This window comes from Arthrobacter sp. UYEF3 (assembly GCF_040546245.1).
Lineage (GTDB): Bacteria > Actinomycetota > Actinomycetes > Actinomycetales > Micrococcaceae > Arthrobacter.
On sequence record NZ_JBEPNK010000002.1, the window covers coordinates 55,488 to 112,270 of the forward strand.

Here is a 56,783-nt window from a genome sequence, read left to right on the forward strand (position 1 = left end):
GTCCTGACCCTGATCGGGATCACGCTGCTGTCCGTGGCGCCCGCGCTGCTGCTGATGATGACGTCATTCACCAAGATCTTCGTGGTCCTCGCGATGACCCGCAACGCACTCTCGCTGCCCTCCATCCCGCCCAACCAGGTGCTGGCAGGGCTGGCCCTGTTCCTGTCGATCTTCGTCATGTGGCCGGTGATCAACGAGATGAACACCATCGGCGTGCAGCCCTACCTGAACGGCACCCTGGACTTCAACGGCGCGCTCAGCGCAGGCTCGGGGCCGCTGCAGCACTTCATGCTGGCGCACACGCGTGAGGAAGACATTGCGCTGATGACCCGCGCCGCCGGCATGGAGAACCCGGCCACCCCGGAAGCGGTGCCGCTGCAGACGCTCATCCCGGCCTTCATGATTTCCGAACTCCGGGCCGCGTTCATCATCGGCTTCGTCATCTTCATCCCGTTCCTCGTGATCGACCTCGTCGTCTCCGCGGCCCTGATGTCCATGGGCATGATGATGCTCCCGCCGGTCATGATCTCGCTGCCGTTCAAGATCCTGCTCTTCGTCCTCGTGGACGGCTGGGGCCTGATCATCACCTCGCTGATCCAGAGTTATGCGGGCACGGGATGAACGCCAACGCCGTCCTGGACATCTGCCTCCAGGCCATGATCGTTGCCGCCAAGCTCTCGGCGCCCGTGCTGGTGACGGCCCTGGTGGTGGGCCTGGCGATCTCCTTGCTGCAGTCCATCACCCAGCTCCAGGAAGCCACCCTCTCCTTCGTGCCCAAGCTAGCCGCGGTGGCGGTGGCCCTGCTGATCTGCGGCCACTGGATGATCTCGGAGATGGTCGCCTTCACCAACGACCTCTTCGCGAAGATCCCTTCCCTGCTCGGCGGCCTGTGAGGTGGGCATTCCGATCGACCAGGCTTGGCTGGAAGTGCTCCTGCTGGCCACCGTCCGAATGACGGCTTTCCTGATCGTGGCGCCGCCCTTCGCGCACCAGGCCTTTCCCGGCCGGATCAAGGCCATTCTGGGCGTGGGCCTTGGCCTGGCCGTCTCGCAACGGCTCGCCGGCGGCTACGTCGCCCGCGACACGGCGGGGTTCCTCACCGGTGTGGTCCTGGAACTGGTCACTGGCCTGGTCCTGGGCTTCCTCGTCCTGCTGGTCTTCGCGGCGGTCCAGTCCGCCGGCAGCCTGATCGATCTCTTCAGCGGTTTCCAGATGGCGCAGGCCTTCGACCCGCAGATGATGGTCAACGGCGCCCAATTCACCCGGCTGCTGCAAATGGCCGCACTCGCATTGCTGTTTGCCTCCGACGGCTACCAACTGGTCCTCGGCGGACTGACCGGAAGCTTTACCGCACTGCCCCTGGCAGGCGGCCTTGACCTCGCCCAGCCGGTCCAGGCCATGACGTCCGCCGTCACCGGCATGTTCCTCGCCGCCGTCCAGATCGCCGGCCCGCTGGTGGTGGTGCTGTTCCTCGCCGACGTCGGACTCGGCCTCCTGACCCGGGTTGCGCCGGCGTTGAACGCCTTCTCCCTGGGCTTCCCGCTCAAGATCCTGCTGACCCTCGCGCTGGCAGGATTCCTCTTCCTGGCCCTGCCCAAGATCGTCTCCACCCTCGCCGGGCAGGCCGCCAAGACCGTGCTGGGGGTGGGCTGATGTCGGATTCACAGGAAAAAACCGAGCAAGCCACCGACAAACGCATGCGGGAGGTCCGCTCCAAGGGTCAGCTCTCCCGCTCGCAGGACCTCACCGCGTGGCTGGCGGTCGGCGCGGCCGCGGTCATGGTCCCCGCTACCGTGGAGCGCGGGGCCAACGCCGCCACGGACCAGGTCTTCAGCGTCAAGGGCATCATGGCGCAACCGGACTCGGGGAAGGCCGTGAAGGCCCTCGAAACCGGGCTCGGCTCGCTGACCGCAACCATCGGTCCCATGCTGATCGTGGTGCTCATCGTCGTCCTCGTCGGCTCCGCGCTGCAGGGCGGCATCCACCTGAAAAAGTTCCGGATGGACTTCGAGCACTTCAAACTGCTGAGCGGGCTGAAGCGCGTTTTCGGCGCCCAGGCGCTGTGGGGCGGCGCTAAGGCCCTGCTCAAGGCGAGCGTCGTGGGCCTCGTACTCTATTCCGTGATTCAGGGGATGATACCGGTGCTGCTCACCGCCGGCGGCCTCCCGGTGTCAGGCGTCGTCGCGGCCGCCGGGGGCGGTATCGCCTCCCTGATCCAGTTCGCCGTCTTCGCCGGCATCGCGTTGGCGGCCGTCGACTTCTTCGTCGTGATGCGCCGAAACCGGAAGAAGACCCGGATGTCCAAGAAGGAAGTTCAGGACGAGAACAAGAGCAGCGACGGCGACCCGCTGATTCGCTCCCAGCGCCGGGCCCGTCAGCTGGCCATGAGCCGGAACCGCATGATCGCGGCGATCGGCGACGCCGACGTCGTACTCGTCAACCCCACGCACGTCGCCGTCGCGCTCAAGTACGAGCCCGGAAAGTCCGCCCCGCGGGTGGTGGCCAAGGGGGCAGGCCACGTCGCCGCCCGCATCAGGCAGGAAGCCGAAGCGAAAAACGTGCCGATGGTCCAGGACATCCCGCTCGCCCGGGCGCTGCACGGCGCCTGCGAGCTGGGGCAGGAGATTCCGGTGGATTTCTACCACTCCGTGGCGGGGGTGCTGGCCTTCGTCATGTCGCTGAGGGCCCGCGGCGCCGGCGCAGGGCTGCACCACATGGCCGGCGCAGCCCTGTGACCAATCTACTAACCAGCGTCTGTGAAAGGACCACATCATGAACAACAGGCTCGCCCGGCTGGCGGTGCCGATCGGCATCGTGGGCATTGTGCTGCTGCTGGTGGTTCCTGTGCCCGCGCCGCTGCTGGACTTCCTGATCGTGTGCAACATCCTGCTGGCGTTGCTGGTGCTGCTTACCAGCATGTTCGTGAAGAAGCCGCTGGACTTCTCCGTGTTCCCGTCGCTGCTGCTCGTGGCCACGCTGTTCCGGCTGGGACTCAACGTCGCCTCCACCCGCCTGGTGTTGGGCCAGGGCTATGCCGGGCAGGTGATCGAGGCTTTCGGCAAGGTGACGGTGGGCGGTTCCATGATTATCGGCGCCGTCGTGTTCCTGATCCTGGTGGTGATCCAGTTTGTTGTCGTCACCAAGGGTGCCGAACGCGTCGCCGAGGTGGGGGCGCGTTTCACCCTGGACGCCATGCCGGGCAAGCAGATGGCAATCGACGCCGACCTCAACGCCGGGCTGATCACGGACACGCAGGCCAGGGAGCGGCGCGCGGAGGTCTCCGCGGAGGCCGACTTTTACGGTGCCATGGACGGTGCCTCCAAGTTCGTCAAGGGCGACGCGATCGCCGGCATCATCATTATCATCATCAACTTCATCGGCGGCATCGCCATCGGCATGCTGCAACGCGGCCTGACCATTGGCGACGCGCTCAACACCTACGGCCTGCTGACCATGGGCGACGGGCTCGTCACCCAGATCCCGGCGCTCCTCATGGCCGTCTCCACCGGCATGATCGTGACACGATCGAATGCGGAAGCGGACATGGGCCGGACCGCGTCCACCCAACTGCTGCAGTCGCCCAACGCCCTTCTGATCGCCGGTGTCGCGGCCCTCGCCATGGCGCTGATCCCTGGCATGCCGCCGATACCGTTCATCCTGGTCGGGGCCGGGCTGATCCTGGCATCGCGCCGCACCACGGCCAGCCAGCGGGAGGCCGAGAAAGCCCGCGACGTTGAGACTGCAGCGCTGAACTCCCCGGAGCTGGACCCGAACGAGAAGCTGCTTGAGGACATGCGGATCCACCCTGTGGAGATCCTGCTGGCCCCCGACCTCGTCGACATGGTCTCCGGAGCCTCCGACGACCTGCTGGCCCGGGTCCGGTCGCTGCGGCACAAGATCGCCATGGAACTTGGCCTCGTCATCCCGCCGGTCCGCACCCGCGACAGCGTGGATCTTCCGCCGGCCACCTATGCCATCCGCATCGCGGGCGTGGAGTCCGGCCGGGGCACCGCCCCGGCAGGCCAGATGCTGGCCCTGGGTGACTCACTGGACTCGCTGCCCGGCGTCGCGATGATCGAACCGGTGTTTGGCCTGGCCGGGAAATGGGTTCCGGCCGAAATGCGCCACAACGCCGAAATGACCGGCGCTACCGTGATCGACCGTGTCTCGGTCCTGGTCACCCATCTGTCCTCGATCGTCACCGCCAACGCCGCGCGGCTGCTGTCCCGCGAGGATGTCCGGGTGCTGACCGAGGGCGTCCGCAAACAAAGCCCCTCCGCCGTCGATGAGCTCACCCCGGCGCTGCTCTCGCTCGCCGAACTGCAGCGCGTCCTCCAAGGCCTGCTCGACGAACAGGTCCCCATCAACGACCTCGCCCGCATCTACGAGGCGCTCACCCTCCGGGCCAAGATCTCCACGGACCCGGAATCACTCGTCGAGGCGGCCCGCCAGGCACTTGGGCCCGCGCTGACCGCCAAATTCATGGACGGCCCGGTGCTCAACGTGATCATGATCGACCCGCTCCTCGAGCAAACGATGCTGGAGGATATGAGGCCGGCCGAGGGCGGCAGCCAGATCGTGATGGGTCAGGACCGGCTCGACGCCGTCCTCCGCTCGGTGCGCAACGCGGTGGACTCCGCAGCCGGCGCCAACCGGCAGGCCGTCCTGGTCTGCGCCCCGGCGCTGCGTCCGGCCATCCACCGGCTCATCGGAGCGCAGCCCGGTTCTGTGCCGGTACTGTCCTACCGTGAAGTTACCTCCGCTAATGTACGGATCGAAACTGTAGGAGTCGTGCGCCATGCCGAACCGCTATCGGCTTAAGGGAGCCTCGCTGGAGGAAATCCGCAGCAAGGCAGAACTCCAGTACGGCCCGGCCGCCCGCATCGTGTCCGCTGAGCGGGTCAGCAGCCCCGGCATCGCCGGGCTCTTCGCCGCGAACCGCTACGAGGCCATCATCGAGCTCCAGCCCCGGCACGACGTCGTCACCGGCGAGGTGGTCCCGGACGCAGACATCCTGGCCGGGGGCGGGATCGTGGAGCCGTCGGGCGAAACTCCGCTAAACGCGTCCCGGCCCGCAGCAGGCACGCAGCGGCTGGCCGCGCCAGGCCACGAACTCCAGGGCGACGCGATCGCAGCACTGCTGGCTGAAGCAGATGCCGCCGAGCTGACCCTGCATCGGTCCGGGAACGCCGGCGTCTCCACCGAGTCGCCCGGCTTCGCTGAACTGCTGGACCAACTCGGCTCCGGACTCCGGGCGCCGGCAGCCCCGCCAAATCCCGCGGTTCCGGCCCGCCCGGTGAACGGCTCCGAGGAAGGCCCGACGTCGGCCCGCAGCCAGGCACCGGCCCCCGGCCAGGCACCGGCCCCCGGAGTGGCGCCCGTTCCCGGTGCGGACCCCGCCCTGGACCTGGTCCCGCCGTCGTCCCCGTGGACCGGTGCGCCGGCGCGGGAGCGGGTCCCGGTACCACTGAGCGGTACCGGGGACCTGGTGGTGCTGGTGGGTCTCGGCGACGATGCACTGGACACCGCCCTGGCCATGTCCATCGCCGCCGGAGGCGCTGACGTGCGCACGGCGGGGGAGCTGAGCGCCTACGGCCACCTGCACCTGGACGGCCGCCAAAGCGCGACGGCGGCCCGCGCCCACGCCGTGGAAACGGAGCAAACGGTGCTGGCGGCCTTCGGTGTGGGCAAGGCGCGCAACATCCTGGCACGGCTTCAGACGATCGCGGCCCTCGCGCCGGACCAGCTCTGGGTAGTCGTGGACGCCGGACGCAAGCACGAGGACACCGCCCGGTGGGTCGGCCTGCTGCGGGCGCGGCTCGAAGTCGCCGCGGTGGCGGTCGTGGGCGCGGCCGACACCGCCACCCCCGAAAGCGTGAACGCAATCGGCCTGCCGGTGGGCTGGATCGACGCCCGGCCGGCGACCCGGCCGTTGCCGTGGGCCGCCGCGGCCGGACGCGAAGGGTAGATTGAGAGAATGCTGGTACTCACACGCAAGCCGGGCGAACAGATCATGATCGGCGACGGCATCGTCATCACTGTTCTGGAAGGCCGCGGAGACGGTGTCCGGATCGGGATCGAGGCGCCTCGCGGCGTCCCGATCCAGCGGCGGGAAGTAATCGAGGCCATCGCCGCGGCGAATTTGGCGGCGGCCGAAGCAGCTGCCGACGCCGGCACCAGCACCGAAGACGCGCTGCGGGGGCTTATGCCCCCGGCAGCCGCCCGCCCCAGCGACTGAACCCCACGACTGAACCCCACGCGTTCGACACCGGGGTCAGGCTCCGGCGTGTCGGGTTAAACGGTCAGGTGTCGGGTCACCGTGAATTGGCGTCGTCGCCGAGGTATTTGGCCATCAGCGGCTGGGTGGCGCGGCGCGTAATGGCCAGGGCGCGCTCAATGTTTCCCGCGATCGCCAGATGGTCAAGCAGGCCGGCCGGATCACTGGGCCCGGCAGGAAGCTCCAGGCTGCGGAGCAGTTCGTCGTTGGTGCTGGCAGCATGACCCAGCCGAGCCAACAAATCGCGCAGGCCATCGAGATGCTCTTGCAGGATGGCGGGCCAGGGACCAAGCGGGGCAGAGGCAATCAGTTCCACCAAGGTCGCCTGCGCGGGGAGGCCCCATTTGCCCGCGACGGCACCTGATTCGACATTGCGGGCCAGCGCTTCGAAGCCCAAGCGGTCCAGCACGTCCTCCACCTCGGACGCGGTAAAAGCCAACCAGTGGATGTTGCCGGCGGCCACGTGCAGGCGCTGGGATTCCAACCTGAACAAAAGCAGTTCCAACTGCCGCCGTTCCTGCCACAGCGCCGCTGAAAGATCCCCCGCACCCATGGGCCCCATTTCCTTGCCAGCCGGGCCAAAATACGGCCTTCCGCATTTTCCGCCAAGCTTTTCCCTGAGGGTACACGCAGATTCAGAATCAGGTGATAGGTTTCGTTCTGGGTGCTGCGCCCGCGCCTGGAACACCGCCTCCCACGGGAGAGCAGGGAGGCCGCTGGCGGGTGTGGCTCCCAGGGTTTTTAACTCCTGATCCGGTCTCATGGGGGGACACACTGTTGAATCGCGTGGAACGCAACGAGATGGTCACTCAGCACTTGCCGCTGGTGGGCTACCTCGTCTCAGATTTGTGCTCGAAGGCGTCCCACCTCTCGCGCGATGACCTGGCATCGGCTGGCGCCATTGCCCTGATTACGTCGGCCGACTCCTTCGACGCTGGCCTTGGAGTGCCCTTCGGTGCATTCGCCCGGCGTCGCATTTTGGGCGCTTTCGCGGACGAAATGCGGGCCAGTGACTGGGCCACGCGCTCCGCCCGCCGCCGGATCAAAGAGACCATGTCGGTCCAGGAAACCCTAGGGGCGGCGCTCGGACGCACGCCTTCCGTCGACGAGATAGCCTCCGCGCTGGGTGTCCAGCAAAGTGTTGTGGAAGCAGCGCTGGCGGACGCGTCCCGCACGCTCACGCCGCTGGACGACGCCGTCGTCGATACGCTGGCCGCGGAAACTCTGTCCCCGGAAAGCTCGGTGCTCGCGGACGAACGGCTGCAGTACCTCCGTGCCGCCGTGAAATCGCTGCCGGAGCGGATGCGCTTCGTGGTCGAGGAGATCTACTTCGGCGACCGGACGGTCAAGGATCTGGCGGCTGAACTGGGCTCCACCCACGCCGCCGTGTCGCAACAGCGCGCGGAGGCGATCCGCCTGATGCGCGACGGCCTCGCCGCCCACTACGCGGACGACCCGGAGCAGGGCTTCGAGCCGCAGTCACGGATCACGCCCCGCCGCCGTAACGACTACCTCGGCCAGTTGTCCGAAGCCACTGCCGGGGGAATCACCCGTGCCATCTTCCCGCAGGGGCCCATGCTGAACCAGGCCGTCTAGGACTGCATCCGAGGTCTTACTAAGGTCACTTAGTAAGCTGATCGTGAAATTCCGTCGCGTCTATCGCGGCCGCATCTTCGCTGGAGTAGCGTCTGAGGCATAACGCCGTACCAGCCGTTCCTATCAAGGAGGATGTATGAAAGCGACACCGACCCTGACGAGCAACCTGCAGGCCGTTCTCGTGGACCTGATCGAACTCCACATCCAGGGCAAGCAGGCCCATTGGAACATCGTGGGTACCAACTTCCGCGACCTCCACCTGCAGCTTGACGAGATTGTCGAAGCCGCCCGCGGGTTCGCCGACGAGATGGCCGAACGGATGCGCGCCCTGCACGCCCTCCCGGACGGCCGCAGCTCGACGGTTTCCAAGTCCACCGCACTCGGTGAATTCCCGACCGGCCTGATCGACACCAAGGACGCGATCGAGAAGATCGTCGCCGCCCTCGAGGCCGCGGTCGGCACCATGCGCAAGGTTCACGACGAAGTGGATGAGGAAGATCCCACTACGGCGGACCTGCTGCATGCCTTCATCGCCAAGCTCGAGCAGTACGCCTGGATGGTGAACGCCGAAACAATGCGTGCCACCGCCAGCGTTACCACGGCGGACGCCAAGAAGTAGTAGTCGTCTTACGCATTCCGCAGCGTCCGACGCCGGGTTCCCGCCCGGCGTCGGACGCTGTTCTTTACCGGGACGGCCGCCAGCGACGCCGAACAGGTGGCCGCGCGGAAGGGACCGCCGGCCTGCTCGACGCGTTGGCGGCCTACGTCGACGCCGCCTGAGCCCGGCGGCTAGTGCGCCGTCGGCACCTTCCGAAGGATGACGGCGGCGAGGACCGAGACTGCGGCCATCAGCACCAGCGCGATGGCGGCCGTGATGTGGACGCCGGAGTCGAACGCCGCACGGGCGGCCGCCGTTACGGCCTCTGCCAGCGGGCCCGGCAGGGTCTGCGCCAGCTCCTCGGCTCCGGCGAGGGTCTCGCCGGCCTGGTGTGCCGCCGCCGGGGCCGCCAGCAGCGCAGCGTCGGGGAGCTGGAAATTGTGCTGGTAGGAGGCGGTCAGGATGGAACCCAGGATGGCGGTGCCGAGCAGGGAGCCGACCTCGTAGCCGGTTTCGGAGATGGCAGCCGCGGCACCGGATTTCGCCGCCGGCACGGCCCCCAGGATGAGGTCGTTGGAAATGGTTTCAGCCGCGCCGACGCCTACGCAGAGGACAAGCAGGGCGGTCAGGAGCACGCCCGGCCCGGAGCTATGGTCGCCCAGGGCCACCAGGCCATAGGCCGCCGCGCTCAGCAGCAGGCCGCCCGCCACGACGAGCCCCGGCCGGACCTGCCGCACCAGCGGCACCACGAGCAGGCCGGCGACGACGGTGGCGATCAGGGCCGGGACCATCGCCATCCCGGACGCCGAGGGTGACTGCCCCTCCAGCAACTGCAGGTGCTGGGCCAGGAACAGGATGAAGCCGTTGTAGGAAAAGAGGGCCAGGACGTTGGCGATGATCGCGGTGCTGAAGACCGGGTTGTCGAAGAGGCTCAGATCCAGCAGGGGAGTCGCGGACGCGGATGCCGCCAGCCGGCGCTGGCGGCGGACGAAGGTGTAGCCCATCACCAGCCCGACGGCGAGGGCCGCGAGCGGTCCCGGCGCCACGCCGTGGGTTGCCAGCATCTTGATGCCGTAGACCGTCGGAACCATGGCCAGCAGCGACAGGACAATGCTGGGAGCGTCCACCGTGCCCGGCTTCGGATCCCGGGATTCAGGGATCAATGCGGGGCCGAAGGCCAGCAGGGGCAGGACGATCGGTATCGCCACCAGGAGCACCGCACCCCACCAGAGATGCTCCACGAGCCAGCCGCCAAAAATGGGGCCCAGCGCGGCACCCCCGGAGAAGCCGGCGGCCCAGATCGCGACCGCGAGCCGCCGCCTATTCGGTTGGGGAAAAATGTTGCGGATCAGGGACAGGGTGGACGGCATCAGCATCGCGCCGAAGAAGCCGAGCCCGGCCCGGCCCGCGATCAGCCCCTCCGCGCTGGGAGCGAACGCCGTCACCGCGGAGACGGCGGCGAAGCCCGTGCTACCGACGAAAAGCAGCCGGCGGCGGCCGATCCGGTCGCCCAGGCTTCCCATGGCCACCAGCAGGCCGGCCAGGACCAGCGGATATGAATCGATAATCCAGAGCAACTGCACGCCGGTGGCATCCAGGCTGCGGGCGATCGCGGGCAGCGCGAAGGTCAGGGCCGTGTTGTCCACAGCCACGAGCAATACCGGGAACATGAGCAGGGTCAAAGCCAGCCAGTCCTGCCACGGCGCGCGCGGGGTCTGCGTGGGGAGGGTGACGGTGGTGGACAGGGCAGAGCTCATAGGACTTAACTATACCGTCTGGACGGTATAGTTAAGAAATCCGAGCCCCGGCAGGCATGATGGAAGCCATGGCCAGAAAACCCGTCGCCCGCGAAGCCGTCCTGGATGCCTTCGAATCCCTGCTTATCGCCGAGGGCGAACGTGCCGCGACGCTGGATGCGGTGGCCCGGCTGGCGGGCGTCTCCAAGGGTGGATTGCTGTACCACTTCCCCAACAAGGAGGCCATGATCTCGGTGCTGCTGGAGCGGCTGGACCGGCTCCTCGCGGAGGACCTCGACGCCATGGCGGACGCCCCGGAAGGGGCGGCGGCGTATTTCATCAGATCCTCGGTGTGGGCCGATACCCCGCTGGACCGGGTCTTCGTGGCCGCCACCAGGCTGGCCGAAGTGGCGCACGCCGAGACGCTGCGGCGGATGGCCGAAGTCCAGGCCAGCTGGCTGGCGCTGCTCGCGGCCGACGTCGGCCCGACCATGGCGAAGCCCGTGCTGTACATGGGGGACGGGCTGTACTTCAACGCCATGTTGGCGCGGGGTCCGGGCGAGGCGACCGTGGGGCTGGCCGGCGACGTCGAGGCCCTGGTGGCCGCCGTCGAACGGCTGCGCGGCTGACAGGCAACAGCTGCGGGGGCGTTTCCCCCGTTCCTGCCTACTCTGCGGGATGGCGTGGCTTGGGACCGCGGGGTGCGCGTAACTGCGGCCGGTCCGTCGTGGTTAGTTTGCGGACGCGCCCCCGGCGTAGGACAATAGAAGCCGTGACTATGGTCACGAGCAATTGAATATGCCTTTGATCTGCGGCGGGAGAGTTCTGCTAGTAGGTACAAGCAGGCGCCGTAGGAGCAAATCCTCCCCAGGAATCTCTCAGGCCCACGTACCGCCGCGGCAAGGCAACTCTGGAAAGCAGCCGGCATCGTCTTTTGGACATGCCGTGCTCACCGACGGTGCAAGCGGACCCCGCAACAGCGGCTGCGCGGAAACTCTCAGGTCCAATACAGAGCGGGGAGGAACCCGAATCAATGTGGCGTACCCTGCGCCGCCTTAGTTATGGAGTTCCTTGTGACTGTTACCTCAGCCTCCACGTCCTTCGTTGACCGCCATATCGGCGCTCGCCGCCAGGCCGATGTCGACGCCATGTTGAAGGCTGTCGGCTACGACAGCGTGGACGGCCTCGTGGACACCGCCGTCCCGGCTTCCATCCGGCAGGATGTCGCCCTCCGGCTGACGGACGCCCTCAGCGAGGTGGAGGTCCTGGCGGAGCTCCGCAGGCTGGCGTCGAAGAACAAGACCGCCGTGCAGATGATCGGCCAGGGCTACTACGACACGGTGACCCCCGCGGTCATCCGCCGCAACATCCTTGAAGCCCCGGCCTGGTACACGGCCTACACGCCGTACCAGCCGGAAATCTCGCAGGGCCGGCTCGAGGCGCTGCTGAACTTCCAGACCATGGTCCAGGACCTCGTCGGCCTGCCGATCGCCAACGCGTCCCTGCTGGATGAAGCCACCGCCGTTGCCGAGGCCGTCCTGATGATGCGCCGTGCCAACAAGAACAAGTCCGCCCACGACGGAAAAACCGTCCTGGACGCCGACTGCCTCCCGCAGACCATCGCGATCGTCAAGGGCCGCGCCGAGGCACTCGGGTTCGAGGTGGAGGTCGCCGACCTCTCCACGGGACTGCCCGACGGCGTCATCAACGGCGTCGTCCTCCAGCAGCCCGGCGCCTCCGGCCGGGTGTTCGACCACACGGCCGTGATCGCGGACGCCAAGGAACGCGGCGCCCTCGTCACCGTCGCCGCGGACCTGCTGTCCCTGACGCTCATTACTTCACCGGGCGAACAGGGCGCCGACATCGCCGTCGGCTCCGCCCAGCGCTTCGGCGTCCCGCTGTTCTTCGGCGGCCCCCACGCTGCCTACATGGCCGTCCAGAAGGGTCTTGAGCGGTCCATGCCCGGCCGCCTCGTCGGTGTGTCCAAGGACAACGCCGGCGTCCCGGCCTACCGGCTGGCGCTGCAGACCCGCGAGCAGCACATCCGCCGCGAAAAGGCCACGTCCAACATCTGCACCGCGCAGGCGCTGCTGGCCATCGTGTCCTCCTTCTACGCCGTCTACCACGGCCCGGACGGACTCAAGGCAATCGCCGAAACCACCCATGGCCATGCCAGGACGATCGCGGCGTCGCTGAAGGCCGCGGGCATGGCTGTTCTGCACACGAGTTTCTTCGACACCGTCACCGTCTCGGTGCCGGGCAAGGCCGCACAGATCATGGCCGCCGCCGAAGCCAGGGGCATCAACCTGCGCGGCATCGACGCGGACACGGTCGGTATTTCCGCCGATGAAGCCACGACGGCGGGCATCGTCGCCGACCTCGTCGCCGCCTTCGGTGCCAGCGTCGTGGACGCGGCTGAAGGGTTCGGCCTGGAGGCCGCCGTCGAGCGCACCTCCGACTACCTCCAACACCCGGTCTTCAACACGCACCGCTCCGAGACCCAGCTGCTGCGCTATATCCGCCGTCTCTCGGACCGCGACCTCGCCCTGGACCGCACCATGATCCCGCTGGGCTCGTGCACCATGAAGCTGAACGCCACGACCGAGATGGAAGCCATCTCCTGGCCGGAATTCGCCTCCATCCACCCCTTCGCCCCCGAATCCCAGACCGCCGGCTGGCGCGAACTGATCGAGGACCTCGAAGCCCAGCTAACCGAGATCACCGGCTACGACCAGGTCTCCATCCAGCCGAACGCCGGATCGCAGGGCGAGCTCGCCGGGCTGCTCGCGATCCGCGGCTACCACCGCTCCCGTGGCGAGGCCCAGCGCAATATCTGCCTGATCCCGGCCTCCGCGCACGGCACCAACGCCGCCTCCGCGGTGCTGGCGGGGATGAAGGTCGTTGTGGTGGCCACCGCCACGGACGGCACGATCGACCACACAGACCTGCAGGCCAAGATTGAGCTGCACAAGGATGCCCTGTCCGCGATCATGATCACGTACCCGTCCACGCACGGGGTGTTCGACGCGGATGTCCGCGAGGTCTGCGACGCCGTCCACGCCGCCGGCGGCCAGGTCTACATCGACGGCGCCAACCTCAACGCCCTCGTCGGGCTGGCCCAGCCCGGCATGTTCGGCGGCGACGTTTCCCACCTGAACCTGCACAAGACCTTCTGCATCCCGCACGGCGGCGGCGGACCCGGTGTCGGCCCGGTCGCGGCCAAGGCCCACCTGGCACCCTTCATGCCCGGCAACGCCGCAGACCCGGCCAGCGGCGCCGACGGCACCCCGATCTCCGCCTCCCGCTACGGCTCCGCCGGCGTCCTGCCGATCTCCTGGGCCTACGTCAAGCTCATGGGCGGCCAGGGCCTGACCGAGGCCACCAAGTCCGCACTCCTGGCGGCCAATTACATCGCTTCCCGCCTGAACGACTACTTCCCGGTGCTCTACACCGGCGAAGGCGGCCTGGTGGCCCACGAGTGCATCCTGGACCTGCGCGAACTCACGGCCAAGACCGGCGTGACCGCCGAGGACGTCGCCAAGCGCCTGATCGACTACGGCTTCCACGCCCCCACACTGGCGTTCCCGGTGGCCGGCACCCTCATGGTGGAGCCGACCGAATCCGAGGACCTAGGCGAGATCGACCGCTTCATCACTGCTATGGTCGCCATCCGCGCCGAAATCGACCAGGTCGCCGCCGGCGACTTCACCGTGGAGCAGAGCCCGCTGCGCAACGCCCCGCACACCGCCGCAGCTGTGATCAGCACCGACTGGACCCGCGAGTACCCGCGTGAACAGGCCGTCTTCCCGGTCCACACGCTCAAGCAGGACAAGTACTTCCCGCCGGTCGGCCGGATTGACGGCGCCGCCGGTGACCGCAACCTGATCTGCTCCTGCCCGCCCCTCGAATCCTTCGAAGAAGACACAGCAGCCCACTCCGCCAACACCGACTCTGACAGCTAGGGACAGCCAACGATGACTGACAACTACACGGCCCTGTACGAAGAGCACAAGAAGCTCGGCGCTTCCTTCACGGACTTCGGCGGCTGGCAGATGCCGCTCAAATACAGTTCCGAACTGGCCGAGCACCATGCCGTCCGCCAGTCGGCGGGTCTCTTCGACCTCTCCCACATGGGCGAAATCTGGGTCACCGGTCCCGACGCCGCAGCCTTCCTGGACTACGCCCTCGTCGGCAAGATCTCCGCGATGGCGATCGGCAAGGCCAAGTACTCGCTGATCGCTAATGAGGACGGCGGCATCATCGACGACCTCATCACGTACCGGCGGCCCGCTACCGCAGACGCGGGAAACGACAGCACGGACAGGTTCCTGGTGGTGCCCAACGCCGGTAACGCCAGGGTAGTGGCCGAGGCACTGGCCGCCCGCACCGGTTCTGCCCAGGAGGGCGGGTTCGACGTCGTCGTCCAGGACGCCTCCGCCGAAACGTCGCTGATCGCCGTGCAGGGTCCCAAAGCCGAGTCGATCCTGCTCCGCCTGGTCCCGGCGGCGCAGCACGAGCTCGTCACCGGCCTGAAGTACTACGCAGCCGTGGAGGTCCCGTTCATGGTCGGCGGTGCCAGCCATGACCTCCTGCTGGCCCGCACCGGCTACACGGGTGAGGACGGCTTCGAGATTTTCGTCGCCAACGACGACGCCGCAGCGCTCTGGCAGGCGCTCGTCGCGATCGCCGAAGAGGGCGAGCTCACCCCCGCCGGGCTCGCCTCCCGCGACTCGCTCCGGCTCGAGGCAGGCATGCCTCTCTACGGCAACGAACTCACCCTCGAGGGCGACCCGTTCGCCGCCGGACTGGGACCCGTCGTCGCGCTCTCCAAGGAAGGCGACTTCGTCGGCAAGGCTGCCCTGGCCGCCAAGAAGGAAGCCGGCGCCGGCGCCACGACGGGCCGCAAGCTCGTCGGCCTCAAGGGCCTCGGACGCCGGGCCGGCCGCGGCCACTACCCGGTGCTCAAGGACGGCAACACCGTCGGCGAAGTTACCTCCGGCCAGCCCAGCCCGAGCCTCGGCTACCCGGTCGCGATGGCCTACGTCGACGTTGAGTTCTCCGAGCCCGGCACCGCACTGGACATCGACCTGCGCGGCAAAGCGGAGCCGTTCGAAGTGGTTGCACTGCCGTTCTACAAGCGCCAAAAGTAGCCCGGCCGGCACCGCTGCCGGGCGCCTCACCGGTGCCCGGCACCGGTGCCGGCTAGCCCCAGTTTTCACGCGTGCTGCTCCTCCGTCGCTTTGACGCACGCTTTCGAAAACCGCGGTCAGCCGGCCCCTCGTGGACAGCTCACCTTTTAGGACAACCGACCACAGCAGGACCAGTGGGATCAGGCGCCTTCGAAAGCCCAGGGTGCTGAGGTATGTACCGCCTACCGACGGTCGGCTCTAGAAGATAATCGACGGCCACCGGAATTCGGTTTCCGGCCGCGTAACCCGGCCACGGTCAGCACGTAAACCAGCCACAATTGATTTAGCACCAACGACCACTCCAAGACTTAGGAAAAACACATGGCAAAAGTTGCCCCTGAACTGCAGTACTCCGACGAGCACGAGTGGGTTGCCCGCGAGGCCGGGAACGTTGTTTCCATCGGCATCTCCGCCGTGGCCACGGACGCCCTCGGCGACATCGTCTACGTTGACCTGCCCGAGGTCGGCGTGATGGTGACGGCGGGGGAGACCTGCGGCGAGGTCGAGTCCACCAAGTCCGTCTCGGACCTGTACGCCCCCGTCACCGGCGAGGTCACGGAAATTAACCCCGCCGTCGTCGACGATCCCGCACTGATCAACAGTGATCCGTACGGGGCCGGCTGGTTGTTCAAGGTCGCCGTGACCGAGGAGGGCCCGCTGCTCTCGGCTGAAGAGTACGCGTCCAAGAACGGCGGCGAGCTGTGAGCGGCGCAACGACGGTGGCCGCAGGCACGGAGACTGTCTTTGAGCAGGTCGGCTCCGCGAGCCTGGACGCGGACCTGTCCGCCCTGGATCCGGAGATCGCGGCACGGATCGACGCCGAGCTGACCCGCCAGCGCGACGGGCTGGAGATGATCGCCTCGGAGAACCACACCGCGGTCGCGGTGATGCAGGCGCAGGGCTCGGTACTGACGAACAAGTACGCCGAGGGGTACCCGGGTAAGCGGTACTACGGTGGCTGCGAGCACGTGGACGTGGTCGAGCAGCTCGCGATCGACCGGGTCAAGGCCCTGTTCGGTGCCGGGTACGCGAACGTCCAGCCGCACTCCGGCGCCCAGGCCAACGCCTCGGTGATGCACGCGCTGATCAAGCCGGGCGACACCATCATGGGCCTGAACCTGGCCCACGGTGGCCACCTGACCCACGGGATGCGGATCAACTTCTCCGGGAAGCTCTATAACGTGGTCCCGTACGGCGTTCGCGAGGACACCCACACGGTGGACATGGCCGAGGTTGAGCGTCTGGCGCAGGAGCACAAACCCGCTCTGATCGTGGCTGGCTGGTCCGCGTACGCGCGGCAGTTGGACTTCGCTGAGTTCCGCAGGATCGCCGATTCCGTGGGTGCGTACCTGATGGTGGACATGGCGCACTTCGCCGGCCTGGTTGCTGCGGGCCTGCACCCGTCCCCCGTGCCGCACGCGCACGTCACCACGTCCACCACGCACAAGACCCTCGCCGGTCCGCGTGGCGGTATCATCCTGTCCAACGACGCCGATATCGCCAAGAAGATCAACTCGGCCGTGTTCCCGGGCCAGCAGGGCGGCCCGCTCGAGCACGTCATCGCCGGTAAGGCTGTTGCGTTCAAGATCGCAGCATCCGAGGAGTTCCGTGAACGCCAGGAACGCGTCCTCGCAGGTGCCCGGATCCTCGCCGAACGCCTGACCCGGGACGACGTGACCGCCAAGGGCATCACCGTGGTCTCCGGCGGGACCGACGTGCACCTGGTCCTGGTGGACCTGCGCGACTGCGCACTGAACGGGCAGGAAGCCGAGGACCGGCTCGCGGGCATCGACATCACCGTCAACCGCAACGCCGTCCCGTTCGACCCGCGCCCGCCGATGGTCACCTCCGGGCTGCGGATCGGCACCCCGGCGCTGGCCACCCGCGGTTTCGGCGCGGCCGCGTTCGCCGAGGTCGCGGACATCATCGCCGCGGCACTGACCGCGGACGCCGGGACGGACCTGTCCGGGCTCCGCACCCGGGTCCGGGACCTCGCCGCCGCCCACCCGCTCTACCCGACGGTCTCCAACCTCAGCTAAAGCCCGTCCTGGTGGTTGAGCCTGTCGCAGCATTGGGGGTTCGACGGGCTCAACCACCGACCTTTGAAGCATCACTTAGTTAGGAACCCGGCCATGGCTGTTGGTGTGTTTGACCTTTTTTCGATTGGGATCGGCCCGTCGAGTTCGCATACCGTGGGCCCGATGCGGGCCGCTGCGGTGTTCGCGGGGGAACTCACGGCCTCCGGGGCACTGGACCGGGTCGCGTCGCTGCGGGTGGACCTGTACGGGTCCCTTGCCGCCACCGGCCACGGCCACGGTACGATGACGGCGATCCTGCTCGGGTTGGAGGGGTTCCATCCCGAGAAGATCCTGCCGGCCGAGGTGGAGGAACGGCTCGCCGCGATCGCCGGAACCGGGACCCTGCAGCTCGCCGGTTCCATGCCCCTGCCCTACGGGGTGAAGGACATGGTGCTGCGCCCGCTGACGATCCTGCCCCGGCACACCAACGGGATGACCTTCACGGTCTCCGACGCCGACGGCGACGTCCTCCACCGGGCGACGTTCTTCTCCGTCGGCGGCGGCTTCATCGTCCGCGAGGGGGAGGAAGACGCGGCCCTGAAGGAACTCGACGCGTCCATCCAGGAACTGCCGCTACCGTTCCGCACGGCAGCGGAACTGTTGGGCCGCTGCCAGTCCAAGGGCCTCTCCATCGGCGGGGTCATGTTCGTCAACGAACGTGCGTCCCGGACCGAGCAGGAGATCCGCGCGGGCCTGCTGCACATCTACTCCGTGATGGAAGAGTGCGTCATCGTCAGCCTCCAACGCGAGGGCCTGCTCCCCGGCGGGCTCAAGGTCCGCCGCCGCGCACCGGACTGGCACGAACGGCTGCTGAAGGAAACCCGCGGCCAGGACCCCGACTACCGGGACCCGAAATACTGGCAGGAATGGGTGAACCTGATCGCCCTGGCCGTGAACGAGGAAAACGCCTCCGGCGGCCGGGTCGTGACCGCCCCCACCAACGGCGCCGCCGGGATCATCCCGGCCGTGCTCTACTACGCGCTGCACTTCGCCCCCGGCATGGACAAAGCCACCCAGGCCGACCGCGACGACACGATCGTCAAGTTCCTGCTGACCGCCGGCGCCATCGGGGTCCTCTACAAGGAACAGGCGTCGATCTCCGGCGCGGAGGTCGGCTGCCAGGGCGAGGTCGGCTCGGCGTCATCGATGGCCGCCGCCGGCCTGGCCGAAGTCATGGGCGGCACCCCGCAACAGGTGGAAAACGCCGCCGAAATCGCGATGGAACACAACCTCGGCCTGACTTGTGACCCGATCGGCGGGCTCGTCCAGATCCCCTGCATCGAGCGGAACGCCATCGCCGCTGCCAAAGCCATCAACGCCGCCAAAATGGCCCTCTGGGGCGACGGCACCCACCGGGTCTCCCTCGACGAAGTCATCGTCACCATGCGCGAAACCGGCAAAGACATGTCCTCCAAATACAAGGAAACCGCCATGGGCGGCCTCGCCGTCAACGTCGTCGAATGCTGAGTCCGTCACCGCCCCGGCCAGGGGAGCCTGAGCAGCATGGGTACGACGACGACGTCGTCCATCAACCGGAGCCACGCTAGCCGAGGCCCTCGCGGAGTGCTGGCGCGCCGCCACCGGCTGGCAGTGACGACCGGGTAACCAGCATTTCGGGGGCACTTTGAACCGTCGGCTGGGCAACCCCGGGGTTCATCGGCGGCGTGTCAGTGCCAAAGTGGCCCTGGATCGACTGTTCGGCTGGCGTAAACATGGTGGCGTGCTGAGCTAGTCGTGCAGAGCAGCCCACAAGTCCAGCGACGAGGCGAACACCGGCCCCGGGGCCTGAGCGCTCCGGCCTCCCGATAGACTTAAGGCTGCATGCCAGCCATGCCGCCGAAGCTCGACCGCGAAGATTGGATACCGCACCCTTGCGAGAATTCACCGCCCGCTTTGCCTCCGCCGAAGAGGTCGCCAACTGGGACACGCATGTCATTGCGAACCCCAACGGCGGGAATCTGCTTCAGTCCGAGGCTTTCGCCGAGGTCAAGCAGAACTTCGGCTGGAAGCCCCTCCACCTGGTCTATGAGACGGCAGACTTCACGAGTTACAACTTGGTCCTGGAGAAATCCTTCCCCGTCCTTGGCAAGCTCTGGTACCTCATCAAGGGACCCGATGTCGCGTCGGTGGACGACATCCCCGGCATTGCCGCAGCCAACGCCGATTTCGTCAAGCGCGCCGGGCTCGGTGTCTTCGCTATCAAGATCGAGCCGGACATCATCCTCTCCGACGAGGCCGGGCGGGTCATCGAAGGCGCCGGGCTGGTCAAGACGCCCAACCTGCAGCCCAACGACTCCACCGCGCTGCTGGACATCTCACCGGAGGAAAACCAGCTGCTGCGCAACCTGCATTCGCGCGGCCGCAACGCCGTCCGGCGGGCCATCCGCGAGGAGGTCGAGGTCCACAACGCGGAGCCCACGGAGGAAAACTTCCGGGCGATGTATGCGTTGATGACCACCACCGTCGAGGCCAAATCCCAGGTCAGGGTCCGCGAATACGAGTACTACCGCCAGTTCTGGTCCAACTTCCTGGCCCGCGGCCAGGGCCGGCTGCTGTTCGTCTATGAGAACGGGCTGCCCTCGGTGGGCGCGTTCGTGATCAACTACGGACGGAAGGCCACCTACAAGGACGGCGGGTCCCTGCAGAAACGCGGACAGTACGGCGATTCGCACCTGGTCCAGTGGACGGCCATCAACCAGCTCAAGGAACTGGGCTGCACGGAATACGACTTCTGTGGCACCCCGCCCAGCGACAAGCTGAAGGACACCTCCAACCCGTTCCATGGCCTGGGGCTGTTTAAGACCAGCTTTAGCAAGACGGTCACCGACTTCGTCGGCTGCTACGACCAGGTCCTGAGCCCGCTGAAGTACAAGGCCTGGCTGGCGGCCGGGGAGCGCGTGGCGCGCCAGCTGTACACGCGGCGCACAGGCCAGCAGTTCTACTAAACGCCCGCTAACTGAAATGAGGAGGCCGGAATGAACAAACCACCCGACGGCCGCCGCGGGCAGCACCCGGACGGCCTGCCCCGGACCGAACCGATGTCGCCCTTGCAGGTGCGCCAGAACGCCGCCGCCAAGCGCATGCTGCGCAGGCTGGTCCAGGGCGAGAATCCGCCGACGGCGCCGCTGAGCATCGTTGACCGGCTGGCCGGGAGCCCCTACGCCAACCCGATGATCCAGGTCGGCGGGGTGGACACCTCCGCCCGCAAGACCATCGACTTCGCCCTGAAACTGGCCGAATCCATGTTCCGGTACGGTGCTGGCGCCCTCGAAGTGGAAACCAGCATCATCGCCATAACTGCCGCGCTGGGGTTGAAGTACATCGAGGTGGACATCACCAACCAGTCGGTGGCCATCAACTATGCACCCAGGGACCAGACCCCCATCTCGCTGTTGCGCGTGGTGCGGTCCTGGACCAACAACTACGCCGGTCTGGCCCAGGTCCACCAACTGGTCACGGATATCGTGGCCGGTGGAATGGGCCGCGAAGAAGCGGTGCGTCGGCTCGAAGACATTACGCACAGTTCGAAGCCGTTCCCGCGCTGGATGGTCACCGTGGCCTTCGGTGTGTTTTCCGCGGTCTTCGTCGGCGTGCTCGGCGGCGGCGTGGCTGCGTCCGGCATCGCGTTCCTCTCCAACCTGGTGATCAGCCTGCTGGCGCGGCAGCTGGGCCGCTGGCGCACCCCGGACTTCTTCATCACTGCGTCGTGTTCCTTCGTCGTGACCTTGATCGCGCTGCTGCTCTGGCGCTTCGGGAGCCCGGTGGGGATCCAGATAGCCCCGGCAATCGTGGTGGTGGGCGGGATCCTGCTGCTCCTGCCAACCGGGCGGTTGGTCTCGTCCGTGCAGGATGCAATCAACGGCTTCCCGGTCACTGCGGCCGGCCGGTTCCTGTCCACCATGCTGACCTTCGGAGCGCTCGTGTCCGGGATCGCGGTCGCCTTCGTCGTAGGGGCGATGACCGGGATGGAACCCATCGACGTCACCGAAACATTCCCGCCGAAGTATCCCTTGTGGGCGCTGGTCGCGCTGGTGGCGGTCGCTGTTGTCGCGATCGGCGTCACTGAGCAGACCTCGCCCAAGCTGTTACTGCCGACGGCGGCCGTCGGTGTCGTCGGCCATCTGGTCCTGGTCGGCGGCACGGCCGCCGGCGTCGGCCCGCGGTTCGCGCCGGCCCTCGCCGCCGTCGTCATCGGCTTGCTGGCCCGCGTGGTCGCCCTCCGGATGGGCGCTCCGCAGTTGGTTGTCGCCGTACCCGCGGCGCTCATCCTGCTGCCGGGCTTGACTATATTCCGTTCCATGTATGTATTGACCATCGAGGAATCCGAAATCCTGGCGGGCGCCGGCGGGATGCTCAACGCTGCGGCGATTGTGCTCGGGGTGGCGGCCGGCATCGTACTCGGCGATACCCTCGCGCGGCCGCTGACCCGGAGCCTGGCCAGCAACGAGCGGCGTCGGGCCCGGCGCCGCTAGCAGGTTCAGGCTGTTCCGGGACGAGTCCCGGGTCAGCCTGAACCTGCGCTGTTAGATCTTGCCTATCGGCAACTTCTTCTCGGCCTGGAAGTCGTCCTCCACCCGGCCCGTGGCCCAGTAACCGGACAGCGAGACCTGGCTGCGTTCAAGCCCCCGCTGGGTGTACAACACCTCGCGCAGGCCCTTCATATAGCCGCGCTCGCCATGCGCGAAGACGTGGACCCGTCCTTCAGGCCACGTGGCGGCTCCCACCGCGTCCGCCAGCAGTTGGGTGCTTCCGGCCGGAGCGCCGCGGCGCAGGAGCCAGCGCAGCTCTAGGCCCTCGGGCGCGTCGAGTTCGAGGATATCGGCGTCGCTGTCAACTTCCAGGAATGCTAGCCCGCAGGCGTCCCGGGGGAGTGCCTCAATGGCGGCGCTGATCGCCGGCAGAGCGGACTCGTCGCCCGCGAACAGGTGCCAGTCGGCCTCCGGATCCGGGTTGTAGCCCCCGCCAGGCCCGGTGAAGACGAGGGCGTCGCCAGCCTGGGCGGTGGCGGCCCACGGCCCGGCCAGGCCCTCATCGCCGTGGATCACGAAGTCGATGGCGAGCTCGCCGGCCGCTTCGTCAACCCATCTGACGGTGTAGGTGCGGGTGCAGGGCCACTGCTCCCGCGGGTGGGATTCCCGGATGGCCGCCAGGTCCAGCGGCTGCGGGTAGTCGACGCCCGGCTGCGGGAACACGATCTTGACGTAGCGGTCCACATAGGAGTTGTTGACGTAGGCGGCGAAGCCGGAGCCGCCGGCGATGATCCGGACCATGTGCGGCGAGAGATGCTCGCGGCGCAGGACTGTGAGGTTGGTCTGGGGCCGGGAGCGGCGGCCGGCCGTGGCGGCGGCAGGGGCAGAGGTCATGGAGCTAAGCCTAGCCAAGGACCCGGTCAGGGTAGTGCCGGCAGTTCCCAGTCCACCACGCCGCCGCCCTGGGCGGTGAGCAGCGCATTGACCCGGCTGAAGGGCCGGGAGCCGAAAAAGCCGCGCGCGGCCGAGAGGGGACTGGGGTGCGGGCTGGCGATCACTGCGGACGAGCCCAGCAGCGGGCGCACTCCCTCGGCGTCTTTGCCCCAGAGGACGGCCACGAGGGGCACGGGGCCGCCGTCGTCGCCGCGCCGGTCCGCGACGGCACGGATGGCGGCCGCCGTGACTGCCTCCCAGCCCTTTTTACGGTGCGAACCGGCAGTTCCGGCACGGACGCTGAGGACCCTGTTCAGCAGCAGCACTCCCTGCTCCGACCATCGGCCGAGGTCACCGTGCACCCGCGGCGGCAGACCCAGATCGGCGTCGAGCTCCTTGTAAATGTTAGCCAGGCTGCGCGGGATCGGCCGGGTCCAGCCGTCCACTGCGAAGGACAGCCCGACGGCGTGGCCCGGCGTCGGATACGGATCCTGGCCCACAATCAGCACCCGCACCCCGGCCAGCGGCTGGCGGAAGGCCCTCAGCAGCTTCGCCGGCGGCGGCAGTACCTCGTGGCCGTCGGCTGCCTCGGCGGCGAGGAACTCGAGAACTTCCCGTAACGGCCCCTGCACCGGCGCCAGCGCCGCGGCCCAGTCCGGCGCCATCAGCCCCTCCAGCGGCAGTCGGGCCAGCTCCGCGAAGCCGGCGGACCCGGGAGCCTCGGGTTCAAGCCGGAACAGCGCAGCTGGATCACCAGTGGGCTCAAACCCGGTGGGCTCAAGCGCAGCGGGATCACCAGCGGGATCAAACGCAGTGGGCTCAAACCCGGTCGGTTCAAACGCAGTGGGATCAAACGAAGTGGGCACGGTCCCATTCTTGCAGTTCGTCCCGGGACCGGCCCGGCCCCTCAAATGACAACGTTGTCGTTCGGCCGTAACATATGGGAGACCTACCGGAACGAGTCAAGGAGTGTGTCGTGGCCGAAGCAGCACCCGAGTACCGGCCGGCGGAACACGCCGACCCGATGCCGCCGTCGGCCGCCGAAGACTCGCCGTTGAGCAGCCGGGACCAGCAGATGCTCGCCCTGGAGCGGCAGTGGTGGAAGTACGCGGGCGCCAAGGAACAGGCCGTCCGGGAGCTCTTTGACCTTTCGGCCACGCACTATTACCAGATCCTCAACGCCCTGATCGATACCGAGGCGGCGCTGGCGCACGATCCCATGCTGGTCAAGAGATTGCGTAGACTACGTACGTCACGACAACGTGCCCGCACCGCACGCCGCCTGGGTTCAGACGCCTAAAACCGTGGGAAGCCGGGCCGCAAGGGGAATTCCGTGCGGATTCCGGCGGCGAGCTATCAGCCAGAAATCAGCAAGGACGTCGTTTTACCATGACCAAATACGCTCGGGATGAATTCGATCGGGTCCCGGAAACCTCTGCGCGCCAGGGTGTCCACCGGACAGTCTCCGCACCCCGCTCCCGCCGTCTGGGTCCGATTCTCGCCGCCGGGGCCGCGGCCCTCGCAATCGGCCTGGTTGCCTTCCTGCTGCTGCCCAAGCTCGGCTTCGGGTCTGTCGGCGGCGGCTCCGCTATGGCAGCGGACCAGGCCGGCAACCACGCCGCCGCATCGACGGCCCCCACCACTCCCGCGGCGGCCCCGACGCCGTCCGCCAGCGGTGAGCCAACCGGCAGCCTCGCCCCTGCGGGCTCAACGCCGTCCCCCACAGCGACGTCGACCGCCGTCGTGGACAAGACGCAACCGGTGGCCGTCTACAACGGAACCACGACGGCGGGCCTGGCCGGCCGCGTCGGAACGACTGTCACCTCTGCCGGGTGGGGCCTCGGGCCGCTCGGCAACTGGGCGGGCACACCGCAGCGGACCTCAGTGGTCTTCTACGACGGTCCGGCGCAGAAAGCCAACGCCGAAGCGCTGGGCTCCCTCCTCGGGATCGCTACGCTCGTGGATTCCGCGGACTTTAAGATGCCGCTCGTCGTCGTCCTGGGTCCAGGCTTCATTTAGGGAACGGATTTAAGGGACGGGACCGCCGCCGCGGGCCCGGTTACGCCTGAGTAACTTTCTGGAACGACCGGGGGCCCGGCCGCGCCGATCCGCACGCGTGTGGTTACAGTGGCAGCGGACTTCGTTCCGCAGGCCGCGGCGCGCAGCGAGGTGCGCCGTGAGCAAGCTAGCTGAAAGTGTGGAGAACATGGCATTGGGGACCGTCAAGTGGTTCAACGCAGACAAGGGCTACGGCTTCATAACCGTGGACGGCTCCGGGGCCGAAGTGTTCGTGCACTGGTCCGGAATTGCGGGCGAGGGCTACCGTGCCCTGGCCGAAGGCCAGCGTGTAGAGCTGGAAGTTGGCGAAGGCGAAAAGGGCCCGCAGGCCGAAAGCGTCCGGCCCGCCTAGTGTCGCTCTTCCCAGCGGACAATGTCCGCAAGAGCGTCAGCGGCCGACTAAATGCCCTGCGGTTCAGCCGTGGCGCTGCCGCAGGTATTGCCGCCGCGATGGTCCTCGGCGCCTGCGCGGGGCCCACCGGCAACGCCCGGGCGGACGTCGTAGAAGCAGGCGGCGACGGCATCCTGCGGATCGGCCTGATCCTGGACAACACCGGCAAACAAGGCTTCCTCAACGCGCCCCAGCTAGCAGCCGCCAGGCTCGCGGTCAAGGAAATCAACGCCGCCGGCGGCCACAAGGGAAAGCCTGTGGAACTGCTGCCGGAATCGATCGGCACTGATACCGCCGCCCAAGCCAAGGACCTCGTCGCCGCCAAGGCCGACGTGGTGATCGGACCCACCGACTCCAGCCGCGCCGCCGATGCCATTGACGTGCTCTCGCGCGCCAAGGTCGCGATCATTTCTCCGGCTAACACCGCGCCGGGGCTCAGCAAATTCAAGAGCGGCGGCTACTACTTCAGGACCGTCGCCGCCGACGTGGCGCAGGCTTCGGTCCTGGTCAAGCTTGCCAAGGACGGCGGCGCCAAGACCATTGCCGTCGTGCACGAGGAAGGCAGCTACGGCAAGGAGGTCTCCCTGGCCGTCTCCGAGGCCGCGAAGGCCGCCGGCCTGGGCACCGCCGTCGACGCTGAATTCAAGGCCGGTCAGGCGCAACAGGCGGCAGCAGCCGCCAAGGCGGTCTCCCCGGACGCCGTCATCCTGGTGGCCCGCGACGGCGCCCAGGGGGCCATCGCCGAGCTCAACAATGCGGGGCTGGCAGGGCGCAAACTCATCCTGAGCGACGGAGCGGTCAACCAGTACGGACAAGGCCTCGGCTCCAGGGCCCTGGACGGTGCCCGCGGGATTCTTCCCGGCATGTTCCCGTCGGCACACTTCCAGGCCGAACTCGTGGCCGTCGATCCCGGCCTAAAGGACATGGCGTTCGCGGCCGAGACCTACGACGCCGTCCTTCTAGCAGCGATCGCCGCCGCCGCGGCCGGCGACGATGCCGGGGCCTCCATCGCCGCCAAGCTGATCTCCGTCTCCGGCGGAACGACGGGTTCGTCCGGGCAGTCCTCCGGGGAGGCCCAGACCTGCCGGTCATACCAGGAATGTGTGGCCGCACTCCGCGCCGGCAAGCACCCCGACTACGACGGCCAGTCCGGACCGATCAATTTCGACAGCAACGGCGACGTCACCGCTGCCGGCTACATGGTCTACAGCTACGGCGCGGACAACAACGCCAAGATGACGGGCGCCGAAACGTCCCGCAGCGCCGGCTCCTGATCGCTCCTAGCGAAGAGCGGGCCGTGGTGGCGGCTTCTAGGGCAACCACTGCTTGCACTCTCCCCGGGGGAGTGCTAATTATTGAGTTAGCACTCCCGCGTATTGACTGCTAACACGACGCCCCGGTTCTGCCGTTGCGACGTGGCGGCGGGAAGACCGGGAGCGAAAGAAATACCTGGCTGGGGTGAGATCCCCGGTCCGGCGGCATACAGAGGCTGCCGGACAGGAATCGTCCGTCGCGGGCACCGCAACCAAGGTTCATTCTTAACGACTGTCCCGAAAGGACTATTGCCGTTATGGCCAAGATCATTGCATTTGATGAAGAGGCACGCCGCGGTCTTGAGCGGGGCCTGAACATCCTCGCCGACGCCGTCAAGGTCACCCTCGGCCCGCGTGGACGCAACGTCGTCCTCGAAAAGAAGTGGGGCGCCCCCACGATCACCAACGATGGTGTTTCCATCGCCAAGGAGATCGAGCTGGACGATCCTTACGAGAAGATCGGCGCCGAGCTGGTCAAGGAAGTTGCCAAGAAGACCGACGACGTCGCCGGCGACGGTACCACCACGGCCACCGTGCTGGCCCAGGCCCTCGTCAAGGAAGGCCTGCGCAACGTCGCGGCCGGCGCTGACCCGCTGTCGCTCAAGCGCGGCATCGAAAAGGCTGTCGAAGCGGTCACCCGCGAGCTCCTGGCGTCCGCCAAGGAAATCGAAACCAAGGAAGAGATCGCCGCCACCGCGTCCATCTCTGCCGGTGACAACGAAATTGGCGCCCTGATTGCCGAAGCCCTGGATAAGGTCGGCAAGGAAGGCGTCATCACCGTCGAGGAGTCGAACACCTTCGGCCTCGAGCTGGAACTGACCGAGGGCATGCGTTTCGACAAGGGCTACATTTCGGCCTACTTCGTCACCGACGCCGAGCGTCAGGAAACGGTCCTCGAGGACCCCTACATCCTGATCGTCAACTCCAAGATCTCCAACGTCAAGGAACTGGTTGCAGTCCTCGAAAAGGTCATGCAGTCTTCCAAGCCGCTGCTGATCATTGCCGAGGACATCGAGGGCGAGGCCCTGGCCACCCTGATCGTCAACAAGATCCGCGGCACCTTCAAGTCCGTCGCCGTCAAGGCCCCGGGCTTCGGTGACCGCCGCAAGGCCCAGCTCGCGGACATCGCCATCCTCACCGGTGGCCAGGTCATTTCCGAGGAAGTCGGCCTCAAGCTTGAGACCGCCGGCCTCGAACTCCTGGGCCGCGCCCGCAAGGTCACTGTGACCAAGGACGAGACCACCATTGTCGAGGGTGCAGGCGACGCCGACCAGATCGCCGGCCGCGTGTCCCAGATCCGCGCCGAGATCGAGAACTCCGATTCCGATTACGACCGCGAGAAGCTGCAGGAACGCCTGGCCAAACTGGCCGGCGGCGTTGCAGTCATCAAGGCCGGTGCCGCAACCGAGGTTGAGCTCAAGGAACGCAAGCACCGCATTGAGGACGCAGTCCGCAACGCCAAGGCTGCCGTCGAGGAGGGCATCGTCGCCGGCGGTGGCGTTGCCCTGATTCAGGCCGGTGCCAAGGCATTCGCTAACCTGCAGCTCGAAGGCGACGAAGCAACCGGCGCGAACATCGTCCGCGTTGCAATTGACGCACCGCTGAAGCAGATCGCCTTCAACGCCGGCCTTGAGCCCGGCGTCGTCGTGGACAAGGTCCGCGGCCTGCCCGCAGGCCACGGCCTGAACGCAGCCACCGGCGAGTACGTCGACCTGCTGGCCGCCGGCATCAACGACCCGGTCAAGGTCACCCGCTCTGCCCTGCAGAACGCGGCGTCCATCGCCGGCCTGTTCCTCACCACCGAGGCCGTTGTGGCCGACAAGCCCGAAAAGGGCGGCTCCCCGATGGGCGGCGGCGACGACATGGGCGGCATGGGCGGCATGGGCGGTTTCTAACCACCCGGCCACCCGGCCCTGAACGACCCGGTCTGGCAGTTTCAGTCAGCGTCGGCCCGTTCGACGACGGCGGTCCCACCTCTTGGTGGGGCCGCCGTCGGCGTTAAACTCCAAGCCGCCACCTCCGGCGGCGGATCCCGGGCATCCTGAGCTGGGGTGGCGGGCGTGGGGGCCGCGGCAGTCTGACAGGATGGTGCAGTGACGATTACTGCAGCGGCCGACGGTTCGGCTTTAGGAAATCCCGGTCCGGCCGGTTGGGCCTGGTACGTGAACGACGAGTGCTGGCATGCCGGTGGTTGGCCGCACGGGACCAACAACCAGGGCGAGCTGATGGCTGTCCTGGACCTATTCCGGGCCACGGCCCATGTCCCGGACGAGGCACTGCACATTCTGTGCGACAGCCAGTACGTCATCAATTCGGTGACGAAGTGGATGCCGGGCTGGAAGCGGAAGGGCTGGCGGAAGTCCGACGGCAAGCCGGTGCTCAATGTTGAGCTGCTCAAGGAAATCGACCAGGCGCTCAGCGGGCGCAGATACACCTTCGAATGGGTCCGCGGCCATGCCGGCCACGACCTCAACGAGGCAGCGGACGAGCGCGCCCGGGCCGCCGCGGGCGCTTACCAGCAGGGCGTGGCCCCCCGGCAGGGTCCGGGATTTGTCCGCGCCGGCGACGCAGCCGCCCAGGCCGCTCCGCCTCCGTACTCCCCGCAGATTGCTTCGTCGGCAGGCAATCGGGTCGCCCAGGCCGCCCCGCAGGCCGCCCGTGCCGGAATCCGGGAAATGGTCGGCGAACCCACCCTGTTTGGCGCATCAAGTCTCTTTGCCGAACCGGACCTCTTCAGCGAGCTGGAGGAAGAAACCCGTGCCGCAGGCCCGGAACAAGGCGCGGAGGCAATCGTGGAGGCCCTGGAACGTGAGCTCCTGCTCCCCGGGACCCGGGCCGACCTGGGCCGCACCGGCGTGCTGTTGCACCCGGATTTCACCGAGATCGGCAGTTCGGGACGGCTGTGGACTCGCGACGAGATGATGATGGAACTGGAGGACGCCCCCGGCGTCCCCGCTGAGTTGGAGCTCCTGGCCGCGGAACGCATCAGTGAAGGTAGCGTACTCCTGACGCTCCGCAGCCATACCCGCTCCGGGACGGTGCTGCGTAGCTCGCTCTGGGTCCTTGACGGCGTCCAGTGGCGGCTGCGCTTCCACCAGGGCACTCCTGAGGCCTAGCGGCCGCACCCGCCCGGAACGGTCCGCACCGGCGAAGACCATACCCGGTTGGGCGGGCCCCGCTCCTGCAGCTAGCTGAACCGCTGGGCATTGTTGAGCTCCGCCTGAGCGTAGTTGGCGGCAGCAGAGTTCAAGGCGAGGTTGATCGAGGCCAGGGAGGCCTCGACCTTGCCCTGGGTCAGCGCCCATTCGGCGAGCAGGGCCTGGAAGTTGGCGGCGGCGGACCCGCGCCAGCTTGCCTGCAGTTCGTCCAGCCCGCGCTTCATGGCCTGCACGTCGGCGCTGATTCGTTCGACGGTGGCCTGGACGTTGGCGGACTTGAGCTGGAGTTGTTCGGTGTCGACGGAAATGATGCTCACGTGTGGGCCTTTCGAGTGTGCTGGCAGGCAGCCGGGCATCCCGACTAACTCAGGGGGAGCGGGATCCCCGGCTGCCTGGGGTGGAATCGCCCGGATTTTCCGGACTCTTCGAGCCTAGGCAGCCGCACGGCCCGGTCCCAGCAGGCAGCCTTCCTATGTGGAAAACGCTAGCCGCGCACAGCGCCGCCGCGGTCGACCCGAGGTTCAAAGCCCGGTTCAAGGCCCGGTGCGCCCACTGCAGCCGCATCCGGCCCGGTTCCCGCAGTGGCCACCTCCGCAGCGCGGACATCCGTGGCGGGCTCATCCTCAGTACCGGCGTCGGCGGTGTCCTCGTCCGCGGCGGAAGCCTCCATCGCTGACTCCCGCGGCTCCGCTTCGGCAAGATACGGGAGGCTGACCACCAGGGTGGCGCCGCCGCCGTCGGTCGGTCGGACGCGGACCTTGCCCGAGTGCGAGCCGACAATGGCTGCGACGATCGCCAGTCCCAGGCCGCTGCCGCCGGTCTCCCTGGTCCGGGACGTGTCCGCACGATAGAAGCGCTCAAAGATCCGGGAGGCTTCATCTTCCGGGACGCCGGGCCCGTGGTCGCGAACCTCGACCACTGAGCGGCGCGCCCCGGAAGCATCAGTCCGAACCCCCACGGCGAGTTCGATGGGGCTGCCGTCCGGCGTGTAGCGCAGCGCGTTGCCAACAAGGTTGCCGATGACCTGACGAAGCTTCGACTCGTCGCCCATCACTGGGGCCGGGGCACCGGTGTCGCCGTCGAGCCCGCAGAGCGAGATCACCCGGCTGCGGTCGCTGGCCTGGGTGTCCACCACTGCGTCATGGGCCAGCAGAAGCAGGTCCGCTGGCGTCTGCTGCAGCGGGCGCTGTTCATCGATCCGCGCCAGCAGGAGCAGGTCTTCCAACATGGCCCCCATCCGCTTGGCTTCGCTTTCGATCCGCCCCATCGCGGTCGCCACGTCCTCCGGGGTGGCGAGGGCGCCGTGGCGGTAGAGCTCGGAGAAGCCGCGGATGGTGACCAGCGGAGTGCGCAATTCGTGGGAGGCGTCGGCGGCGAAGCGGCGCATCCTCGCCTCGGAGGCCATCCTCGCCGCGAAGGCCGACTCGATATGTGCCAGCATGGCGTTCAAGGACCTGCCCAGCCGCCCGACCTCGGTGTCGGGGTTCTCGACCTTCACGCGCCGGGAAAGGTCACCAGCGGCGATGGCGGCGGCGGTCTTTTCCACCCGGGCCAGTGGACGGAAGGACCGGGTGACGGTCCAGGTAGCGATGAAGAAGGCGAGCACCAGGGTCAGCAGGCCCACGCCCACCACCACCAGCGTGGCGTGCTCCATCACCGAATCCACCGGGTAGAGCGGCAGCCCGATCACCACGACGGCGGCGTGCTGGTTGCCGTCGACCACATTGACCGCTACTACCCGCCAGTTGCGGCCGTCGGTCCCGCCGACCTGGAAGGGAACCTCATCGCGGCTGCGGGCCTCGTCGGGGCTGATGCTGCCGATCGCCGGGCGGGAGCTCTTGCTGCCGCCGAAGACGTAGAAGGACTGGCCCGGGCTGAAAAGCACCAGCGAATAGTCGGTGGGCACGTTCGGGTTCTGGTCCTGCAACTGGCTGAAGGACTGCTGCTGGCGGGCCGTTCCGACGGCGGCCTTGAGCTTGTCGTCGACCTGGCCCTGCAGGAAGCTGTGCACCAGGGCCAGCGTGCCGGCGCCCGTGGCCGTGAGGGCCACGAGCATCAGTCCCATCATGATCGCGACCAGCTGCGACCGCAGCGACGCCGCCCTCCAACGTGCCAGCAAGGTCAGCGCTTCTCAGCCGTCCGCAGCACGTAGCCGACGCCCCGCTTGGTCTGGATCAGGGCCGGCACCTCGGGGTCGATGTCAACCTTGCGCCGGAGGTAGGAGATGTAGGACTCCACGATTGAGGCGTCGCCGTTGAAGTCGTATTCCCAGACGTGGTCCAGGATCTGGGCCTTGGACAACACCCGGTTCGGGTTGAGCATGAGGTAACGCAGCAGCTTGAACTCGGTGGGCGACAGCTCGATCACGGTACCGCCGCGGCGCACCTCGTGGGCGTCGTCGTCGAGCTCCAGGTCATCGACGCGGATGACGGCGTCGTCGTCTTGAAGCGGCTGGGTGCGCCGCAGCACTGCTCGGATGCGGGCCACCACCTCGTCGAGGCTAAACGGCTTCGTGACATAGTCGTCGCCGCCGACGGTGAGGCCGGTGACTTTGTCCTCGGTGTCGTCCTTCGCGGTCAGGAACAGCACCGGGAAGTGCTTGCCTGAGGCGCGCAGCCGGCGGGTGACGGTGAACCCGTCCATGTCCGGCAGCATCACGTCCAGGACGGCGAGGTCCGGGGCGTGCAGCTCAGCGGCGGCGAGGGCATCGCGCCCGGTGCCGGCAGAGACAACCTCGAACCCTGCGAAGCGCAGCGAGGTAGACAGCAGCTCACGGATGTTGGGTTCATCATCGACGACGAGCAGCTTGGCTTCGGGACCGTTCTTTTTCATGGTTCCCATGATGCTCCCAGACTCTGTGAGTTTTCTGGGAGTCAGATGTGTGTTGAGTGGAGATTAGCACCGATCCGGTCAAGGCAATTTCGGTGCAGGGATTCCCGTTGGGAGAACGCCGGACTAGAGTGGCGCCATCGCCCGGTGCCAGCCGGGGCCCGTCCCCTCTAGGTGGAGTGAAGACACAATGACTGAAGCAACAACACCTGCCTCCGGGCCTGCCGACACAGCAGCCAACCGTTCAATCCATGACTGGGCGGACCTTGCGGAGGAAATGTGGTCTTACCTGACGGGTAAGGGTGCGGCCATCAACTACGAATTCGTCGACATGACAGTGGAGGTGCCCCGGGACATCGGACCGGATGCGCCCCGGGCCACCTGGAAGCTCAACGGCAGCCTCCGGGTGACGACCAGCGACAAGGACGCGGCGGGATCCGACGCGAACCGACGCTGAGATGACACGGCCGGTCAGGGTTGATGCCGATTTGGAGTTCTCCCTAACGGAACCGTCGGGTGCCGTTACCTCCGGCTCGGTTCAGGCGGCGGGGACGGAACTGCGGGTCAGGCTCAGCGGCCTGGACGCGTCCTTGTCGCAGCGGATGCCGTCGCTCCGGCAGGTGCGGCCGTTGGCCAAAAAGCTCGCCGAACAGGGGCTGACACTCGTGCTGGAAGGCCCGCAGGGCCCGATCGTTAGTCTCGGGGCCATCAACCGGAGCCGCGCGCAGGGGCTGCTCACCCGGTCCGCGCACATCCGGCTCGGTAAGGTCGGCGCCCTCGCTCCCTTCGTGAAACAGGCAAGGCGGTCGAGGTCGGCGGCGATCTCGCTGCTCCCGCCGGAGACCCCGTTGCCGTTACTTCCAACCGTCAGGCGCAGGATCGTCCGCCGGATCACCACCACCCACCACACCCGTGGGAGCGGCCGCCCGCGCTTGATCTTCGTTCAGGACGCCGCGTCGTGGAACGGTCAGGTGCCGCGTGAATTCAACCTGGAGGCGGAACGGATCAGCATCGGAAGCGGCCCCACGGCTAACCTCCAACTGCCGGGACTTGACCCTGTCCACGCGGAAATTGTCCACAACGAGAATGACGAGTACGTCCTGGTCCGGCACGGCGCCGTCACCGGGAGCTTTGGGCCGTCGGGCGGCTCAACCCTGCGCACGGGTGCCCGGCTCCAGATGGGGGAATGGTGCCTTGCCTACTTCCGGGAAGAGTTCGCGGACCACGGCCGGCCGTTCGGCGGCCGCAGCGGCGGCGAGTTCGCCTATCAGCGGCCCCAGCTGGATCCGCGGACCGGCAAGATGGAGCGGGACGGATCCTCCGGCATCAGCTAGTGCCTCAGGCGCCGAGCCCGGCACCCTCGCTGGCCCCGTTGCTCAGCCGGCGCCGACATCCTTGGCGTCCATGATCCGGTAGGCATAGCCCTGCTCGGCCAGGAAGCGCTGGCGCTTCGCGGCGAAGTCCTGGTCCAGGGTGTCCCGCGCCACGAGCGAATAGAAGCGTGCGGCCCGGCCGTCTTTTTTGGGCCGCAGCAGCCGTCCCAGCCGCTGCGCCTCTTCCTGGCGGGAGCCGAAGGACCCGGAGACCTGGATAGCCACCGACGCCTCGGGCAGGTCGATGGAGAAGTTGGCGACCTTGGACACCACCAGGGTCTGGACCTCGCCGGCGCGGAACGCGTCAAAGAGCCGCTGCCGTTCCTTGACCGTGGTGTCGCCCTTGATCACGGGCGCCTGCAGCCGCTCGCCGATTTCGTCCAACTGGTCGATGTACTGCCCGATCACGAGGAGCTGCTCGCCGGCGTGTTCGGCCACGAGCCGCTCCACGATCCCGATCTTGGTCTCCGATGTGGCGCAGAGCCGGTACTTGTCCGCGTCCTCGGCCATGGCGTAGACCACCCGTTCATCGCGGGGTAGATCCACCCTGACCTCCACACAGTCCGCCGGAGCGATGTAGCCCTGCGCTTCAATGTCCTTCCAGGGGGCGTCGTACCGCTTGGGCCCGATCAGGCTGAAGACCTCGCCTTCGCGGCCGTCCTCGCGGACCAGGGTGGCGGTCAGGCCGAGGCGGCGGCGTGCCTGCAGATCGGCGGTCATCCGGAAGATCGGCGCCGGCAGCAGGTGAACCTCGTCGTAGATGATGAGCCCCCAGTCGTTGCCATCCACCAGCTCCAGGTGCGGGTACAGGCCGCCGCGCTTGGTGGTGAGCACCTGGTAGGTGGCAATCGTGACGGGACGGACCTCCTTGACGGCGCCGGAGTATTCGCCGATCTCTTCCGCGGTCAGGGAGGTGCGCTTGAGCAGTTCGTCCTTCCACTGCCGCGCTGACACCGTGTTGGTCACCAGGATCAGGGTGGTGGTGGAACTGGTGGCCATGGCGGCGGCTCCCACCAAGGTCTTGCCGGCGCCGCAGGGGAGGACGACGACGCCGCTGCCGCCGGCCCAAAAGTTCTCCGTCGCCTGCTGCTGGTAGGGCCTGAGCTTCCAGCCCGATTCGTTGAGCATGATGGGGTGCGGCTTGCCGTCCACGTACCCGGCGAAGTCCTCCGCGGGCCAGCCGATCTTGAGCAACAGTTGCTTGAGCTGTCCGCGCTGCGAGGAATGCACCACCACCGTCTCGGCGTCGATCCGCGGCCCCAGCAGCGGGGCGATCTTTTTCGCCCGGCTGACCTCCTCGAGGACCGGGTAGTCGGAGGTGCGCATGACCAGGCCGTGCTGCGGATCCTTTTCCAGCCGCAGCCGGCCGTAGCGGGACATGGTTTCCTCGACGTCAATCAGCAGCGAATGCGGCACCGGGAACCGGGAGTACTTGAGCAGGGTGTCGAGCACCTGTTCGGCGTCCAGCCCGGCCGCCCGGGCGTTCCACAGTCCCAGCGGCGTCAGGCGGTAGCTGTGGATATGCTCCGGGGCGCGTTCCAGTTCGGCGAACGCCGCTATCGCGTGCCGCGCTTCAGTGGCCTGGGCGTGGTCCACTTCCAGCAGGATGGTCTTGTCACTCTGGACGATCAGGGGCCCGTCATTCACTGCAGTAGTTCCTCTGTGGCTTCAACATCAATAATCCGGTGGATGGACAGCACACGCTCGGTCTCCTTGGCCGGATCGAACACCCGGACCCGGCCGCCGGTCACAGCCACCGGAACAACCGTTTCGCGGCGGGCATTCCCCAGGCTGTCCACCACGTTCATCACCACCCGCTGCTTGAGCCGGATCGCCTTCTGCAGGGTCTCCAGTCCCAGCTGCGTCGCTGCCTCGCCGCCAGCCGCTCCTGCCGTGCCGTGGCCAGCCGGCGATCCGGCGCCGGCGGGCCGCCCGTCCCTCAGCAGGGCGAGTTGGGCGTCGACGTCGGCGTCCGCGGGGGCGGTGCGCGGGGCGGTGTAGACCGGCCGGGCGCCGCCCGGGTCCGCGGTGCTCCGGCGCAGCCGGAGAACGGCGCCGGAGTCCTCCAACGCCGGGGACAGGCCCAGGCCGCGAAGCACCTGGGCGGTTTCCCGGGGCGCGGCAGGCGAGACCAGGACGGTCGGGGCGATCCGGGCCAGGCCGAGGCCGGCGGCCGCGGTGGTATGAAGCAGCTCCAGCAGGGCCGTCTCGTCCTCGCTCTGGATGAAGCTCGCCGCCGGACCTACCCGGAGCCGGGCGTGACGAGCTGCGGTGTCCTCGATCAGGTACTCCAGCGGCTGGGGCACCGCGGTGGCCGAGTGCTCGCGCAGGAAGTCCAGCAGCGCCCGGGCGTCCCGCCCGGCGTCGAGGGCGCGCCGGACCGAGGCGACGGAGAAGCGGTAGATGGTGGCAGGCCCCTGGCCCTCGGCGTCCGCCATGGTGAGGAGCTTTTCGCTCAGCTCCGGGTCCAGGTAGCCGGGGGCGACGGCGGTCAGGTCCGCCTGGAGCAGCACGTGGTTCAGCGCCGCCGGCAGGTGCTCGCCCAGGATGGCGAGAGCTTCGTCGGGCTGGTCTGAGGCCACCGCCGCACCGATCTGGGTCAGGGCGCCGGAGCCGATCAGGCCCAGTATTTCGGCTTCGGCGAGGACGCCGCGGATGAGTGAACTGAAGCGGCGGGCCATCCGCGGCTGCGCCCAGTCGGCACGTTCCAGCACGGCGTCGGCGTCAAGCACCGGGGCCTCCCCGTCCGCCGCGTCCGCCTCCCGGGTGAGCTCGTTCAGAATCTCCAGGATCCGCCTCCGGACCACCGGGGCATCCGGCCGCTGCGCCTCCGCGGAGAGGGCGTTGATGGCAGTACCGGCCGGCCCGCGGTGCGGCTGCGCGGTGGCGACTCCGCTGACCGGCTGTCCCACCAGCGACGGGACCCGTTCGCTGGCGAGCCAGGCATTGACCAGCCACTGCCACTGCTCCTGCCTCGGCAGCGTCAGCCATTCCAGCTGCGGGGCCTGGATCCAGGCCGAACTGTCCACATCCAGGCGGAGCAGGCCGGCGAGGGCGCAGAGTTCCGCCAGCATGCCGGCCTCGTGCAGCCCGAGCCGCAGGGCATCCGCGAGGCGCTTCATTTCCCGGACGCCCACCCCGCCGCTGCGCAGTGTGACGAGCGGCTGTTCCCGGACGGCATGGAGCAGTTCGCCTGTCAGCCTCAGAGTCTCGGCGATGGCGCCGAGGGCGGCGTTGCGCCGCAGTGCCGCGCTGGTCTTTCCCAGCCGTGGCACCGGCGGGCTGGGGGCGAAGTGCTCGATCACGAAGCCGCCCCGGAGCGATACGCCCACGCTGTGCGGAAGTTCCACGTGCGCTGCGTCCAGCGGCACCAGCAGACCGCGGGCCAGCAGCCATTCAACCGGCCCGACGTCGGGTCCCTCGTGCAGCACGGACGCCCGCCGCTGTGCCTGGGGGACGGCGCCCATGGCCCAGCTTCCGAAGCGGGCCAGGAGGGCCGCCGTGCGGTCCGGCGCAGAGGCCAGCAACGCTTGCAAAGCCTCCGGCGAGGCTGTCCAGTGCTGCAATGCCAGCGCCGCCTCCATCGGTGTGGCGGCGGGGGGGATATCACTGCCGGTACGGTGCAGTTCGTCGACAAGATGCACCACGCGCTGCGCGAAGGCGGGCTGGAGCCGGACAAGTTCGGTGTAGCCTCGTCCGAGCCCGGCCGGATAGATGCCGATGACGTCCTTGAGGCTGCCGATCGGAAGGTAGTAACGCTGCCGTCCGGCGGCCGCGGTTACGCCGTGCGGGGGCTCGGCCCGGTGCACGAGGGCGAGTTCCTGCAGGGACTGGAGCAGCCGCTCCAGGGCGGCGAGGCTGGCGCCGTTGATCAGCTTCTTGAGCGTCGCCGCGGAAGCGCTGTGTCCGGTGTCGGTGTTGGTGCGCAGGTGCAGTGTTTCCAGGACCTGCATTTCGGGACGGTTGAGCCGTTCCAGCGCCCGCTGGACGCTGACCCGGCCGCTGGCCCGGGCGGCGAGGGCGGAGAAGTCCGGCACGGCGGGGGAAATCAGGTCCGGCCGCGCGGCGAACAGGGCCCGCAACGAGTCATCGCTGCGGGCCTGCAATTCCTTGCTGAGCGCGCGGATCAGGGACATTAGGCCAACGCTACCGTTCGCCGTGCCCTCGCGTCCGGCGCCGGGCAGCAACGGCGTCGAACACAAGGGCCAGCATGAGCAGGAACGCTACGGGCAGCCCGTAGAGCGCTGTGGACGTGATCCACACGGGGGCCACGGTGTTGTTGAAGGCCATGGCCATGACGGCCCCGACGGCGGCGAGGGAGAGCGCGGCAACCGCCGCCGCAAGAATCAAGAGCGGCCGCCGGAGGTGCTGTGGTGTCATGGAGGCTACGCTAACAGCCCCGCTCCCGCCCGCGCCTCAAACCGCCAAAGTGGCCAAGGCAGGATAACCTTGAAGGAACAGACCAGCACGGTCCGGGCGGTCACACCCTGAACCCGCATATCCATGCGGATGCGGTGGCCGTCGGCCGCGTCCCCAGAACGAAGAAGGTTGATTACGTGCCCACCGGCAAGGTCAAGTGGTATGACAAGGACAAAGGCTTCGGATTCCTCGCAGGCGAAGACGGCCAGGAGGTCTTCTTGCCCAAGTCGGCGTTGCCGGAAGGCGTAACCGAACTCAAGGCCGGAACCCGGGTGGAGTTCGGCGTGGCCGACGGCCGCAAGGGCGCCCAGGCCCTGGGCCTGCGGGTGCTGGACAAGACGCCGTCCATTGCCAAGGCCAAACGGCCCAGCGCGAAGGACCTCGCGCCGCTGGTGCAGGACCTCGTCAGCGTGCTGGACAACCTCTCCGGAACCCTGTCCGCCGGGAAGTATCCGGAAGGCAACAAGGCCATGGCCATCGCGACCGCGCTTCGCAAGGTCGCCGACGAGCTGGACGCGTAAGGCTCACCATGACACCGGAACCTGAGCAGAACGCCGCCGCGGCGGCCGGCGCGGCCCCTTTGGCCGCCGGCGCCAAAGCAGGATCCAAGCCACCCTACGGCGTCCCCGTCTGGCGCACCGGCAAGCCCGACGCCTTCCTGGCCGCCTCCGTCGACGTCGCGCGCGCCGCTGTTGAGGGAATCGCCCCGGCGGAACAGGTCGGCCGGCATCTGGCCGCCAAGAGCGAGGGCGACCGTTTGGTCACGCACCTTTTCGAGTCACTCGTTCCCGGTTACGGCGGGTGGCAGTGGTACGCCGTGTTGACGCGCAATTCACGCTCCAAGTCGGTCACGGTCGACGAGCTGGGCCTGCTGCCCTCCGACGACTCCATCCTGGCTCCGGAGTGGGTTCCGTGGGCCGAACGCGTGCGCCCCGAAGACGCGCAGCAGGAGGACACCGCAGAGACCCCGTCCGGGGAAGCCGCGGCGGACGATGACGACTCAGAGGATTTGTCGGCGCAGGATTCCCCGTCCGCGGATGCCGCGGCGGAACAGGCTGATTGAAACGCCGCCGAGCCTACTGACAGTGACGCCGACACCGGGGGAGGCACGGGCATGAGATCCACCTTCCAATCGCTGGGTGTCCTGAACTACCGGATCTGGTTCGTCGGCGCCCTGGTCTCCAATATTGGAACCTGGATGCAGCGCACCGCGCAGGACTGGCTGGTCTTCGACCACCTGACCGCGCAGGATGCCGGCGCCATGGGCGTCACGATGGCCCTGCAGCTGGGCCCGCAGCTTTTTCTCGCCCCCATCGCGGGGCTGGTCGCCGACCGCTTCAACCGCAGGACGCTACTTGTCCTGACACAGTCCGCGATGGCCCTGCTCAGCGCGGCCCTCGGCGTCCTGGTGCTCTCCGGAGCAGCGCAGCTCTGGCACGTCTACGTCTTCGCCCTGCTTCTCGGCGTCGTGTCCGCCGTGGATGCTCCGGTGCGCCAGACCTTCGTCTCCGAACTCGTGCGCGACGACTACCTGCCCAACGCCGTCGCACTCAACAGCGCCTCGTTCAACGTGGCGCGGATGATCGGGCCGGCCGTGGCCGGTGTGCTCACCGTGGCCATCGGGCCCGGCTGGGTCTTCCTGGTCAACACCGTGACGTTCCTGGCCCTGCTCCTGAGCCTGGCCAAGATCCCCACCGCCTCGCTGCGGCAGTTGCCCCGGGCCGCCCCGGGCAAGGGCCGGATCCGCGAGGGGCTGCGCTACGTGCGCTTCCGGCCCGACATTGTGGTGGTCCTGGTGGCGGTGTTCATCGTCGGAACCCTGGGACTGAACTTCGTCCTCTTCATCGCGGCCATGGTCGGCACCGAGTTTGGCCTGGACGCCAGCGCCTTCGGCCTGATGAACTCGATCATGGCGATCGGCTCGCTCGCCGGTGCGCTGCTCTCGGCCGGGCGCGGGAAGCCACGGATGCGTGTGATCTTCGGGGCGGCCGGCGCCTTCGGACTGACCTCCGGCATCGCCGCGCTGGCGCCGGACTACTTCTGGTTCGGCGTCGCACTGGTGCCCGTCGGACTGTTTGCAATCACCATGATGACCAGCGCCAACGGCTACGTCCAGACCACCACGGACCCGGTCATGCGCGGCCGGGTGATGGCGTTGTACATGGCGATCTTCATGGGCGGCACCCCGATCGGCGCACCGCTGGTGGGCTGGGTGGCCAACGTCGCCGGCCCGCGCTGGTCCATGGGCGTCGCGGCCGCCGCCGGGGTGTCGGCCGCGCTGATCGGGATGGCCTGGATTGTCCGGGCGAAGCACCTGCGGATCGGCTTCAACCGCCGTGCCCGGGGGCTGCGGTACTTCCGGGTCGTCCCGGCGGGTACCGCAACGACGGACGGCGTCATCCGGGTGGATAACCCGGACGACGCCGTCGACCGCTGACGCGTCCCTGCCGGGACCCCGCCGGTGTTAGTGCTTGAGCTCGCCCACCACAAAGTCGATGCACTCGAGCAGCGCGGAGACGTCGGCGGGTTCGATCGCCACGAAGGTGGCGATGCGCAGCTGGTTGCGGCCCAGCTTGCGGTACGGCTCGGTATCGACGACGCCGTTGGCGCGCAGGACCTTCGCGATGGCGGTGGCGTCAATCGAGTCGTCGAAGTCGATCGTGGCGATGACGTTGGACCGGTCCTCGGCCTTGGCCACGAACGGCGCGGCGTAGGAGGATGCCTCAGCCCAGCGGTAAATGCGTCCGGCCGAATCGGCGGTCCGCGCGGCGGCGAAGTCAAGGCCGCCGTTGCTGTTGAGCCACTGCACCTGCGCATCCAGGGTCACCAGGGTGGCCAGCGCCGGCGTGTTGTACGTCTGGTTCAGCCGCGAGTTATCGATCGCGGTCTGGAGGTCCAGGAAGTCCGGGATCCAACGCCCGCTGGCCTTGATCCGGGCGGCACGCTCCAGGGCTGCCGGCGAAAACAGGCCAAGCCACAGTCCGCCGTCGGAAGCGAAGTTCTTCTGCGGCGCGAAGTAGTAGACATCGGCCTCCGCCACATCCACATCCAGACCGCCGGCCGCGGAGGTGGCGTCGACCAGCACGAGGGAGCCCTCGTCCGCCCCGGCCACGCGCTTGACCGGGGCGGCGACACCGGTGGACGTTTCGTTCTGCGGCCAGGCATAGGCGTCAATGCCGGCTTCGGCCCGCGACCCTGGGCGGGTACCGGGCTCGGACTTGATGATTGAGGATTCGGCCAGGAACGGCGCCTTATTGGTGGCCGCGGCGAATTTCGAGCCGAACTCGCCGAAGGACAGGTGCTGCGCCTTGTTCTCTACGAGTCCGAAGCTGGCGATGTCCCAGAACGCCGTGGAACCGCCGACGCCGAGGACAACCTCGTAGCCTTCTGGGGCGCGGAAGAAGTCGCTCAGCCCGGTCCGGACCGACCCCACAAGGTTCTTCACCGGCGCCTGGCGGTGCGAGGTACCCAGCAGCGTTGCCGACGCCGCCGACAGTGCCTCCATCTGCTCCGGACGGACCTTTGACGGGCCGGCGCCAAACCGTCCGTCCTTGGGCAGGAGGTTCGCGGGGATGGTGATGCTGGTGTCGCTCACAGTGGCTCCAATTTTCGGCTGGGTGCGTGGCGGGGCTCGGACGGATCCTGGGCAGGTCTCGTTTCGGCCCTGATTTATTCTGCCCGACGGGCCCGGCCGGGCAGGAAATACGTCCGTCATAGTCCGGTCACTGAGACGTCAAACGTTCGGCCCCGGGACCCGGTTAGCGGCGTGCGACCGGGCGGCGACCCGAATTATCCGGAGTAATTCAAAATAGGCTAGGCTGTCCGGTGACGTATGGCGGATCTCGCCCGGGCGCATCCTGCGCGCTGTACGGTGGGAATGACGCAAGGACGGCGCTCGAGGAGCTGAGCTGAATGACGGATCTGATCGACACCACCGAGATGTATCTTCGGACCATCCTGGAACTGGAAGAAGAGAACATCGTCGCCCTCCGCGCCCGGATTGCCGAACGGCTACGGCACTCCGGCCCCACCGTTTCCCAGACCATCGGCCGCATGGAACGGGACGGCCTTGTGGTGGTTTCCGGGGACCGGCATCTCGAACTGACCGTAACGGGCCGGAAGCGCGCCGTCGGTGTCATGCGCAAGCACCGCCTGGCCGAGCGGCTGCTCGCCGACGTCATCGGGCTTGACTGGGCCTATGTCCATGAGGAAGCGTGCCGCTGGGAACACGTGATGAGCGAGCGCGTCGAACGGCGCATTTTCGATCTGCTCAACCACCCGACCGTGTCACCCTACGGAAACCCGATCCCCGGCCTCGCCGAACTCGGCGGCCTCCCGGCGGCGGAAACCACGGACGGTGTGGTTAACCTGCTCGACGCCATGGCCGGCTACGGCGCCGATTCCCGGGTCACCGTGAGCCGGCTGGCCGAGCCCATCCAGGTGGAGCCGGAGCTGCTGGTTCAGCTGGATGAGGGTGGAATCCGTCCCGGCGCCAAGGTGTCGCTGGAACGCGTGGGGGAGTACATCTCGGTGCGGGTGCCGGACTTCGAGGGCGCCCTGGAGCTGCCGCCCGAGGTTGCGGCCCACGTGTTCGTTACGCTCGGGTAACCTGGCACGGTAATTCTCCCGGGGGAAGCCCGGAAGTTGTCCACAAGTGAGATCACGGATTTATTACCGCGCGGCTTGATCCCCTATAGTTGAGCACTAGCACCGATACTAAAGCGTTACCGGATCCGAAGCCGAGCTCTGCCAGCGGATCAGTACACGAGTCACTTTCTGGCAGAGGCGGGGGAACCACTTCCGGCTGTTGATCCAACAGCCTTGGGGTGAAGTCCGCTAGCGGCAAGCAAACTCCACGAGGGGTCCCTTCGACTCCTTTGTGCCTGGATGCCTGCTCCGGCGGACCGGGTCTTTGATCTCTCTGACCCGAATCCGACAGCTAACTTCGCAGGCTCTCCAGAGAGGAACCGTACTTGACCATCCAGACCGTCAGGGGCCGCCGTCGTGCGACCGGTCCCGCTCCCGAGCCGCGCCCGGCCGACGTCCACTACGCCGAGCGCCCGCGCGACGCGCGCCGGGACGAACGCCGCGGACGCCGGAGTCCGCTCCGGCAGATAGCAGACTTCGCCACCGTCAGCGGCGTTGGACAGAAGGCCGGCATCGCACTGGCCTCCACCGGACTGGTCCTCACCGTCGCCGTTCCGGCCACCGGCCCCGTAGTGGCCGCCGACGCCGCCCGCGCCGGCTCGGTTTCTGCCGGTATGCAGCCTGAAGTGAAGGCCGCGGCCGCGCAGATCGACTTCAGCCGCACCGCCGTGGGTACCAAGGTCGACCCGGACGGCAAGCTCAAGCAGTTGCTGGGCGCCCAGTCGGCCGGCACCATCACCCGGGCAGCCTCCGCCGGCAGCCTCGGAGCGCCGTTGGATTCCATGGTCACCGCCTCACCGTTCGGCTACCGGGTCAGTCCCATCACCGGGGCCGTCGGGGAATTTCACCGCGGTCAGGACTACGCCGCCCAGTGCGGCACCGCCGTGCACGCCGCAGCCAGCGGCACCGTTACTTTCACCGGCTGGCACCCTTACGGCGGCGGAAACCGCGTCGTGATCGACCATGGCAACGGCCTGGAGACCACGTACAACCATTTGTCGTCCTCCAGCGTGCGGGTGGGCCAGCAGGTCTCCCGTGGCGATGTGGTGGCGATGAGCGGGACCACCGGCGCCTCCACCGGCTGCCACCTCCACTTCGAGGTAATGGTCAACGGAGAAGTTGTTGACCCGCTGGGCTGGCTCTAAGCCGAGCCGATGGACGACTCGCATTTCTGTGACTCGCCGTGATCTGAATGTGACATTGAGTCCCGACTGCTGTACCGTAGGAAGCACGCCAACTTCTCCGAAGTTGGCGCTCTTGAGTGGATTGCCTAGCTCTGCCACCGCTCAAGGTCCGTTCGCATTACATCGTCTGGCAGGGGCGGGGGAACCAATTTTGGTCTTCGCAAGAAGGCCTTGGGGTTAAGTCGCAAAGCTTCCCAGGAAGCAGCGCGGCCGGGTGACTCCCATCCGAATCCGACAGCTCACCTCGTAGGCATTGGGAGAGGCTACTTTCATGTCTTCACGCCACAATGCTGCGCGTTTTCGCGCTGGCGCGGCTCAATTGAGCCCGCTGCACTCCATGCTCCGTGTTGCCCTTGCCGGCGCCCGGACCGGATCGCACACCGCAGTTCCCGCTTTTGGCGCGTCTTCGCAGTACACCCTTCGCTAAAGAAACCCGTTTCGGGGCGATCCGGCGTACCCCCAAGATGCCGGAGCGTACTCAGTGCCGCCTGTACAACAGCGCGGACACAAGGCTCACGAAAGAGAGAACTGAATGACTACTCGTGCAACTGCACGCCACCGCGCGGAGGTCACCCAGACCAACTCGCTGGCTGTTATTGCCAAGGCCGTCGGCGAGAACGCCGGTGGCATGGGTCGTCAGGCCGCGGTTATCGCTGCAGCCTCCGGCCTGGTCCTGACCAGCGGTATCGCAGCCAACGCTGCCGAGACCAACGTTCAGCGCGAATCGACCTCCGCTTCCGCCATGGAAGTACAGTCCACCGCACCGGCCACGATCTCCGCGGCCTCCAGCATCGCGATCTCCTACGACAAGACGTCCGTCACCACGGCCCCGGCTCCGGTCGTCGAGGCGCCCAAGCCCGTCGTCAAGGTTCAGGAAGCTGTCGCTTCCACTGATACCGCCGCTTCCAACGGCACCGCGGCCCGCGGCGCCGCGGCCACCGGCACTCCGGCAACCGCCTCCCCGGCAGCCAAGGCTCCGGCTGCTGTCAGCGGCATGGGTGCTTCGATTGCTGCGGCTGCCTACGCGCAGATGGGCGTTTCCCAGGACTGCACCATGCTTGTCACGAACGCGCTGGCTGCGGTGGGCATCAACTACCACGGCTGGCCGGCAGGATACCTTTCCCTGGGCCGTACGGTAAGCGCCGCCGAGGCGCAGCCGGGCGACATCGCCTACTACCAGAACGGCGGCATGGGCATGGCCCACATCGCTGTCTATGTCGGCAACGGCATGGCCGTCCACGGCGGCTGGAACGGTGGGACCACCGCGCTGTACAGCGTCAACGTCGGTTCCGGTCCGGTCTTCATCCGCGTCGGCGGCTAACACCGGCTAAAACGCAGCCCGACTCCGGCCGTAAGCATTCTGAAGGACCCCTGCCCCCGGCAGGGGTCCTTTGCGTTGTGGCCCCCGCCGTCCGGCGGCGCACGGAAATCCCGCCGAGGAAAAAATTCGGCAATCCGGGCCTTCGGTGTTTACTCTTGTGGTGTCGATCCTTAGCCCGACCATGCAGAGGGCAGCCGGCCCTCGTGCCCCTGGCGGGTGCGGCCGTGAAGAGGTATGCGGATGCGCACTCTCGTTCTGAATGCTGGATATGAGCCGCTGGCGGTAGTCACCTTCCGCCGGGCGCTGGTGCTTGTGCTGACTGGAAAGGCCAGCGTGGTGGCCGAAGGGGACGACCCCGTGGTGGGTCCACAGGACATCCTCGGCCGCCCGACGGTTATCCTGCTGAACCGGTACATCAGGCCCCGCTACAACACCCTGACGGCGGTCAGCCGCAGGGGAGTTCTGCGCCGGGATAATCATCGCTGCGCCTACTGCGCCAAGGCGGCCCACACCATCGACCATGTCCAGCCCAAATCCCGGGGCGGTGCGGACACGTGGGAGAACCTCGTCGCTGCCTGCCTGCGCTGCAACAACGCCAAGGGTGACCACACGCCCGCCGAAATGGGCTGGAAGCTAGGCTTCGTTCCGGGGCCGCCGAAGGGCACCATCTGGCAGATTAAGGAACTGGAGAAGCCCACCCCGGCCTGGGACCCGTTCCTTCTGCCCGAATCGGCGCACTGAGCCCGGCGCACTGAGCCCGGCGCACTGAGCCCGGCCCCGGAGGACCTGTCACAGCAGCTGCGGCTAGGCTGGGCGAGTGGAATACGACGCCGTTATCCTCGCCGGGGGCCGGTCCTCCCGGCTTGGCGGCGTGCCCAAGTCCCAGTTGACGGTCGACGGCGCCACCCTGCTTGAGCGGTCACTGCAGGCGGCCCGCGGCGCCCGCAGGACTGTCGTGGTGGGGCCGGATCGCGGCGGACTCCCGCCGGGAGTGCTGGGCTGCCGGGAGGATCCCCCATTCTCAGGTCCCGCCGCCGCGATCGCCGCCGGACTGTCCGCCCTGGCTGTCGACACGGCCGCGGCCCCGACGCCATTGACCCTCGTGCTCGCCTGCGACATGCCGCGGGTAGTCGCCGCCGTGGGCGCCTTGCTCGACGCCATGGCCACCGGCGCGGACGGCCGCGACGGTGCCGTGGCGGTTTCGGCGGACGGACGCAAGCAGCCGCTCGTGGGGCTTTATGGCACGGCCGCGCTACGACACGCCGTCGCCGACGCGGCCCGGCATAACGCCCTGGAGGGAGGCTCCGTCTTCGCTCTCCTTGCTAGTCTTGAGCTGTGCACGGTTCCGGTTCCGCCCGGTTCCACTGACGACGTGGACACCTGGGACGACGCCTCCGCCTTAGGAGTATCCGTCCCCGGCCCGGTCCGCGGCGACGAATTCGACATTGGAGGCAAACGGTGAAAAGCCAGGACGAAACGCTCGACGACTGGTGCCGCGCGCTGCTCCAGGCCCTCGAGTTGGAGGACGTTCAGATCGACATCGACGAAGTGCTGGGACTGGCCGGCGTGGCCGCCCACTCGATCGTCCGCCCTGCCGCGCCGCTGACCACTTTCATCGCCGGCTTCGCGGCCGGCCTTGCCTCCGGCTCCGGCCAGGCGACCGACAGCGTATCAATGCAGGCAGCCATGGAAGTGGCCCGGAAGCTGGCCAAGGAATACGCCGCCGCCGAGGCTCCAGGGGCATGACGCCCGGGCCCCACCACGACAGGACCGCCGCGGACCAGAGCGATTCCGAGCCGGGCGCCGCCGCCCCGGAGGCCGGCTCCAGCGCCGAAACCGATGCCGAAACCGATGCCGGCGACGGTGACCCCGCGGCGGCCCCGCACCGGCACCTTGTCCACAGCTGGCATGAAGCGTGGCAGCTGGCCTATGGCTGCGCTTCTCCCATCCCGCCCGCGCCCGTGCAGCTCCGCCACGCGCTGGGACGCAACCTGGCGGCGGACGTAAAGGCCCTTCATGACATGCCGCACTACGCTTCCTCCGCGATGGATGGCTGGGCCGTCAACGGCAGTGGTCCGTGGATTCTGGCCGATCCCGGTCAGCGGCTGGCTCCGCACCAGGCCAGCCCGATCGTCACCGGAGGTCTGCTCCCGGCGGGAGCGAAGGCCGTGCTCCGCAGTGAGAGCGGCATCATCGCCCCGGACGAGGATGGGTTGCCGGTCCTGAAACTGGGCGGGGGCGCCAGGCCCGGCGAACCGCGAAGCGGCGAACACATCCGCCAGGCTGCAGAGGAGGCACCGGCGGGGCAGGTGCTGATCAGAGCCGGCACCGTGCTCAACCCGGCGCATCTGGCCCTGGCAGCCCTTGCCGGGCATGACGCCCTGCCGGTGCTCGGCAAGCCAGTGGTCCGCCTCGTGCTCACCGGTTCCGAAGTCATCAGCAGCGGGGTCCCCGGACCGGGCAAGGTACGGGACACCTTCGGACCGCAGCTGTCCGCCGTGGTCGAAATGCTCGGCGGGATCAGCGCCGGTGCGGTCAAGATCGGCGACAGCGACGCGGAATGGCTCGCTGCCCTTGAGGACACCGACGCCCCCGGCCTAGGGGGAGGCCCGGACACAGACCCGGCGACCGGCCCGGCGAACGGCGGGGAACTGGTCGATGCCGGGCAACTGCCGGCCGACGTCGTCATCACCACCGGCGGTACCGGGCGCTCGGGCACCGACCATCTCCGGCGCACGGTGAAGGAACTGGGCGGCCGGCTGCTGATTGATGGGATCGCCATGCGTCCGGGCCACCCCGCCGTGCTGGCAGAGCTGCCGGACGGGCGCTTCATTATCGGATTGCCGGGAAATCCGCTCGCCGCCATGATGGCGCTGTCCACGATCGGCGCCCCGCTGCTGGCCGCCCTTGGCCACGCAGCGCCACCGCCGGTGACCGAGGTCCCTTGCGGCACCATGATCGATCCCGACCCTGGCCGGACCAGACTGATGCCGTTCCGCATGCTCTACGGCATGGCATCACCGGCGCAGCACACCGCTCCCGGCATGATGCGAGGACTGGCCGCGGCCGACGGCGTCCTGGTAGTCCCCCCGCACGGCGTGCAGCTGGGGGAGCCGGTACCGGCGTTCGCGCTTCCGTGGGGCGCCGCCCTCCCGGTGCCGGCCGCCGCCAAAGCGACCGCAAAGCCCGCCACCAAGCGGGCTCCCCGGAAGCCGGCCGCGGACGGCCCGGTTGACTGGAGCGGACTGCTTGGCTGAGGGGCGGGCGAAGTCCATGATGGAATCAGGGACGTTCGGCCGCCGCGGGCGGCCGGGTAGGACACTGTGAAGTGACACGACGCAAAATGATGAGGAGTATCCGATGGGCCGCGTGACACAGCGCCGTAAAGTGCACAAGATCGTCCTGGACGGCTCGCCGCAGGCGCTGGAGTTCCCGGTCCGGCACCGGGAGGATGTGCTGGCGGTCGAGGAGCCGCTCGAGATCCGGCTGGGCGACCTGTCCTTCTCCGTCACCATGCGGACGCCGGGCAACGACTTCGATCTGGTCGCCGGGTTCCTGGTCTCGGAGGGCGTTATCTGGACGCCGGAGCAACTCGTCTCGCTGCGGTTCTGCGCCGGCGAGGACGAGGACGGAGTCCAGACCTTTAACGTCGTGGAAGCGCAGTTGCGCCCCGACGTCGTCCGGCCCGACACGGGGCGCAACGTCTTCACCTCCAGTTCCTGCGGGATCTGCGGCACCGACTCGATCGATGCCGTGCGCAAGTCCTCGCACTTCAGCCCCGCTGCGGACCCGCTGACCCTGCCGGTGGCGACGCTGGCCTCGTTGCCGGACCGGCTGCGGGAAGCGCAAGCGGTCTTTGACGTCACCGGCGGCGTCCACGCAGCAGGGCTGTTCCGGATCTCCGATGACGGCGCCGCTGACCTGCTCTGCCTGCGCGAAGACGTGGGCCGTCACAACGCGGTGGACAAGGTGGTGGGCTGGGCGCTGCGCGAAGGCCTGCTGCCCCTGAGCGGAACCGTGCTCCAGGTCTCCGGCCGGGCGTCCTTCGAACTGGTGCAGAAAGCGTCGCTGGCCGGGATTCCGGTGCTGGCCGCCGTCAGCGCGCCCTCCAGCCTGGCCGTGGAGCTCGCCGAGGCCAGCGGGATGACGCTGGCAGGATTCAGCCGGGGCACCTCCCTGAACGTTTACGCCGGCCAACGGCGCGTGTCCGTCCCGGCAGCAATCGGGTAGGGCGCGTTGGCTTAACCCCGGCAGTCGACGTAGATTTTGTCCATCGACTGGACCCGTGGCTTGAGTCCAAGGTCGCAACACCGGCACCAGGGCAAAGAGGATCACATTGCATGACGATCGCCGACTCACGGAAGTCCGGCTGGACCGCTTTTTGCGCGAACGCATCCTCCCCGCCGTGTACCCGCGCACAGCTCCGCTCACGCTGAGCGGTTGGGACGCCCCCGGTGAGCCGGTCCCGGTGCTGGAGGCGCTGCGGCAGGAGTTCGGACCGCAGGAGCAGGGGGCGCCGTGGGGACGGCCGTGGAGCACTAAGTGGCTGCGGCTTCAGGGTGATGTACCCGATTCCTGGGGGAGCCGGGAGGACACCGCCGTCGAAATCCTGGTGGACCTGGGCTTCAGTGCCGATCTTCCGGGGTTCCAGTGCGAGGGCACGGCCTGGCGGCCCGACGGAACCGTCATCAAGGCACTCTCGCCGCGGAACCAGTACATTCCCTTGAAGCTGCTGGGCAGCGGCATGTCGGTGGACTTCTTCGTTGAAGCGGCAGCGAATCCCGACCTTTCGCAGGGCTGGACCTTCGCGGCCACCCCGTACGGGGACAAGGCAACCGCCGGCGCCGAAGCACAGTACCGGCTGGGTTCGATCGTCATCGCCGAGCTGAACAGGGCGGTTTGGGAACTGCAGCAGGACATCGGAACGCTGCGCGGGCTCATGCATGAGCTGCCGATGGAGTTGCCCCGCCGTCATGAGATCCTGCGCGCGCTGGAGCGGATGCTGGATCTCATGGACCCGGACGACGTCCCCGGCACGGCTGCCGCGGGCCGGGCGGCGCTCGCCGAGGTGCTGGCCCGGCCGGCCTACGCCTCGGCCCACCAGTTGGTCGCCACCGGCCACGCGCACATCGACTCCGCCTGGCTGTGGCCCGTCCGGGAAACTATCCGAAAATGCGCGCGGACCTTTTCCAACGTCGTGGCGCTCATGGACGAGGACCCGGGGTTCGTGTTTTCGTGCTCGTCGGCGCAGCAACTCGCCTGGATCAAGGAGTACTACCCGGAGCTGTTCGGCCGGATCCGGGAAAAGGTCCACACCGGCCAGTTCGTCCCGGTGGGAGGCATGTGGGTGGAATCGGACAGCAATATGCCCGGTGGTGAAGCGATGGCGCGCCAGTTCCTGGAGGGCAAGAGCTTCTTCCTGGCGGAATTCGGCGTCGAATGCCGGGAAGCGTGGCTGCCGGACACCTTCGGCTACTCGGCAGCGCTGCCGCAGATCGTCAAGGCGGCCGGGAGCCGCTGGTTCCTGACCCAGAAGATCTCCTGGAACCAGGTCAACCGGATGCCGCACCACACCTTCAACTGGGAAGGGATCGACGGCACCCGGCTCTTCACGCATTTCCCGCCGGTGGACAGCTACAACTCCGAGATCAGCGGCCGTGATCTCGCGCACGCCGAGCGCAACTTCCGGGACCACGGCCGCGGCAGCATGTCCCTGCTTCCGTTCGGTTACGGCGACGGCGGCGGCGGCCCGACCCGCGAAATGCTGGCAGCCGCCCGGCGCACCGCGGACCTGGAAGGATCCCCCAGGGTGCGGCTCGGGGCGGCCTCGGAGTTCTTCGCCAGCGCCGAGGAGGATTATCCGGACCTCCCCGTCTGGGTGGGCGAGATGTACCTCGAACTCCACCGCGGCACTTACACCAGCCAGGCCAACACCAAGCGCGGGAACCGGCGCAGCGAGCATCTGCTCCGGGAAGCGGAGCTATGGTGTTCCACCGCTGCGGTCCGGGTCGGCGCCCGCTACCCGGCGGCCGAACTTAAACGGCTCTGGCGGCTGGTGCTGCTGCAGCAATTCCATGACATTCTGCCGGGCAGTTCGATTGCCTGGGTGCACCAGGACGCGGAACGGAACTACGCCGCCGTCGGCCGGCAACTGGAGGAGATCATCGCCGCTGCCGCTGCCGCCGTGCTGGGGGAGGGCGAGCAGGAGTTCCTGCTCAACGCCGCCCCGCATGCGCGCGACGGCGTCCCGGCCCTCGCCGCCGCCGAAGCCATCCGCCCGTCCGCGCCTGTGCAGGCCGGGGCGGCCGGCGGCGGCTATGTGCTGGATAACGGGATCATCCGCGCCGTGATCAATGCGGACGGACTCCTGGTGTCGTTGCGGGACCACGGCAGCGGCCGCGAGGCCATCGCGCCGGGGGAGTTCGGCAACCTCCTGGAACTGCACCGGGACACCCCGAACGAATGGGACGCGTGGGACATCGACGCGTTCTACCGCCGCAACGTCACCGCGCTGACCGAGGCACGCTCCGTGGCGCTGGAGCGCTGCGGTGCGGCCGCCGCCGTCGTGGTGGAGCGGCTGGCCGGCGCCTCGGCGGTGACCCAGCGGATAGTCCTGGAACCCGGTGCGCCGTCGCTGCTGATCGCCACCGCGGTGGACTGGCAGGAACGCGAGAAGCTGCTCAAGCTCGGTTTCGCCTTCGACGTCCGGGCCGACCGCTCCGCCTCCGAGACCCAGTTCGGCCATGTGTTCCGGCCGACCCATGTGAACACCTCGTGGGAGGCGGCCAAGTTCGAGGTCTGCGCGCACCGCTGGATCCACGTGGCCGAGCCCGGCTACGGTGTCGCGGTCAGCAACGCAGCCAGTTACGGCCACGACGTCACCCGCAACGTCCGCGTCGCCGACGGCGGCACCACCACCACCGTCCGGGTCTCGCTGCTGCGGGCACCCAAGTTCCCCGACCCGAACGCGGACCGGGGCCCGCACGAACTGACGGTCACGGTGCGGCCCGGGGCCAGCATCGCCGACGCAGTTGAAGAGGGTTACCGTACCAACCTGGCCCCGCGCGTGGTCAAGGGCTCCCGCGGCGTGGAGCCGCTGTTCACGGTCTCCAACCCTGCCTTGGTGATCGAGGCGGTCAAACTCGCGGAGGACGGCACGGGCGACGTGATCGTGCGGCTCTACGAGTCGCTCGGGGAGCGGTCGTCCGGCGTAGTATCAGCCAATTTCGGCACTTCTGGCATTCGGACCGCGGATCTCCTGGAGAGGCCGGCGGAGACGCCCGGTGTGTCAGCTCGCGACAGTGGCGCCGAACTGACGCTGCGTCCCTTCCAGCTGCTGACCTTGAGGTTCATGCGCTGAAGTCTCCGGGCGGACTCCTGCGGGCGGGTCGAACTCGCGGAGGGGTGGTTAAACAGGCTGAGTGGGAGCGGTCCCGCAGGACCGCTACCACTCATCCCCCCAATGGCGTTGGACGTCCCGCCGGGCTCCGTAAGACTGAATCCCCATTCACGGTTCCGGCTGGCGTTTTCACACATTCATGATTCTCTCATGCTCTAATGATTATGTGAATACCCGGTCCTAGGCTTTTCGGAACGTTGCGGAAGCGTTATGCGGCGGGCGAGCGCGCTGTCCTGAAATCCAGAAGACCAGCAGGCCCAGAACGTAGCCGAGCACCGCCATGTAATTGACGAGCAGCCGGACCGGATCCCAGGAGTCCGGCAGAAAGGATGCCGGGACGCTCGCGATCGCCGCTACGGCTCCCACCAGGGTCAACGCGGCGCCGGCCCGCACCAGCCGCGGCAGGCGTGCACGGACGGTCGCCAGCAGGGAAGGCACGAGGACAATCGAGACGAACGCCGGGTAGCTCCGCCCGGCTGCCGCGTAGAACGGGGCAAGAGCGGCGTTGCGGCCGCCGTCGTCCCAGAGTGCCTCAAGCCCGGCCGAGGACCCCCGCGTGTCCATCAGCAAAAACGTCACCGTCACGGCCAGACACGCGACAGTCAGTCCCCAGCGTCCCGCACCGCCGACAAGCAGCCGCCGGACGCGGGCGTCGCCGAGCCCCGCGGCCAGCCGCAGCCCCGCCAGGAAGACCATCGCGAAGACGATCAAACGCAGGATCAGGTTGGTCAGGTTCCAACTCCCCAGCGCACCGTCGATGGCCGCATACGGTCCCCGGATGCTGAGCAGGCTGCACACTGTGGCCAGGAAAAGGATCGCGAAGACCGCCCGGTTGCGCCCGCGCAGGGCGCCCGGCACCCGCACCAGCAGGGCGATGCCGCAAACGATCAGCGTCCCCCACTCAAGGACGGCCATAATCCTGGGACTTCTGCACCGGTGCGGCGGCCGCTTGGCCGGTCCGCCGGCTTCGCGGCGACGCCTGTGCCCGCAATCTATCAGCCCAGATCAGGGCCAGCGCCAGCAGGTAGCAAAGGATGGCGGTGTAGTTCACGATGAAACGCACGAAGCCCAAGTCGGGCGGGATCACTGGCGACAGCAGGCTAATGGCGATGGCAGCGGTGCCCACGATCAGAAGTGCAGCCGCCGCCCTGATGAGGGCCGGAAGGCTGCTTCGGGCAGCCCGGATCATAGCCGGAAGGAGGACCAACGAGACGTAGCTCGGATACAGCCGACCCGCCGCACCGTAATACTCGACCAGAGCGCCGTTACGGGCATTCTTTGCGGCGACGGACTGCAGCCCGGAGGAGGACCCCGCCGTGTCCATCAGCAGAAAGGTCACGAGCACGGCGACGCCGGCAACGGCAAACGCCACGGCGCCGGGCCGGCCGGTGATCAGCCACAGGGCATTGCTGGCCTCAAAACCCTTCGCGACACGGATGCCAACCAGGAGGATAGCGCCGAAAACTATGAACCGGAGGCCCAGATTTGCCAGGTTACGGCTTCCCAGTACCTGATCGATAGCCAGGTAAGGCACTTCGGTGCTGAGCAGGACCGCGAAGGTCATCAGCAGCAGAATCCCAAACAGCAACCGGTTTTCGCCACGGATGGCGCTCGGGACCCGGGCCAGGGCGAGGGCGCCGCAGACCACCAAGGTGGACCACTGCAGTATTTCAATCATCCCAGGTTCTCCCAGATCTTTTCTGTTTGTGCGTGTTCTTGTTCCTGCCGTCGTAGCATCCTGCCCAGCGCCAGCAGCCGGTCTCCGGCCAGCACGCTAAGTTCTCCGTCGGAGAGGGCCGCCAGCGCCGACTGTCGGGCGCCGGGCGGCCAGCCCGCCTCGGCTTCCGTGACCAGACCAGTTGCGACGAGACCGCCCGTCAGACCCACGCCAGCGGCACGGGAAGTGGCGACCGCCAGTTCCGGCGAGAGTCGGTTCGCCGTGAGCTGGGCCGAATAGTTCTGCGGCGCGACACCGGTGGCGGCGGACACGCGATGCCGAAGCTCGCCGTCGTCGATGGCGTCCACCCAGTTCCGCACCGCCGTGGCGTGCGGGGCACTGCCCAGCGCAGGGGCGGCCGCTTCGCCGGTTGAAGTGCGGGCAATCACTGCGCGCAACAGGTCTGTGGTCGCGATTTGGCTGACGAGCTCGGCCGGCGTGGGTGGCCGGGACTGACCCTCCAGGCCGGCGTAGCTTTCAAAACCGGCGAGCCCCACCAGCGGGTTCAGCCCCAGGGCCCGGCTGATGCTCACGAGCGTGGTCTCAGCGACCTTGCCGCGCACCAACTGCTGGGCCAGGGTGGTGCGTTTGACACCGGAGATCCTGCAGATGTCGGCGGTGTTCATCCCCGGCGCGACACTGTGAAGCCAGTGTTGGAACGCCTTGGCGGGTAATGGCATCTGGGACTTCCTGCGTGGTTGAGTCAAAGAACGGGGCCAGCTTGCGATTTTACCTGCTCGTCTTCTTCAACTATGCTAGATCCTCGAACCCGCTGGTCCGTACACCCCCCAAGTCCGGACCAGCGGGTTCTTCCATGCCCGGCCGGCGGTAGGCGGCCACTCGGCGGGTTCCGGCCCGGTTTTCGGCCGTGGGCCTGCCGCCCGGGGGGCACCCGGGGCGGGGCCGCGGTGAGAGAATAGACCAATGACTGCAACCCTTGTCGCCAAGGACCTTTCCGGTGGCCACGACCACCGAACTCTTTTCGCCAAACTCTCCCTCATCGTCGCGCCCGGCGACGTGGTCGGCGTCGTCGGTGCCAACGGCGCCGGCAAGTCCACGTTGCTGCGGCTGCTCGCCGGCGTCGACCAGCCGCAGGAGGGCACGGTCAGCCTTGCCCCCGAGGACGCTTTCGTCGGCTGGCTGCCGCAGGAGCACGAACGGATCGAGGGCGAGACTGTCGGCGGCTACATCTCGCGCCGCACCGGCTGCGGCCAGGCAACGGCCGCGATGGAATCCACCGCGGAGGCGCTGGGAAGCGGCGCCGCGGGTTCCGAGGACGCATACTCGCTGGCGTTCGACCGCTGGATGGCCTCCGGAGCCGCGGACCTGGAGGAACGGATCCCGCCGGTGCTGGCGGATCTGGGACTCGAGGTGGGACGCGACGCCGCGATGACCGGGCTTTCCGGGGGGCAGGCCGCCCGGGTGGCGCTCGCGGCCCTGCTGCTGAGCCGCTTCGACGTCGTGCTCCTCGATGAACCCACCAACGACCTCGACCTCGACGGCCTGGCCAAGCTGGAGGCCTTCGTCCGGGGCCTGCGCGGCGGAGTGGTGCTGGTTTCGCACGACCGGGAGTTCCTGGCCCGCTGCGTGACCACGATCGTGGAACTGGACCTGGCGCAGAACGCGGTGGCGGTTTACGACGGCGGCTACGAGGCCTACCTGGAAGAACGGACCGTGGCCCGCCGGCATGCCCGGGAACGCTACGAGGAGTTTGCCTCCACTAAAGCGGATCTCGTCTCCCGGGCCCGGACGCAGCGCGAATGGAGCTCCCAGGGCGTCCGCAATGCCATGAAGAAGAGCCCGGACAATGACAAGGTCCGCCGCGCCGCGAACACCGAGTCCTCCGAGAAGCAGGGCCAGAAGGTACGGCAGATGGAATCCCGGATCGCCCGGCTCGAGGAAGTCGAGGAACCGCGCAAGGAATGGCAGCTGCAGTTCAGCATCGGCTCGGCGCCGCGCTCCAGCGCCGTCGTCGCAACCCTGCGGGACGCCGTCGTGCACCAGGGGGACTTCACCCTCGGACCGGTGAACCTGCAGCTCAACGCCGGGGAACGGATCGGGATCACCGGCCCCAACGGCGCGGGCAAGTCCACCCTGC

General features: G+C 67.8%; 52 protein-coding genes and 3 riboswitches (2 of these 55 cut by a window edge). Of the genes, 38 read left to right on the forward strand and 14 right to left on the reverse strand.

Features of this window, described 5'->3' with window-relative positions:
- The 7 genes in view from fliP to ABIB14_RS01750 are tightly spaced (at most 37 nt apart) and all read left to right on the forward strand, a layout consistent with a single transcriptional unit that may run on beyond the window.
- A protein-coding gene (gene fliP, locus ABIB14_RS01720; protein WP_502909576.1) for a flagellar type III secretion system pore protein FliP crosses the window boundary here: on the forward strand, positions 1-621 show its 3' portion. It extends 258 nt beyond the left edge of the window; the window shows 621 of its 879 coding nt (coding positions 259-879); its start codon lies beyond the left edge, outside the window; it ends in the stop codon at positions 619-621.
- Positions 618-893 (forward strand): flagellar biosynthesis protein FliQ, encoded by a 276-nt coding sequence (gene fliQ / locus ABIB14_RS01725; protein WP_175321994.1) that lies wholly within the window; start codon positions 618-620, stop codon positions 891-893. The genes fliP and fliQ overlap by 4 nt, the downstream gene beginning before the upstream one ends.
- Position 894: 1 nt before the next feature.
- The gene (locus ABIB14_RS01730) at positions 895-1,653 is read left to right on the forward strand and encodes a flagellar biosynthetic protein FliR (RefSeq protein WP_354233613.1); all 759 of its coding nucleotides are present in this window, start codon (positions 895-897) and stop codon (positions 1,651-1,653) included.
- Positions 1,653-2,735, forward strand: coding sequence for an EscU/YscU/HrcU family type III secretion system export apparatus switch protein (locus ABIB14_RS01735; RefSeq protein ID WP_354233615.1), 1,083 nt, complete (start codon positions 1,653-1,655; stop codon positions 2,733-2,735). Before ABIB14_RS01730 ends, ABIB14_RS01735 begins: the two co-directional genes overlap by 1 nt.
- A gap of 37 nt (positions 2,736-2,772) precedes the next feature.
- A complete protein-coding gene (locus ABIB14_RS01740; RefSeq protein ID WP_354233617.1) occupies positions 2,773-4,821 on the forward strand; it encodes a flagellar biosynthesis protein FlhA in 2,049 nt (682 codons plus the stop codon).
- Positions 4,799-5,968: a hypothetical protein gene (locus ABIB14_RS01745; protein ID WP_354233618.1), complete on the forward strand. Its 1,170-nt coding sequence runs from the start codon at positions 4,799-4,801 to the stop codon at positions 5,966-5,968. The genes ABIB14_RS01740 and ABIB14_RS01745 overlap by 23 nt, the downstream gene beginning before the upstream one ends.
- A gap of 9 nt (positions 5,969-5,977) precedes the next feature.
- Complete coding sequence (locus tag ABIB14_RS01750; RefSeq protein ID WP_354233619.1) at positions 5,978-6,238, forward strand: carbon storage regulator; 261 nt, start codon at positions 5,978-5,980, stop codon at positions 6,236-6,238.
- Positions 6,239-6,314: 76 nt separating this feature from the next.
- On the opposite strand, the gene flgN is transcribed toward ABIB14_RS01750, so the two are convergent.
- Positions 6,315-6,830 (reverse strand): flagellar export chaperone FlgN, encoded by a 516-nt coding sequence (gene flgN / locus ABIB14_RS01755; protein WP_354233620.1) that lies wholly within the window; start codon positions 6,828-6,830, stop codon positions 6,315-6,317.
- 248 nt (positions 6,831-7,078) lie between these two features.
- Here flgN and ABIB14_RS01760 point away from each other — a divergent pair, with 248 nt between their 5' ends.
- Positions 7,079-7,873, forward strand: coding sequence for a sigma-70 family RNA polymerase sigma factor (locus tag ABIB14_RS01760; protein WP_354233621.1), 795 nt, complete (start codon positions 7,079-7,081; stop codon positions 7,871-7,873).
- A 136-nt stretch (positions 7,874-8,009) separates the two neighbouring features.
- Positions 8,010-8,492, forward strand: a complete 483-nt coding sequence (locus ABIB14_RS01765; protein ID WP_354233623.1) for a Dps family protein — start codon at positions 8,010-8,012, stop codon at positions 8,490-8,492.
- A gap of 170 nt (positions 8,493-8,662) precedes the next feature.
- On the opposite strand, the gene ABIB14_RS01770 is transcribed toward ABIB14_RS01765, so the two are convergent.
- Positions 8,663-10,228 (reverse strand): MFS transporter, encoded by a 1,566-nt coding sequence (locus ABIB14_RS01770; RefSeq protein WP_354233624.1) that lies wholly within the window; start codon positions 10,226-10,228, stop codon positions 8,663-8,665.
- A 68-nt stretch (positions 10,229-10,296) separates the two neighbouring features.
- On the opposite strand from ABIB14_RS01770, the gene ABIB14_RS01775 reads away from it, so the two are divergent.
- The 8 genes from ABIB14_RS01775 to ABIB14_RS01810 all read left to right on the forward strand — a co-directional run bounded on the left by ABIB14_RS01775 (position 10,297) and on the right by ABIB14_RS01810 (position 21,946).
- Positions 10,297-10,836, forward strand: coding sequence for a TetR/AcrR family transcriptional regulator (locus tag ABIB14_RS01775; RefSeq protein WP_354233625.1), 540 nt, complete (start codon positions 10,297-10,299; stop codon positions 10,834-10,836).
- Positions 10,837-11,012: 176 nt separating this feature from the next.
- Positions 11,013-11,111: riboswitch (glycine riboswitch) on the forward strand.
- A 157-nt stretch (positions 11,112-11,268) separates the two neighbouring features.
- The gene (gene gcvP, locus ABIB14_RS01780; RefSeq protein WP_502909577.1) at positions 11,269-14,169 is read left to right on the forward strand and encodes an aminomethyl-transferring glycine dehydrogenase; all 2,901 of its coding nucleotides are present in this window, start codon (positions 11,269-11,271) and stop codon (positions 14,167-14,169) included.
- A gap of 12 nt (positions 14,170-14,181) precedes the next feature.
- On the forward strand, positions 14,182-15,357 hold the full coding sequence (gcvT, locus tag ABIB14_RS01785; RefSeq protein ID WP_354233629.1) for a glycine cleavage system aminomethyltransferase GcvT: 1,176 nt from the start codon (positions 14,182-14,184) through the stop codon (positions 15,355-15,357).
- A gap of 360 nt (positions 15,358-15,717) precedes the next feature.
- Entirely contained in the window at positions 15,718-16,101 is a 384-nt protein-coding gene (gene gcvH / locus ABIB14_RS01790) for a glycine cleavage system protein GcvH (protein WP_354233631.1), read from the forward strand.
- The gene (gene glyA / locus ABIB14_RS01795) at positions 16,098-17,435 is read left to right on the forward strand and encodes a serine hydroxymethyltransferase (protein WP_354233632.1); all 1,338 of its coding nucleotides are present in this window, start codon (positions 16,098-16,100) and stop codon (positions 17,433-17,435) included. The genes gcvH and glyA overlap by 4 nt, the downstream gene beginning before the upstream one ends.
- A gap of 93 nt (positions 17,436-17,528) precedes the next feature.
- Positions 17,529-18,941, forward strand: a complete 1,413-nt coding sequence (locus ABIB14_RS01800) for an L-serine ammonia-lyase (RefSeq protein ID WP_354233633.1) — start codon at positions 17,529-17,531, stop codon at positions 18,939-18,941.
- Between the two features lie 404 nt (positions 18,942-19,345).
- On the forward strand, positions 19,346-20,419 hold the full coding sequence (locus ABIB14_RS01805; protein ID WP_354233634.1) for a lipid II:glycine glycyltransferase FemX: 1,074 nt from the start codon (positions 19,346-19,348) through the stop codon (positions 20,417-20,419).
- A gap of 30 nt (positions 20,420-20,449) precedes the next feature.
- Positions 20,450-21,946 (forward strand): threonine/serine exporter family protein, encoded by a 1,497-nt coding sequence (locus tag ABIB14_RS01810; RefSeq protein WP_354233635.1) that lies wholly within the window; start codon positions 20,450-20,452, stop codon positions 21,944-21,946.
- Between the two features lie 51 nt (positions 21,947-21,997).
- Here the strand turns inward: ABIB14_RS01810 and ABIB14_RS01815 are convergent, their stop codons facing one another.
- Both ABIB14_RS01815 and ABIB14_RS01820 read right to left on the reverse strand, forming a co-directional pair.
- Positions 21,998-22,837, reverse strand: a complete 840-nt coding sequence (locus ABIB14_RS01815) for a siderophore-interacting protein (protein ID WP_354233636.1) — start codon at positions 22,835-22,837, stop codon at positions 21,998-22,000.
- Between the two features lie 26 nt (positions 22,838-22,863).
- Positions 22,864-23,616 (reverse strand): uracil-DNA glycosylase, encoded by a 753-nt coding sequence (locus tag ABIB14_RS01820; protein ID WP_354233839.1) that lies wholly within the window; start codon positions 23,614-23,616, stop codon positions 22,864-22,866.
- A 236-nt stretch (positions 23,617-23,852) separates the two neighbouring features.
- Here ABIB14_RS01820 and ABIB14_RS01825 point away from each other — a divergent pair, with 236 nt between their 5' ends.
- The 6 genes from ABIB14_RS01825 to ABIB14_RS01850 all read left to right on the forward strand — a co-directional run bounded on the left by ABIB14_RS01825 (position 23,853) and on the right by ABIB14_RS01850 (position 29,754).
- A complete protein-coding gene (locus tag ABIB14_RS01825; RefSeq protein WP_502909578.1) occupies positions 23,853-24,176 on the forward strand; it encodes a DUF3263 domain-containing protein in 324 nt (107 codons plus the stop codon).
- A gap of 89 nt (positions 24,177-24,265) precedes the next feature.
- Positions 24,266-24,895, forward strand: coding sequence for a LytR C-terminal domain-containing protein (locus tag ABIB14_RS01830; RefSeq protein WP_354233637.1), 630 nt, complete (start codon positions 24,266-24,268; stop codon positions 24,893-24,895).
- A gap of 187 nt (positions 24,896-25,082) precedes the next feature.
- Positions 25,083-25,286: a cold-shock protein gene (locus ABIB14_RS01835; protein ID WP_354233842.1), complete on the forward strand. Its 204-nt coding sequence runs from the start codon at positions 25,083-25,085 to the stop codon at positions 25,284-25,286.
- A gap of 98 nt (positions 25,287-25,384) precedes the next feature.
- Positions 25,385-26,599 carry an ABC transporter substrate-binding protein gene (locus tag ABIB14_RS01840; protein WP_354233843.1) on the forward strand — a complete coding sequence of 405 codons (1,215 nt, stop codon included), beginning with the start codon at positions 25,385-25,387 and terminating at the stop codon, positions 26,597-26,599.
- A gap of 296 nt (positions 26,600-26,895) precedes the next feature.
- Positions 26,896-28,533: a chaperonin GroEL gene (groL, locus tag ABIB14_RS01845; RefSeq protein ID WP_354233638.1), complete on the forward strand. Its 1,638-nt coding sequence runs from the start codon at positions 26,896-26,898 to the stop codon at positions 28,531-28,533.
- A gap of 198 nt (positions 28,534-28,731) precedes the next feature.
- Positions 28,732-29,754, forward strand: a complete 1,023-nt coding sequence (locus ABIB14_RS01850; protein WP_354233639.1) for an RNase H family protein — start codon at positions 28,732-28,734, stop codon at positions 29,752-29,754.
- A 71-nt stretch (positions 29,755-29,825) separates the two neighbouring features.
- Here ABIB14_RS01850 and ABIB14_RS01855 read toward each other — a convergent pair whose 3' ends face one another.
- The 3 genes from ABIB14_RS01855 to ABIB14_RS01865 all read right to left on the reverse strand — a co-directional run bounded on the left by ABIB14_RS01855 (position 29,826) and on the right by ABIB14_RS01865 (position 32,628).
- The gene (locus tag ABIB14_RS01855; protein WP_354233640.1) at positions 29,826-30,113 is read right to left on the reverse strand and encodes a WXG100 family type VII secretion target; all 288 of its coding nucleotides are present in this window, start codon (positions 30,111-30,113) and stop codon (positions 29,826-29,828) included.
- 167 nt (positions 30,114-30,280) lie between these two features.
- Positions 30,281-31,915 (reverse strand): sensor histidine kinase, encoded by a 1,635-nt coding sequence (locus ABIB14_RS01860; RefSeq protein ID WP_354233641.1) that lies wholly within the window; start codon positions 31,913-31,915, stop codon positions 30,281-30,283.
- 2 nt (positions 31,916-31,917) lie between these two features.
- Positions 31,918-32,628: a response regulator transcription factor gene (locus ABIB14_RS01865; protein WP_354233642.1), complete on the reverse strand. Its 711-nt coding sequence runs from the start codon at positions 32,626-32,628 to the stop codon at positions 31,918-31,920.
- 187 nt (positions 32,629-32,815) lie between these two features.
- Here ABIB14_RS01865 and ABIB14_RS01870 point away from each other — a divergent pair, with 187 nt between their 5' ends.
- Entirely contained in the window at positions 32,816-33,082 is a 267-nt protein-coding gene (locus ABIB14_RS01870; protein ID WP_354233643.1) for a hypothetical protein, read from the forward strand.
- Positions 33,083-33,113: 31 nt separating this feature from the next.
- Positions 33,114-33,959, forward strand: a complete 846-nt coding sequence (locus ABIB14_RS01875) for an FHA domain-containing protein (protein WP_354233645.1) — start codon at positions 33,114-33,116, stop codon at positions 33,957-33,959.
- A 42-nt stretch (positions 33,960-34,001) separates the two neighbouring features.
- Here ABIB14_RS01875 and ABIB14_RS01880 read toward each other — a convergent pair whose 3' ends face one another.
- Genes ABIB14_RS01880 through ABIB14_RS01890 form a run of 3 tightly spaced genes read right to left on the reverse strand, consistent with a single transcriptional unit; the run spans position 34,002 to position 38,378 of the window.
- Positions 34,002-35,645 carry a DNA repair helicase XPB gene (locus ABIB14_RS01880; protein ID WP_354233646.1) on the reverse strand — a complete coding sequence of 548 codons (1,644 nt, stop codon included), beginning with the start codon at positions 35,643-35,645 and terminating at the stop codon, positions 34,002-34,004.
- Positions 35,642-38,134, reverse strand: coding sequence for a helicase-associated domain-containing protein (locus tag ABIB14_RS01885; RefSeq protein ID WP_354233647.1), 2,493 nt, complete (start codon positions 38,132-38,134; stop codon positions 35,642-35,644). The genes ABIB14_RS01880 and ABIB14_RS01885 overlap by 4 nt, the downstream gene beginning before the upstream one ends.
- A 10-nt stretch (positions 38,135-38,144) precedes the next feature.
- Positions 38,145-38,378 carry a hypothetical protein gene (locus tag ABIB14_RS01890; RefSeq protein WP_354233648.1) on the reverse strand — a complete coding sequence of 78 codons (234 nt, stop codon included), beginning with the start codon at positions 38,376-38,378 and terminating at the stop codon, positions 38,145-38,147.
- Positions 38,379-38,554: 176 nt separating this feature from the next.
- On the opposite strand from ABIB14_RS01890, the gene ABIB14_RS01895 reads away from it, so the two are divergent.
- From ABIB14_RS01895 to ABIB14_RS01905, 3 genes are read left to right on the forward strand one after another with little or no spacing between them, the layout of a single operon-like run.
- Positions 38,555-38,938, forward strand: coding sequence for a cold-shock protein (locus tag ABIB14_RS01895; protein ID WP_354233649.1), 384 nt, complete (start codon positions 38,555-38,557; stop codon positions 38,936-38,938).
- Between the two features lie 8 nt (positions 38,939-38,946).
- Entirely contained in the window at positions 38,947-39,480 is a 534-nt protein-coding gene (locus ABIB14_RS01900; protein ID WP_354233650.1) for a DUF3027 domain-containing protein, read from the forward strand.
- Positions 39,481-39,531: 51 nt separating this feature from the next.
- Positions 39,532-40,854 (forward strand): MFS transporter, encoded by a 1,323-nt coding sequence (locus ABIB14_RS01905; protein ID WP_354233651.1) that lies wholly within the window; start codon positions 39,532-39,534, stop codon positions 40,852-40,854.
- Between the two features lie 27 nt (positions 40,855-40,881).
- Here the strand turns inward: ABIB14_RS01905 and serC are convergent, their stop codons facing one another.
- Positions 40,882-42,012: a phosphoserine transaminase gene (gene serC, locus ABIB14_RS01910; protein WP_354233653.1), complete on the reverse strand. Its 1,131-nt coding sequence runs from the start codon at positions 42,010-42,012 to the stop codon at positions 40,882-40,884.
- A 317-nt stretch (positions 42,013-42,329) separates the two neighbouring features.
- Between serC and ABIB14_RS01915 the strand changes: the two genes are divergently transcribed.
- The 9 genes from ABIB14_RS01915 to ABIB14_RS01955 all read left to right on the forward strand — a co-directional run bounded on the left by ABIB14_RS01915 (position 42,330) and on the right by ABIB14_RS01955 (position 52,929).
- Positions 42,330-43,025 carry an iron-dependent transcriptional repressor DtxR gene (locus ABIB14_RS01915; protein WP_354233654.1) on the forward strand — a complete coding sequence of 232 codons (696 nt, stop codon included), beginning with the start codon at positions 42,330-42,332 and terminating at the stop codon, positions 43,023-43,025.
- A gap of 149 nt (positions 43,026-43,174) precedes the next feature.
- A riboswitch (cyclic di-AMP (ydaO/yuaA leader) is annotated at positions 43,175-43,386 on the forward strand.
- Between the two features lie 4 nt (positions 43,387-43,390).
- Entirely contained in the window at positions 43,391-44,209 is an 819-nt protein-coding gene (locus ABIB14_RS01920; RefSeq protein ID WP_354233656.1) for a M23 family metallopeptidase, read from the forward strand.
- 136 nt (positions 44,210-44,345) lie between these two features.
- A riboswitch (cyclic di-AMP (ydaO/yuaA leader) is annotated at positions 44,346-44,515 on the forward strand.
- Between the two features lie 265 nt (positions 44,516-44,780).
- Complete coding sequence (locus ABIB14_RS01925; protein WP_354233657.1) at positions 44,781-45,569, forward strand: NlpC/P60 family protein; 789 nt, start codon at positions 44,781-44,783, stop codon at positions 45,567-45,569.
- 240 nt (positions 45,570-45,809) lie between these two features.
- Complete coding sequence (locus ABIB14_RS01930) at positions 45,810-46,310, forward strand: HNH endonuclease (protein WP_354233658.1); 501 nt, start codon at positions 45,810-45,812, stop codon at positions 46,308-46,310.
- A 76-nt stretch (positions 46,311-46,386) separates the two neighbouring features.
- Complete coding sequence (gene mobA / locus ABIB14_RS01935; RefSeq protein ID WP_354233659.1) at positions 46,387-47,031, forward strand: molybdenum cofactor guanylyltransferase; 645 nt, start codon at positions 46,387-46,389, stop codon at positions 47,029-47,031.
- Positions 47,028-47,315, forward strand: coding sequence for a DUF6457 domain-containing protein (locus ABIB14_RS01940; RefSeq protein WP_354233661.1), 288 nt, complete (start codon positions 47,028-47,030; stop codon positions 47,313-47,315). Before mobA ends, ABIB14_RS01940 begins: the two co-directional genes overlap by 4 nt.
- Positions 47,312-48,826, forward strand: a complete 1,515-nt coding sequence (locus ABIB14_RS01945; protein WP_354233663.1) for a molybdopterin-binding protein — start codon at positions 47,312-47,314, stop codon at positions 48,824-48,826. Before ABIB14_RS01940 ends, ABIB14_RS01945 begins: the two co-directional genes overlap by 4 nt.
- Positions 48,827-48,929: 103 nt before the next feature.
- Positions 48,930-49,799 carry a formate dehydrogenase accessory sulfurtransferase FdhD gene (gene fdhD, locus ABIB14_RS01950; RefSeq protein ID WP_354233665.1) on the forward strand — a complete coding sequence of 290 codons (870 nt, stop codon included), beginning with the start codon at positions 48,930-48,932 and terminating at the stop codon, positions 49,797-49,799.
- A 106-nt stretch (positions 49,800-49,905) separates the two neighbouring features.
- Complete coding sequence (locus ABIB14_RS01955; protein ID WP_354233666.1) at positions 49,906-52,929, forward strand: alpha-mannosidase; 3,024 nt, start codon at positions 49,906-49,908, stop codon at positions 52,927-52,929.
- Positions 52,930-53,148: 219 nt separating this feature from the next.
- Here the strand turns inward: ABIB14_RS01955 and ABIB14_RS01960 are convergent, their stop codons facing one another.
- Genes ABIB14_RS01960 through ABIB14_RS01970 form a run of 3 tightly spaced genes read right to left on the reverse strand, consistent with a single transcriptional unit; the run spans position 53,149 to position 55,365 of the window.
- Complete coding sequence (locus tag ABIB14_RS01960) at positions 53,149-53,883, reverse strand: hypothetical protein (RefSeq protein ID WP_354233667.1); 735 nt, start codon at positions 53,881-53,883, stop codon at positions 53,149-53,151.
- Entirely contained in the window at positions 53,870-54,646 is a 777-nt protein-coding gene (locus ABIB14_RS01965; RefSeq protein WP_354233669.1) for a hypothetical protein, read from the reverse strand. Before ABIB14_RS01965 ends, ABIB14_RS01960 begins: the two co-directional genes overlap by 14 nt.
- Complete coding sequence (locus ABIB14_RS01970; protein ID WP_354233671.1) at positions 54,643-55,365, reverse strand: hypothetical protein; 723 nt, start codon at positions 55,363-55,365, stop codon at positions 54,643-54,645. Before ABIB14_RS01970 ends, ABIB14_RS01965 begins: the two co-directional genes overlap by 4 nt.
- Before the next feature lie 244 nt (positions 55,366-55,609).
- Here ABIB14_RS01970 and ABIB14_RS01975 point away from each other — a divergent pair, with 244 nt between their 5' ends.
- A protein-coding gene (locus ABIB14_RS01975; RefSeq protein WP_354233672.1) for an ABC-F family ATP-binding cassette domain-containing protein crosses the window boundary here: on the forward strand, positions 55,610-56,783 show its 5' portion. Its footprint extends 518 nt past the window's final position; only the first 1,174 of its 1,692 coding nucleotides appear in the window; the start codon lies at positions 55,610-55,612; the stop codon falls past the right edge of the window.

Bases quoted from the DNA above. Each gene is read 5' to 3' on its own strand.
- flgN (WP_354233620.1), bottom strand. From the start codon at position 6,830: ATGGGTGCGGGGGATCTTTCAGCGGCGCTGTGGCAGGAACGGCGGCAG.
- ABIB14_RS01810 (WP_354233635.1), top strand. From the start codon at position 20,450: ATGAACAAACCACCCGACGGCCGCCGCGGGCAGCACCCGGACGGCCTG.
- ABIB14_RS01740 (WP_354233617.1), top strand. From the start codon at position 2,773: ATGAACAACAGGCTCGCCCGGCTGGCGGTGCCGATCGGCATCGTGGGC.
- ABIB14_RS01770 (WP_354233624.1), bottom strand. From the start codon at position 10,228: ATGAGCTCTGCCCTGTCCACCACCGTCACCCTCCCCACGCAGACCCCG.
- ABIB14_RS01915 (WP_354233654.1), top strand. From the start codon at position 42,330: ATGACGGATCTGATCGACACCACCGAGATGTATCTTCGGACCATCCTG.
- ABIB14_RS01905 (WP_354233651.1), top strand. From the start codon at position 39,532: ATGAGATCCACCTTCCAATCGCTGGGTGTCCTGAACTACCGGATCTGG.
- ABIB14_RS01750 (WP_354233619.1), top strand. From the start codon at position 5,978: ATGCTGGTACTCACACGCAAGCCGGGCGAACAGATCATGATCGGCGAC.
- ABIB14_RS01945 (WP_354233663.1), top strand. From the start codon at position 47,312: ATGACGCCCGGGCCCCACCACGACAGGACCGCCGCGGACCAGAGCGAT.
- ABIB14_RS01900 (WP_354233650.1), top strand. From the start codon at position 38,947: ATGACACCGGAACCTGAGCAGAACGCCGCCGCGGCGGCCGGCGCGGCC.
- ABIB14_RS01965 (WP_354233669.1), bottom strand. From the start codon at position 54,646: ATGATTGAAATACTGCAGTGGTCCACCTTGGTGGTCTGCGGCGCCCTC.
- ABIB14_RS01735 (WP_354233615.1), top strand. From the start codon at position 1,653: ATGTCGGATTCACAGGAAAAAACCGAGCAAGCCACCGACAAACGCATG.
- fdhD (WP_354233665.1), top strand. From the start codon at position 48,930: ATGGGCCGCGTGACACAGCGCCGTAAAGTGCACAAGATCGTCCTGGAC.
- gcvT (WP_354233629.1), top strand. From the start codon at position 14,182: ATGACTGACAACTACACGGCCCTGTACGAAGAGCACAAGAAGCTCGGC.
- ABIB14_RS01745 (WP_354233618.1), top strand. From the start codon at position 4,799: ATGCCGAACCGCTATCGGCTTAAGGGAGCCTCGCTGGAGGAAATCCGC.
- ABIB14_RS01865 (WP_354233642.1), bottom strand. From the start codon at position 32,628: ATGAAAAAGAACGGTCCCGAAGCCAAGCTGCTCGTCGTCGATGATGAA.
- ABIB14_RS01840 (WP_354233843.1), top strand. From the start codon at position 25,385: ATGGTCCTCGGCGCCTGCGCGGGGCCCACCGGCAACGCCCGGGCGGAC.
- ABIB14_RS01760 (WP_354233621.1), top strand. From the start codon at position 7,079: ATGGTCACTCAGCACTTGCCGCTGGTGGGCTACCTCGTCTCAGATTTG.
- ABIB14_RS01930 (WP_354233658.1), top strand. From the start codon at position 45,810: ATGCGCACTCTCGTTCTGAATGCTGGATATGAGCCGCTGGCGGTAGTC.
- fliQ (WP_175321994.1), top strand. From the start codon at position 618: ATGAACGCCAACGCCGTCCTGGACATCTGCCTCCAGGCCATGATCGTT.
- groL (WP_354233638.1), top strand. From the start codon at position 26,896: ATGGCCAAGATCATTGCATTTGATGAAGAGGCACGCCGCGGTCTTGAG.
- ABIB14_RS01815 (WP_354233636.1), bottom strand. From the start codon at position 22,837: ATGACCTCTGCCCCTGCCGCCGCCACGGCCGGCCGCCGCTCCCGGCCC.
- ABIB14_RS01800 (WP_354233633.1), top strand. From the start codon at position 17,529: ATGGCTGTTGGTGTGTTTGACCTTTTTTCGATTGGGATCGGCCCGTCG.
- ABIB14_RS01775 (WP_354233625.1), top strand. From the start codon at position 10,297: ATGGCCAGAAAACCCGTCGCCCGCGAAGCCGTCCTGGATGCCTTCGAA.
- ABIB14_RS01830 (WP_354233637.1), top strand. From the start codon at position 24,266: ATGACCAAATACGCTCGGGATGAATTCGATCGGGTCCCGGAAACCTCT.
- ABIB14_RS01890 (WP_354233648.1), bottom strand. From the start codon at position 38,378: ATGACACCACAGCACCTCCGGCGGCCGCTCTTGATTCTTGCGGCGGCG.
- gcvH (WP_354233631.1), top strand. From the start codon at position 15,718: ATGGCAAAAGTTGCCCCTGAACTGCAGTACTCCGACGAGCACGAGTGG.
- ABIB14_RS01925 (WP_354233657.1), top strand. From the start codon at position 44,781: ATGACTACTCGTGCAACTGCACGCCACCGCGCGGAGGTCACCCAGACC.
- gcvP (WP_502909577.1), top strand. From the start codon at position 11,269: ATGGAGTTCCTTGTGACTGTTACCTCAGCCTCCACGTCCTTCGTTGAC.
- ABIB14_RS01960 (WP_354233667.1), bottom strand. From the start codon at position 53,883: ATGGCCGTCCTTGAGTGGGGGACGCTGATCGTTTGCGGCATCGCCCTG.
- ABIB14_RS01885 (WP_354233647.1), bottom strand. From the start codon at position 38,134: ATGTCCCTGATCCGCGCGCTCAGCAAGGAATTGCAGGCCCGCAGCGAT.
- ABIB14_RS01970 (WP_354233671.1), bottom strand. From the start codon at position 55,365: ATGCCATTACCCGCCAAGGCGTTCCAACACTGGCTTCACAGTGTCGCG.
- ABIB14_RS01765 (WP_354233623.1), top strand. From the start codon at position 8,010: ATGAAAGCGACACCGACCCTGACGAGCAACCTGCAGGCCGTTCTCGTG.
- ABIB14_RS01870 (WP_354233643.1), top strand. From the start codon at position 32,816: ATGACTGAAGCAACAACACCTGCCTCCGGGCCTGCCGACACAGCAGCC.
- ABIB14_RS01835 (WP_354233842.1), top strand. From the start codon at position 25,083: ATGGCATTGGGGACCGTCAAGTGGTTCAACGCAGACAAGGGCTACGGC.